Annotated in this window: 53 protein-coding genes (2 of these 53 cut by a window edge); 21 read left to right on the plus strand and 32 right to left on the minus strand. The window is 51.1% G+C overall.

What is annotated here, in order from left to right:
* The 6 genes from secF to GX659_04040 form a co-directional block, all read right to left on the minus strand.
* Window positions 1–4 carry the 5' portion of a protein translocase subunit SecF gene (secF, locus tag GX659_04015; GenBank protein ID NLD27953.1) on the minus strand. Its footprint begins 905 nt before the window's first position, so only the first 4 of its 909 coding nucleotides appear in the window; it begins with the start codon at window positions 2–4; its stop codon lies beyond the left edge, outside the window.
* A gap of 12 nt (window positions 5–16) precedes the next feature.
* The gene (gene secD, locus GX659_04020; GenBank protein NLD27954.1) at window positions 17–1,750 is read right to left on the minus strand and encodes a protein translocase subunit SecD; all 1,734 of its coding nucleotides are present in this window, start codon (window positions 1,748–1,750) and stop codon (window positions 17–19) included.
* 26 nt (window positions 1,751–1,776) lie between these two features.
* Window positions 1,777–2,127, minus strand: a complete 351-nt coding sequence (gene yajC, locus GX659_04025) for a preprotein translocase subunit YajC (protein ID NLD27955.1) — start codon at window positions 2,125–2,127, stop codon at window positions 1,777–1,779.
* The gene (gene tgt / locus GX659_04030; protein ID NLD27956.1) at window positions 2,121–3,263 is read right to left on the minus strand and encodes a tRNA guanosine(34) transglycosylase Tgt; all 1,143 of its coding nucleotides are present in this window, start codon (window positions 3,261–3,263) and stop codon (window positions 2,121–2,123) included. Before tgt ends, yajC begins: the two co-directional genes overlap by 7 nt.
* Window positions 3,264–3,395: 132 nt before the next feature.
* A complete protein-coding gene (gene queA / locus GX659_04035; protein NLD27957.1) occupies window positions 3,396–4,436 on the minus strand; it encodes a tRNA preQ1(34) S-adenosylmethionine ribosyltransferase-isomerase QueA in 1,041 nt (346 codons plus the stop codon).
* 3 nt (window positions 4,437–4,439) lie between these two features.
* The gene (locus GX659_04040; protein NLD27958.1) at window positions 4,440–5,573 is read right to left on the minus strand and encodes a SpoIID/LytB domain-containing protein; all 1,134 of its coding nucleotides are present in this window, start codon (window positions 5,571–5,573) and stop codon (window positions 4,440–4,442) included.
* Between the two features lie 78 nt (window positions 5,574–5,651).
* On the opposite strand from GX659_04040, the gene GX659_04045 reads away from it, so the two are divergent.
* Window positions 5,652–7,304, plus strand: coding sequence for a diguanylate cyclase (locus GX659_04045; GenBank protein ID NLD27959.1), 1,653 nt, complete (start codon window positions 5,652–5,654; stop codon window positions 7,302–7,304).
* A 7-nt stretch (window positions 7,305–7,311) separates the two neighbouring features.
* On the opposite strand, the gene GX659_04050 is transcribed toward GX659_04045, so the two are convergent.
* Entirely contained in the window at window positions 7,312–7,980 is a 669-nt protein-coding gene (locus GX659_04050; GenBank protein ID NLD27960.1) for a uracil-DNA glycosylase, read from the minus strand.
* A gap of 95 nt (window positions 7,981–8,075) precedes the next feature.
* On the opposite strand from GX659_04050, the gene GX659_04055 reads away from it, so the two are divergent.
* The 3 genes from GX659_04055 to GX659_04065 all read left to right on the plus strand — a co-directional run bounded on the left by GX659_04055 (window position 8,076) and on the right by GX659_04065 (window position 11,660).
* Window positions 8,076–9,017 (plus strand): zinc dependent phospholipase C family protein, encoded by a 942-nt coding sequence (locus GX659_04055; protein ID NLD27961.1) that lies wholly within the window; start codon window positions 8,076–8,078, stop codon window positions 9,015–9,017.
* An 81-nt stretch (window positions 9,018–9,098) separates the two neighbouring features.
* The gene (locus GX659_04060) at window positions 9,099–10,373 is read left to right on the plus strand and encodes a CBS domain-containing protein (protein NLD27962.1); all 1,275 of its coding nucleotides are present in this window, start codon (window positions 9,099–9,101) and stop codon (window positions 10,371–10,373) included.
* Window positions 10,374–10,427: 54 nt separating this feature from the next.
* Entirely contained in the window at window positions 10,428–11,660 is a 1,233-nt protein-coding gene (locus tag GX659_04065) for an Nramp family divalent metal transporter (GenBank protein NLD27963.1), read from the plus strand.
* Window positions 11,661–11,722: 62 nt separating this feature from the next.
* Here GX659_04065 and GX659_04070 read toward each other — a convergent pair whose 3' ends face one another.
* Window positions 11,723–13,360 (minus strand): hypothetical protein, encoded by a 1,638-nt coding sequence (locus GX659_04070; protein NLD27964.1) that lies wholly within the window; start codon window positions 13,358–13,360, stop codon window positions 11,723–11,725.
* Window positions 13,361–13,622: 262 nt separating this feature from the next.
* Between GX659_04070 and GX659_04075 the strand changes: the two genes are divergently transcribed.
* From GX659_04075 to GX659_04085, 3 genes are read left to right on the plus strand one after another with little or no spacing between them, the layout of a single operon-like run.
* Window positions 13,623–17,867 carry a hypothetical protein gene (locus tag GX659_04075; GenBank protein NLD27965.1) on the plus strand — a complete coding sequence of 1,415 codons (4,245 nt, stop codon included), beginning with the start codon at window positions 13,623–13,625 and terminating at the stop codon, window positions 17,865–17,867.
* Entirely contained in the window at window positions 17,864–18,463 is a 600-nt protein-coding gene (locus GX659_04080) for a TetR/AcrR family transcriptional regulator (GenBank protein NLD27966.1), read from the plus strand. The genes GX659_04075 and GX659_04080 overlap by 4 nt, the downstream gene beginning before the upstream one ends.
* A 58-nt stretch (window positions 18,464–18,521) precedes the next feature.
* Window positions 18,522–19,838, plus strand: coding sequence for a GTPase (locus GX659_04085; protein NLD27967.1), 1,317 nt, complete (start codon window positions 18,522–18,524; stop codon window positions 19,836–19,838).
* A gap of 94 nt (window positions 19,839–19,932) precedes the next feature.
* Here the strand turns inward: GX659_04085 and GX659_04090 are convergent, their stop codons facing one another.
* The 19 genes from GX659_04090 to GX659_04180 form a co-directional block, all read right to left on the minus strand.
* Complete coding sequence (locus GX659_04090; protein NLD27968.1) at window positions 19,933–20,775, minus strand: hypothetical protein; 843 nt, start codon at window positions 20,773–20,775, stop codon at window positions 19,933–19,935.
* Window positions 20,776–20,794: 19 nt separating this feature from the next.
* The gene (locus GX659_04095) at window positions 20,795–22,096 is read right to left on the minus strand and encodes a ribulose 1,5-bisphosphate carboxylase (protein ID NLD27969.1); all 1,302 of its coding nucleotides are present in this window, start codon (window positions 22,094–22,096) and stop codon (window positions 20,795–20,797) included.
* Entirely contained in the window at window positions 22,093–22,521 is a 429-nt protein-coding gene (locus tag GX659_04100) for a YjbQ family protein (GenBank protein ID NLD27970.1), read from the minus strand. The genes GX659_04095 and GX659_04100 overlap by 4 nt, the downstream gene beginning before the upstream one ends.
* Window positions 22,518–23,399 (minus strand): polyprenyl synthetase family protein, encoded by an 882-nt coding sequence (locus tag GX659_04105; protein NLD27971.1) that lies wholly within the window; start codon window positions 23,397–23,399, stop codon window positions 22,518–22,520. The genes GX659_04100 and GX659_04105 overlap by 4 nt, the downstream gene beginning before the upstream one ends.
* Before the next feature lie 6 nt (window positions 23,400–23,405).
* On the minus strand, window positions 23,406–23,636 hold the full coding sequence (locus GX659_04110) for an exodeoxyribonuclease VII small subunit (GenBank protein NLD27972.1): 231 nt from the start codon (window positions 23,634–23,636) through the stop codon (window positions 23,406–23,408).
* Between the two features lie 65 nt (window positions 23,637–23,701).
* On the minus strand, window positions 23,702–24,907 hold the full coding sequence (xseA, locus tag GX659_04115) for an exodeoxyribonuclease VII large subunit (GenBank protein NLD27973.1): 1,206 nt from the start codon (window positions 24,905–24,907) through the stop codon (window positions 23,702–23,704).
* Window positions 24,908–25,164: 257 nt separating this feature from the next.
* A complete protein-coding gene (locus tag GX659_04120) occupies window positions 25,165–26,562 on the minus strand; it encodes a hypothetical protein (protein ID NLD27974.1) in 1,398 nt (465 codons plus the stop codon).
* A gap of 16 nt (window positions 26,563–26,578) precedes the next feature.
* Window positions 26,579–27,079 carry a hypothetical protein gene (locus tag GX659_04125; protein NLD27975.1) on the minus strand — a complete coding sequence of 167 codons (501 nt, stop codon included), beginning with the start codon at window positions 27,077–27,079 and terminating at the stop codon, window positions 26,579–26,581.
* Window positions 27,080–27,375: 296 nt separating this feature from the next.
* The gene (locus GX659_04130) at window positions 27,376–28,350 is read right to left on the minus strand and encodes an ATP-binding cassette domain-containing protein (GenBank protein NLD27976.1); all 975 of its coding nucleotides are present in this window, start codon (window positions 28,348–28,350) and stop codon (window positions 27,376–27,378) included.
* A gap of 10 nt (window positions 28,351–28,360) precedes the next feature.
* The gene (locus tag GX659_04135; GenBank protein NLD27977.1) at window positions 28,361–29,344 is read right to left on the minus strand and encodes an ABC transporter ATP-binding protein; all 984 of its coding nucleotides are present in this window, start codon (window positions 29,342–29,344) and stop codon (window positions 28,361–28,363) included.
* A 24-nt stretch (window positions 29,345–29,368) separates the two neighbouring features.
* Window positions 29,369–30,196 (minus strand): ABC transporter permease, encoded by an 828-nt coding sequence (locus GX659_04140; protein ID NLD27978.1) that lies wholly within the window; start codon window positions 30,194–30,196, stop codon window positions 29,369–29,371.
* Between the two features lie 134 nt (window positions 30,197–30,330).
* Window positions 30,331–31,338, minus strand: coding sequence for an ABC transporter permease (locus GX659_04145; protein NLD27979.1), 1,008 nt, complete (start codon window positions 31,336–31,338; stop codon window positions 30,331–30,333).
* Window positions 31,339–31,361: 23 nt separating this feature from the next.
* Window positions 31,362–32,960: a hypothetical protein gene (locus GX659_04150; GenBank protein ID NLD27980.1), complete on the minus strand. Its 1,599-nt coding sequence runs from the start codon at window positions 32,958–32,960 to the stop codon at window positions 31,362–31,364.
* Entirely contained in the window at window positions 32,957–33,781 is an 825-nt protein-coding gene (locus tag GX659_04155; protein ID NLD27981.1) for a hypothetical protein, read from the minus strand. The genes GX659_04150 and GX659_04155 overlap by 4 nt, the downstream gene beginning before the upstream one ends.
* Complete coding sequence (locus GX659_04160) at window positions 33,778–35,337, minus strand: tetratricopeptide repeat protein (protein ID NLD27982.1); 1,560 nt, start codon at window positions 35,335–35,337, stop codon at window positions 33,778–33,780. The genes GX659_04155 and GX659_04160 overlap by 4 nt, the downstream gene beginning before the upstream one ends.
* Window positions 35,338–35,447: 110 nt before the next feature.
* A complete protein-coding gene (locus tag GX659_04165; protein NLD27983.1) occupies window positions 35,448–36,221 on the minus strand; it encodes a TlyA family RNA methyltransferase in 774 nt (257 codons plus the stop codon).
* Window positions 36,221–37,198: an SHOCT domain-containing protein gene (locus GX659_04170; GenBank protein NLD27984.1), complete on the minus strand. Its 978-nt coding sequence runs from the start codon at window positions 37,196–37,198 to the stop codon at window positions 36,221–36,223. Before GX659_04170 ends, GX659_04165 begins: the two co-directional genes overlap by 1 nt.
* 137 nt (window positions 37,199–37,335) lie before the next feature.
* Window positions 37,336–38,154 (minus strand): hypothetical protein, encoded by an 819-nt coding sequence (locus GX659_04175; protein ID NLD27985.1) that lies wholly within the window; start codon window positions 38,152–38,154, stop codon window positions 37,336–37,338.
* Between the two features lie 476 nt (window positions 38,155–38,630).
* Window positions 38,631–38,771, minus strand: coding sequence for a hypothetical protein (locus GX659_04180; protein ID NLD27986.1), 141 nt, complete (start codon window positions 38,769–38,771; stop codon window positions 38,631–38,633).
* Between the two features lie 14 nt (window positions 38,772–38,785).
* Here GX659_04180 and rsmD point away from each other — a divergent pair, with 14 nt between their 5' ends.
* The 4 genes from rsmD to GX659_04200 all read left to right on the plus strand — a co-directional run bounded on the left by rsmD (window position 38,786) and on the right by GX659_04200 (window position 41,933).
* Window positions 38,786–39,331, plus strand: a complete 546-nt coding sequence (rsmD, locus tag GX659_04185) for a 16S rRNA (guanine(966)-N(2))-methyltransferase RsmD (GenBank protein ID NLD27987.1) — start codon at window positions 38,786–38,788, stop codon at window positions 39,329–39,331.
* Between the two features lie 26 nt (window positions 39,332–39,357).
* Window positions 39,358–39,846: a pantetheine-phosphate adenylyltransferase gene (coaD, locus tag GX659_04190; GenBank protein NLD27988.1), complete on the plus strand. Its 489-nt coding sequence runs from the start codon at window positions 39,358–39,360 to the stop codon at window positions 39,844–39,846.
* 10 nt (window positions 39,847–39,856) lie between these two features.
* Complete coding sequence (locus GX659_04195) at window positions 39,857–41,038, plus strand: pyridoxal phosphate-dependent aminotransferase (GenBank protein NLD27989.1); 1,182 nt, start codon at window positions 39,857–39,859, stop codon at window positions 41,036–41,038.
* A 604-nt stretch (window positions 41,039–41,642) separates the two neighbouring features.
* Window positions 41,643–41,933, plus strand: a complete 291-nt coding sequence (locus tag GX659_04200; GenBank protein NLD27990.1) for a hypothetical protein — start codon at window positions 41,643–41,645, stop codon at window positions 41,931–41,933.
* Window positions 41,934–41,948: 15 nt separating this feature from the next.
* Here GX659_04200 and amrA read toward each other — a convergent pair whose 3' ends face one another.
* Window positions 41,949–42,542 (minus strand): AmmeMemoRadiSam system protein A, encoded by a 594-nt coding sequence (gene amrA, locus GX659_04205; GenBank protein ID NLD27991.1) that lies wholly within the window; start codon window positions 42,540–42,542, stop codon window positions 41,949–41,951.
* Between the two features lie 68 nt (window positions 42,543–42,610).
* Between amrA and GX659_04210 the strand changes: the two genes are divergently transcribed.
* The 8 genes from GX659_04210 (at window position 42,611) to GX659_04245 (ending at window position 51,460) form a co-directional block, all read left to right on the plus strand.
* Window positions 42,611–43,147 carry a hypothetical protein gene (locus GX659_04210; GenBank protein ID NLD27992.1) on the plus strand — a complete coding sequence of 179 codons (537 nt, stop codon included), beginning with the start codon at window positions 42,611–42,613 and terminating at the stop codon, window positions 43,145–43,147.
* The gene (locus GX659_04215) at window positions 43,144–43,779 is read left to right on the plus strand and encodes a hypothetical protein (protein ID NLD27993.1); all 636 of its coding nucleotides are present in this window, start codon (window positions 43,144–43,146) and stop codon (window positions 43,777–43,779) included. The genes GX659_04210 and GX659_04215 overlap by 4 nt, the downstream gene beginning before the upstream one ends.
* A 371-nt stretch (window positions 43,780–44,150) precedes the next feature.
* Complete coding sequence (ettA, locus tag GX659_04220; GenBank protein NLD27994.1) at window positions 44,151–45,848, plus strand: energy-dependent translational throttle protein EttA; 1,698 nt, start codon at window positions 44,151–44,153, stop codon at window positions 45,846–45,848.
* Window positions 45,841–47,259, plus strand: coding sequence for an MATE family efflux transporter (locus GX659_04225; GenBank protein ID NLD27995.1), 1,419 nt, complete (start codon window positions 45,841–45,843; stop codon window positions 47,257–47,259). The genes ettA and GX659_04225 overlap by 8 nt, the downstream gene beginning before the upstream one ends.
* Window positions 47,260–48,018 carry a biotin--[acetyl-CoA-carboxylase] ligase gene (locus GX659_04230; protein NLD27996.1) on the plus strand — a complete coding sequence of 253 codons (759 nt, stop codon included), beginning with the start codon at window positions 47,260–47,262 and terminating at the stop codon, window positions 48,016–48,018.
* Between the two features lie 17 nt (window positions 48,019–48,035).
* Entirely contained in the window at window positions 48,036–48,263 is a 228-nt protein-coding gene (locus GX659_04235) for a hypothetical protein (GenBank protein NLD27997.1), read from the plus strand.
* A gap of 35 nt (window positions 48,264–48,298) precedes the next feature.
* Complete coding sequence (gene oadA / locus GX659_04240) at window positions 48,299–50,074, plus strand: sodium-extruding oxaloacetate decarboxylase subunit alpha (GenBank protein ID NLD27998.1); 1,776 nt, start codon at window positions 48,299–48,301, stop codon at window positions 50,072–50,074.
* A gap of 30 nt (window positions 50,075–50,104) precedes the next feature.
* Entirely contained in the window at window positions 50,105–51,460 is a 1,356-nt protein-coding gene (locus GX659_04245) for a sodium ion-translocating decarboxylase subunit beta (protein ID NLD27999.1), read from the plus strand.
* Between the two features lie 24 nt (window positions 51,461–51,484).
* Here GX659_04245 and GX659_04250 read toward each other — a convergent pair whose 3' ends face one another.
* Both GX659_04250 and GX659_04255 read right to left on the minus strand, forming a co-directional pair.
* On the minus strand, window positions 51,485–52,042 hold the full coding sequence (locus tag GX659_04250; GenBank protein NLD28000.1) for a biotin transporter BioY: 558 nt from the start codon (window positions 52,040–52,042) through the stop codon (window positions 51,485–51,487).
* Between the two features lie 89 nt (window positions 52,043–52,131).
* Window positions 52,132–53,403, minus strand: coding sequence for a serine dehydratase subunit alpha family protein (locus tag GX659_04255; GenBank protein ID NLD28001.1), 1,272 nt, complete (start codon window positions 53,401–53,403; stop codon window positions 52,132–52,134).
* Window positions 53,404–53,733: 330 nt separating this feature from the next.
* Between GX659_04255 and GX659_04260 the strand changes: the two genes are divergently transcribed.
* Complete coding sequence (locus GX659_04260; protein NLD28002.1) at window positions 53,734–53,937, plus strand: cold-shock protein; 204 nt, start codon at window positions 53,734–53,736, stop codon at window positions 53,935–53,937.
* Between the two features lie 439 nt (window positions 53,938–54,376).
* Window positions 54,377–55,411 (plus strand): class II fructose-1,6-bisphosphate aldolase, encoded by a 1,035-nt coding sequence (locus GX659_04265; protein ID NLD28003.1) that lies wholly within the window; start codon window positions 54,377–54,379, stop codon window positions 55,409–55,411.
* A 156-nt stretch (window positions 55,412–55,567) separates the two neighbouring features.
* On the opposite strand, the gene GX659_04270 is transcribed toward GX659_04265, so the two are convergent.
* Both GX659_04270 and GX659_04275 read right to left on the minus strand, forming a co-directional pair.
* Window positions 55,568–56,704: a type III PLP-dependent enzyme gene (locus tag GX659_04270; GenBank protein ID NLD28004.1), complete on the minus strand. Its 1,137-nt coding sequence runs from the start codon at window positions 56,702–56,704 to the stop codon at window positions 55,568–55,570.
* Between the two features lie 29 nt (window positions 56,705–56,733).
* Window positions 56,734–57,671: the 3' portion of a deoxyhypusine synthase gene (locus tag GX659_04275; GenBank protein NLD28005.1), read on the minus strand. It continues 247 nt past the right edge of the window; the window shows 938 of its 1,185 coding nt (coding positions 248–1,185); its start codon lies off the right edge, out of view; its stop codon occupies window positions 56,734–56,736.

The following is a 57,671-nucleotide window of genomic DNA, read 5'->3' on the forward strand; positions in this document are numbered from 1 at the left end:
TCATCTTTAGCCTCTCTTAGATGCTGATCGAGGAGATCTTCCTCTTGGTTACAAAATAGTCATACACCATCCTGGTGCAGATGCATGCGGTATACATGCTTATCGCGAGCCCTATTATCAGCGTTATGGCAAAGCCTCTGATTGGACCGGTGCCGAACTGGTATAGGACTATGCCAGCCATAAGCGTAGTTACGTTAGAGTCGATGATGGTCCTCATCGCGTTGCTATACCCGGATTCAATCGCGCCTTTGGGCGTTTTTCCGTCTCTTATTTCTTCTCGTATTCTTTCATATATGATGATGTTGGCATCCACCGCCATCCCAAGGGTGAACGCCATTCCCGCTATACCGGGAAGGGTCAGCGTAGCTTGGAGGAGGGCCAGTGCGGATAGTATGAAGAGAAGGTTCAGCGCAAGCGCCATGTTGGCGATGAGTCCGGACCCTTTGTAGTAGATTATCATGAAGAGGGCGATTATCGTGCCGCCGATCAAAGTGGCTATCACCCCCGAACGTATGGAATCCGCCCCGAGGCTTGGGCCCACGACGGTTTTCGTAGCTTCGATCATTCGAGCGGGGAGGGCCCCTTCCTGAAGTATCAGCACGAGATCTTCCGCCTCCTTTTGCATGTCGGAGAAGTTTCCATATCCAAGAGTTATCTGGGCCTGTCCGCCCAGGATCGGCTCGCGTATCTGGGGGGCCTTCATCACGTTGCCGTCAAGCATGATTGCCATTCTCTTCCCTACGTTGTTTTTAGTAGCTTCGCCAAAAAGTTCTGCGCCGTAGCGATCGAATGTGAGGCTCACGTAAGGCTCATTGTCATGAACATTGACTTGGGCGTTTTTCAGCGATTGGCCGGTAACCTCCGCCTTTCTATTCAGAAGGTATGGTGTGGCCCCCACGACTTTTTTGGTCACCGGGTCCTGCTGCAGTTCAAAGGCGATTTCGGTGTCGGCTGGAAGCTCGGATTTAACGCTCTGATTTATCGCGGCGACAGTTTCGGCTGAATAGTTCTCCGGAAGCGTCCCTGACTTTCTTGCATCAGCAACCATCTGAACGAGTTTGGCCTCTGGAATCGATTCATTCACTATCTTGAATTCTAGCTGGCCGGCCTGTTTGATTATGCCGATCGCTCTGTCCGGATCCTTGATTCCGGGAAGTTCGACTGCGATGCGATTCGAACCGACTCTCTGGATCGAAGGTTCGGCGACGCCATAGCGATCGATCCTGTTACGTACCTTTTCGAGCGACTGCTTCGCTATCATGGAATGGAGGTTCTTTTTGAAATCATCAGTAGGTTCGAATGTCAGCTCGTATGTGTTTGACGCGTCGACGCGCTTGAGCATTCTATCCAGAGAGGTCCTGATGTGTCTTATAGTTTCGGATGCGCCGTCATTGGTAAGTCCGGTGATTATGATTCTGTGCTTGGCTGTATCCTGGCTGGCCTTTCCCCCGCTTATCTTATTCTTTTCCCAGAAACGCTCGATGTCGGAGATCATCGCGTCCAGCTGATTCACGATCGCAGCGGATGTATCTATTTCAAACTCCAGATAGGTTCCACCGCGAAGATCGAGGCCGAGGTTTATTCCCTTATCGGGGAATATGGAGAAATACCACGGCAGCGGCGTCATGTTGTTTATTGCTTCTTCCTTCTTTTCGGCAAAACCGAAGAATGTCGGAACGAGCATATAGAAAGAAAGGAGGATGAGTCCGACGAGAAGGATGAGTTTCCATTTCCAAGAATTCGGCATCATTTTCAAATCCTCATCTGGCTGTATTTTTAGCCCTGGTTATTTTCTTCAGCGTTCGCAAGCCCTGCGACTGCCTCGCGGTTGAATTTTATTCTTATTTCAGGTGCTACCTCAAGGGTGATGATGTTATTAGCTATTCCGTGAATAGTTCCGTGCATCCCGCCCCTGGTGATTATACGGTCCCCTTTTTTGAGGGCTTCGATCATTCCTCTGTGTTTTTTCTGCTGCTTTTGCTGTGGCCTTATCAGGAGGAAGTAGAATATAGCGAAGATTACGGCGAGCGGCATCAGCGATGTGATCCAGCTTCCCTGCTGTCCATCCGCTCCCGCCGGTCTTGCCGCCATGGCTGTCATTGCTGCGACTGCGATATTGCCTAACATAGTAGCTCCTTTCGGTTTGTAAGGAATTTCTTTTTGAATTCCGGATACCTGTCCTCTTTGAGCGCGAGGGAGGCCTGACCTATCAAATCGATATAGAATTGTAAATTGTGAAGTGTGGCGAGCCTCGGCCCCAGCATTTCCTTGCAGATGAAGAGGTGGCGGAGATAAGCGCGGCTGTAGTTCCTGCATGCGTAGCAGCGGCAGCCATCCTCCATAGGGGTGGGGTCGGAGGTGTAGCAGGCGTTCATTATGTTGAGGTTCCCCTTCGAGGTGAAGATGCTCCCGTTTCTAGCGTGCCTTGTTGGCATCACGCAGTCGAACATATCGATTCCGCGGTCTATCCCTTCAATGAGATCCTCTGGGGTGCCTACTCCCATCAGATATTTTGGTCTGTCGTCAGGCAAAAGAGAGGTGCAAAGTTCCGTCATTTCATACATCAGCGGAATTGGTTCTCCGACCGAGAGCCCACCGATTGAAAAACCGTCGAAGCCGCGACCCGATGATGGGGATGGGAGTATCTCTAGCAATTTTTCGATGTATTCTTTTCTCAGGTGTGGATGTGTTCCCCCCTGGACTATTCCGAAGAGGGCGTTTTCGGATTTGCGCGTGTCGAGCGACCTCTTTGCCCATCGCAGCGAAAGTTCCATCGACCTGCGCGTAGTTTTTTCATCCGCCGGATAGGGGGTACATTCATCGAGCACCATCATTATGTCGCTGCCGAGCGCCTCCTGTATTTCTATTGAAAGCTCCGGCGAGAGAAAATGCCTGGCGCCGCCGTCCAAATGGCTTTGGAAAGTAACGCCTTCCTCTGTGAACTTATGGCGCAGATCGGCCAGTGAGAATATCTGGTAGCCTCCGCTGTCAGTGAGTATCGGTTTTTCCCAACTCATGAATTTGTGGAGACCGCCCAGCGATTTTATGAGTTCGTGTCCCGGTCTGAGAAAGAGGTGATAGGTGTTGGAGAGCACTATCTGTGCCCCTGTCTCTTCGAGCTCCGCCGGGGTTATTCCCTTGACGGTTCCAAGCGTACCGACCGGCATGAAGACGGGTGTGATGACGCTGCCATGGGATGTCGTGAAAATTCCAGTGCGTCCCTTAGTTCCCGCCGATTTTTTTGTCTCGCTGAATTTGAACATCGGGTGCGGATCTCCATCCTATGCGCCGGGGCGCAAAAACTTGCGCGAAACTGCGATATTTCACCGTTCTTGTCAAATCGGCCCTGACTCATTAATCAATAAAATCAATTGGTTATGGTGCTTAAAAAGATGCTAGAGGATGAGCATGCAGTCCCCGAAGGAAAAGAGCCTGTAGCGCTCTTTTATCGCTTCTTCATAGCATGACAGTATGAACTCCCTCCCTGCGAATGCGGATATCATCACGAGCAGCGTCGACTTCGGCTGATGGAAGTTCGTGAGCATCGCATCGACCACCTTGAATTCAAAACCCGGCTTGATGAAGAGGTCGGTGGTCCACTGGTCATGTGCGATCTCGCCGGTTTCTGACCTGAGAGCCGCCGATTCAAGCGCGCGGGTTGTCGTCGTTCCAACTGCTACGATGCGTCGCCCGAGTTTTTTTGCGTCAAAAATTTTTTTGGACGTCTCCCTTTGAATGATGACCCTTTCGCCGTGCATCTTGTGGTCGTCCAGTTTTTCGGCGCGCACCGGAGCGAAGGTGTCTATTCCTACGTGAAGCACGATTTTTTCTACCGATGCTTTGCGATCTTCGATGGATCTGACTATTTGAGGGGTGAGGTGAAGCCCAGCCGTCGGTGCGGCTGCCGAACCGGTATGGCGTGCATATACGGTCTGATATCTCTCGCGGTCCTCCTGTGAATATGCTTCGAATCCCCTTCTCTCGATGTAGGGGGGGAGCGGTGGTACGCCGTGTTTTTCCATTGCCAGCTTCAGCGAGTTTCCCTTGAACTCCAGCATGAGATATATGCCGTCGCGTCCCCTGGCTGTCGCCGTAGCTTGCATTCCGAAAAAGAACTTTTCGCCGGGGCGGATTTTTTTTGCGCGTTTCAGCAGTGCCTTCCAGAGGTTTGGCGTCTTGGTTTGCTCGATGAGAAGTATTTCCGCCTCTTCGCCGTTGCCGCGTTTGCCGAATATGCGAGCTGGAGCGACCTTTGTTTCGTTTATCACGACGATATCCCCCGGCTCGATGAACGATGCTATCTCTTTGATACACGAATGCGAGAAGCTGCTGTCGCTGCGGTGTACCACCATCATTCGCGATTCGTCACGAGCCGCGAGGGGGTGCTGCGCGATGAGCTCTTTTGGATATTCGTAATCGAAATCTGATAAGTTCATGTTTCAGTAGGCCCTTTTGATAACGGCGTCCGGATAGTAGTGGAAGAGAATTTCCTTGTAGTGTTTTCCCGCCTCGGCCATCGCTTTTGCGCCCCATTGACACATTCCGACGCCATGCCCGTACCCATTTCCAGTGAAGCTGATCTTTGCTTCGGAAAGAGATGCGTTGAACCATGTGCTCTTGATATTTTGATATCCGAATATTTTTCTAAGCTCCCGTGCCTCCACCATCTGCAGACCGTTTTCATCCTCTATGACCAATAAATCGACTCTGGGAGAATCGGGAAGGGGTATCGTCTCGACTGCCGATATCTCACCTATTGTCTTGCCGCTGTTTCTCAAGGCGCTTCGAAAAGAGGAGAGCGATACCTCGTAATTCCACTTCGCCTTGGGAGATTTTTTGCAGAAGCTGTCGGCGATTGCGGGGCCGCCGCGTTCTCCGTCCCAGACGTTGTGGGCATGCTCAGTGAGTCCGCCGCAGCAGCTGTGATAATATGCCGGGAATATCGCCCCGTTTCTGTAGAGCATCTCGCCCCGCGTTTCATCCACGGCGGCGACGGCCCGCGGATCTTCGACGTGCGATCCGTGGTAAACCTGCGCAAGAACGGTTGCCACTATGTCGTAAGGTTTTTGCGAATGGGTTTTTTTCATGGCTTGTATCTTGTTCATGGCGTAGGTTCTCGCAGCTACGACCTGCGCCTTCATCGCCTCGATCGGCCATCTCGGCGAAATTTCACTTCCTACTATCCCTACCAGGTATCTTTCGATCGGCAACCGATTGATCACCTTGAGCAAACCTCCGTCGTTTCGATGAAGTTCCAGTGATCCGTGAAATGTTCGATCGCCTATCGAATAAGTGCTCCCCCTGTTTGTCAGAACGGTTCCGTCCGGATAGGGCTTATCGTCGATATAAATGCCGGAGCTGTCGGATTTCACGAGCAGGCGCTTGCCGAGGGCAGCCCCTTTTTTCGACTGGCTGAAGGCAGCCGATATTTGGGAATTCCCTCCCGATATGGTTATAGGTCCGGACCCGTCTATCACGAGCACTCTTATCTCAGGGGGAGGCGATGCAAAGGAGGACATCGGAAGCGCCATGGTGACAGCTGCGATCAACAAAATTGCCCATTCCCTGATCATAGCCGTGAATATGGTACAGAATACAAATCTGAGTCAATAAAATAAATGATTGAAATTACAGGGCTTTTCGTCTTAAAAATGAAGCAACATTTTTCTGTTTCAGACGATAACCACTATGGGTTAAGGGATTATTCCAGAATGGGTAAACTCGGAAGATCATTCATGCGTCATATCTCGGTCCCGGTGAAGGTGATATCCTTCACTGCGATCGTCTATCTCTGCGTGTGGTCTTTGGAAATCTTGCTTTTGAAGCTCGGAGTGGTCGATGCGGGCGTTTCCTTCCTTGGAATATCCATCGAGCATATTTTCTTCGCTGTAGAGATACTCTCCGTGGCCCTAGCCGCCTCAGTGGGGATGCACCTCTTTCTCGAAAGGCCGATGGAGCGGCTTACGGCTGTCATGAAAAAAGCGAAAGAGGGAGACTTTCTCGTGCGTGCCCCCGTCACTTCGGAGGACGAAATCGGCGATCTCGCTAGGGCATTCAACCAGATGCTTTCGAAGATGACCGACCTTTCAGCCAATAAGATCCAGTCCGACCAGGATGTAGCGATGATTCAGGAACAGCTCAGGCTTCAGAGCAGGCTCGAAGAGAAGAGCGCGATCATAGAGAGGACAAATAGGACGTTGGAACATCTAGTCAAAGACCTCTCGCTCATCTACGAGATAGGTCAGGAGGTTAACTCCATCGTCGACATAGACGATCTCTATGCAAATATAACCGAAACCCTGAAGAGATATCTTCGAATAAGCGAGTTTGCGATTCTAGTCTTCGATGAGAAGAGGGAAGAACTCTTGATCAAAGTTGCGCACGGCTTTGCGGATATGGAGAGCGTTTTCAAGACCTCGTTCCGCTTGGGCGAGGGGGTGACCGGGCTTGTGGCCGAGACCGGCAAGAAGATATACATCAAGGATACCACGCGCGAGACGAGATTTTTGAATTACAAGTGCGAGAAACCTTCCGAGCCTTCCTCCTTTCTTTCCATTCCGCTGATGTACAAGGAAGAGGTGATGGGGGTAATCAATTTTGCGAGGGGAGGCACCAGCAGCTTCTCATATCAGGATGTGAAGATGCTCTCCCTCGTTGCAAACCAGGTAGCGCTGGCGATAGCCAATTCGAAGCTGTATACAAAAACAAGGGAGCTGTCGGTGCGCGACGAGCTCACCGGCATCAACAACAGGCGTTACTTTCAGCAGATGCTCAACATGGAGTGGAAGAGGGCGATACGTTTCAAACGCGATCTTTCCCTGATCATGATAGATGTGGATCATTTTAAGAGTTACAACGATACCTTCGGGCATCTCGAGGGAGACCGCGCCCTCAAACAGATCGGACAGACTCTTCGCAAACACCTGCGCGAGGTCGACACGGTTGCCAGGTTTGGCGGCGAGGAATTCGTTCTCCTTCTTCCGGATACCGATAAGCGCGGTGCCATCGCCGTCGCCGAAAAGGTCAGACTACTGGTGGAGGGCCATTCGTTCCTCTCCGCTGAAAATCGCGAAACCAGGCAGATGACTATCTCGGCGGGCATCTCGACCTATCCTGACGATGTCGACGATATAGATGACCTGATAGATCACGCCGATATAGCGCTGTATCGTGCAAAGGAAAATGGCAGAAACAGGATAGAGTGTTATGAGTCCAAGAAGGAAGAGGATGCGGGAGATGTTGTTCTTGAAGCCGCAAAGAAAGATGGAATACGCGAAAAGAAATCCGCCGGTGTAGTCCACTGAAAACCCGTTACAGCTCCTCCAGCTTTTTCATCACTACCTGCATATCTTCCCACACCGGGCGTTTCATATTCGGATTTCTGAGCAGGAAAGCTGGGTGATATGTAGGCATTACGGGGATCCCCTGCCAGCTTGTGAATTTTCCGCGCATCGTTGTTATCTTTTCTTCGGTTCCGAGAAGGTTCTGCGTGGCGACGCTTCCGAGACAGACTATGACCTTCGGCTTGATTAGCTCCGCCTGACGGATCAGGAAAGGTATGCAGGAAGCGACCTCATCCGGTTCAGGGTTCCTATTTTCAGGGGGCCTGCATTTAGTTATGTTAGCTATATAGACATCCTCTCTCTTGAAATTCATGGCCTCGATGATCTTTGTGAGGAGTTGTCCCGCGCGCCCGACGAATGGCTCGCCCTTTATGTCTTCGTCGCGCCCCGGTGCCTCACCTATGAAAACGAGATCGGCATTTGGGTTGCCAACGCCGAACACTATGTTCTTGCGGCCGAAACAGAGTTTGCATCTTGTGCAGTTGCCCATCACTTTTCGTATGTCGGCCAACTCCATGGCATCTGCGAGCCCTTCGACTGGTGCCTCCAAGCTCTGTGTTTTTGCAGTTTTTGGAGCTGTATTTTTACTGGATTTTGCGGCTTTCTTTGCGTCCTTCGGGATAGAGACCTCTTTCATTCCCAGGGACTTGGCGTATTCGAGAAGGGTTTTGATATCTTTTATCGGATCGTTTGTTTCAGCCATTTTTCACCTTTAATTTGTTTGCGATGAGTATGCCGCGGACTATAATGAGCGCCATGACGCTTGTCCATTTCATATTGACCTTTGTCGCTATCTCGCTGATATCGCGCGGTGCCGAAGCCTGGGGGCCGGGGATGCACTTGGATCTGGCAATCGATCTTATAGGTAGCGTAGGAATCATATCCCCAGTTATCCGCGAGTTGGTGAAAAGGTATCCCCAGGCTTTTTTGTACGGTTCCACCAGTCCTGACATAATAGTGGGGAAGAAATATGCCGGCTATCTGCACCATTGCCATAACTGGCGAATCGGCTGGCTGATACTTCATGAAGCCGAGAGTGATATTCAGCGTTCGGCCGCCTACGGCTACCTGATGCACCTTGCCGCCGATGTAGTGGCGCACAACTATTATATCCCAGCCAAGATCATTCGAAGTTACAACACCAAGCTTCTTACTCACACGTATTGGGAAATGCGCTTTGATTTGGGAGTGCCTGAAAAGGTGTGGGATGAACTCACCAAAATCACCGAGATGGAGATAAAGGAGTTCGATGACCTGCTCGAGAGGGTTATAAGAAAGACGCTCTTTTCTTTTTCGACCAACAAAAAAATTTTTAGCACTATCCTGATGCTTCAGAAGATGCACGGTCTTCGCGCGAGTCTAGCTGCCTATGCAAAGAGATCCAGGTTTGATCTGGTGGAAGAAAACAGGAATCACTATAGGGATCTGGCTGTAGAGTCTGCGCATGATTTTTTCGCTAGGCCCGAGAGTGCGGCCTGTCTTGAGGTCGATCCGGCGGGGATCGCCAAGCTCACATACGCAAAAAATCTTCGTCGTCGCATAGCCGAGATGACTGCGAAGGGGATAATGTCCCGCGAACAGGCCGATAGGCTGGTGGACCTGGCCAAGGAGGCCCTCGCGGTGGGGATATACAGGCCGGATATGGCGCTGCCGGATGTTATGGACGTTTTGTAGCGAAAAAGTCCTTTTAGTATTGCATTTACGCCGACTTGGAGTAAATAGCCGAGCGATCATGGGAACATCCGAAGGTAATTTATGTTCATATTCTTCACCGAGATCCTCAAGAAGGACGTCGTCGATCGTCGAGGGCGCTATGTCGGCCACCCGTACGATTTTATAGCCAACCTCGAGGAGTCGTATCCCCGTGTGCTTTCCATGGTGATATCCCGCGGCAGGTTCAGAAAAAAATATTATGTGATTCCCTGGAAGGATGTCCATCAGGTGGGCGAAAATTTCCAGCTCAAGACTGCATCAGACACGCTCGTCGCTGTTGGTGACTATGCCTCGGGGGAGGCCATGAGTTTTCGCAACAGCGTCCTCGATCAGCAGATAGTTGATACCTACAACAGAAAGGTTGTCCGCGTGAATGACCTGCATTTTCTTCGCGTGGACGATGATCTGAGGCTTGCACACGTCGATATCGGTATTAGGGGTTTGGTGAGAAGGCTCGGTTGGGAGGGCTTGGTCGATTCCGTAGTCCGTTTTTTCAACAAGCATGCCGACTACCTTTCCGACGAACGGTTGATCTCATGGAAGTATGCGCAGCCCGTCACGGTCCAAAGGGCGACGGGCAAAATACAGCTGAGTGTCGATATCGAACAGCTGAAAAAGATTCCTCCTTCGGATATCTCCAGCATGATGATGGACCTGGATCCGTATCAGCGCGCTGCGCTTCTCAAATCGATGGATGTGCAGAGCCAGGTCGATATTATAACCGAGCTGGAGCTAAAGTGGCAGAAAGATCTCGTCGAAGAGCTCGACGGCCCTACGCTTCTTAAGCTGTTTGAAAAGATGCCGGCCGATGAAGCCACAGACCTCCTTGCTGAACTTTCCCAGAAGGATTCGGACAGGATTCTCGGGATGCTCAGTGCGAAAAAAGCCAGGGAACTCGTAGGGCTTATGGAGCACGAGTCGGACTCCGCCGGCGGAGTTATGACCACGGAGTATATAGCGCTTCGCGAGGGGATGACTGTCGGTGAGGCGATAGACCATATAAGGACTATAGAGATCCAAAAGGCCGAGACGATCTATACAGCTTACGTCGTCGATGACGACAGGAAGCTTATAGGCTCGGTCTCTTTTAAGACGCTCTTGCTTCAGCCGATGGAGGCCAGAATAGGGGATGTCATGCTGACCAATCCTCCGGCGATAAACGTCGAGGAATCGGTCGAAGATGTTGCAAGGGAGATGGATAAATATAATCTTCTCGCTCTTCCCACCGTCGATGACAACGGGCTCCTCGAAGGGATAATCACGATCGACGACGTTTTGCATGTGGCGGTCGATAAGGCATGGGGCAGGCGGGGTTAGAAATAAAAGGTTTTTGTCATGTTCAAACTCAAGTCCAGCGATTCGGTGGAAAGCATGGGCAGGTTCCGCAGGCTCATAAAGGGGCTCGTGCTCTTTTTTGCTGTGCTCGGTCCGGGAATTATAACGGCCAATGTCGATAATGACGCAGGCGGGATAGCAACCTATTCGATAGCCGGTGCCGATTTCGGATACACCTTCCTGTGGGTCGTGGGGCCCGTGATATTCGTGCTCATGATCATACAGGAGATGAGTGCGCGCATGGGAGCGGTGACGGGGAAGGGGCTTGCTGACCTGATCCGCGAGAACTTCGGCGCGAAGGTTACCTTCTACGTCATGTTGGCGCTCCTCATCTCGAACCTCGGCAATACGATGACCGAGTTTTCAGGCGTGGCGGCAAGCCTCGAGGTATTTGGCATATCTAAATACGTCAGTGTTCCGATATCGGCAATTTTGGTTTGGCTGCTCATCGTCAAAGGAAACTACAAGGTGGTAGAGAAGGTATTTCTCGCCGCCTGCCTCTTCTACGTTTCATATATCGTATCCGGCTTCATGGCTGGGCCAAAGTGGGATGAAATCGGTAAAAATCTCATCAGCCCAAAGATAGGTTTCGATACCTCATATCTCTATATGTTGATAGGTGTGATCGGAACCACCATAGCGCCGTGGCAGCTCTTCTTCATGCAGAGTTTGATCGTGGAAAAGGGTGTGGGAATAGATGAACTCGGCCACTCCAGATGGGATTCTGCGCTCGGCTGCATGATGGCCGGGCTCGTGGTCTTCTTCATTATAATAGCCTGTGCGAGTACCATACATCCGGCGGGAATAAAGATAACGACCGCCAAGGATGCGGCGCTCGCGCTCGAGCCATTGGCGGGAAGATACTGCACGATACTTTTTTCCTTCGGCTTGCTCAACGCCTCACTTTTTGCGGCCTCAGTGTTACCGCTTTCGGTGGCATATTATGTTTGCGAAGGACTGGGCTTCGAGGCGGGGGTGGATAAGAGTTTTTCCGAGGCTCCGCATTTTTATTGGCTTTTCACGTTGACTATAGCTTTCGGGATGGCTGTGGTGTTGATTCCGGGTTTTCCTCTATTCAAGATGATGTTGCTATCGCAGGTTGTAAATGGAGTTCTGCTGCCGTTCATACTCGTTTTCATGATCCTCATAATAAACAAGAAGGGGATCATGGGCGAGTTCGTAAACGGCAGAGTGTGGAACTTGGTGCTCTGGATTTCAATTGCAGGTCTGATAGCCCTGAGTCTTTCGATGTTCCTGACCTATATATAGACAGGCTGTGCAAACTGTAAAGGCCGGCCAAACCCTCGGGGTCCAACTATCGATGTTCGCTGCTACTGCGGCATCTGCGCAGGATCTATCGCGACTACGGAAAATTCCGGGGTCTCGCCGGAGGTGTCGGATATCGAGGCATAGAGGATCCCGTCGTCATCGACGCATATCGACCCGACCCTTCCTTCGATTTCGATAACCTTCCCGATAATTGGGTTTTTGGGATCGACGAGATCGTAGGTGCGAATCGAATCCCCCGTGGATAGGTAGAGCATCCTTCCCTTGATACGGGCGTCGGCTATATCGGCGAGCTTGACCGCAGGATCCTGAAGAACGGATGCCACGCTGGCATTTTCGATACTCGCTATGATGATCTGGCCATCCGCAACAAATGCTGCCGTTTTACCATCGGAAGTGATCGGCATTTTCTTAAGCGGAGCCACTTTAGAGAGGCCGAGATCTATCGTTCGAAAGGGCGAATAGTTATCGAGAAGTGGCTTGCCTATTCTCACAATGTCGACGCTTGCATTTGCGAGGCCATGGGGCTGCTCTCCTGCGGCGAAGCCGCGGCTATTCAAAACCGCTGCAAAGCGGTCATCCACCCTTATCGAATCGAAGAAGTTGGGAATTTCCGCTATCGCAGAGCTTCTCTTGCCCTTCAGAAGTACCGGGAGCTCACTCTGGTAGAACGGGAAAATTGTCGGGTCGAGGTCGAACTCGTAAGGCATGGACTGATCCAACATATACGACTTCAGGATCCCGATTTCCCCTTTGCTCGTATTTAGCGAACTCGGGAATGAGATCGAATACATTCCCCCGTGAAGTGATATGAGCGCCGAGCTGACCCCTGAAGCCCTCAGCATCTTTTCATCTTCGGAAAGACCCGAAAAATCGAAGGGACGAAGGAGATTCATGGCAAATCCTTCGCCGAAGAAGATGGAGGCTCCGGAAAGACTGGAATTTCCGTCTCTGCATGTGAACGGGATCAGGTAGTCGCCGTTGTAAATGCCGACGCTTGCCTGCGTAATTGCGGCCGGGACGACTTCGCATTCGGATTTCTTGCCGGTCAACGTGTGAATCATCCTTCCGCTGGCGACGCGCGTGGTCTTGAAGCTCTGAGGTTTCAGCGGATCATCCACCTTTACCTCGAAGCGTTCGATGTAATCGCGTCCCGCAAGCGGAGCGCCGAAAAGGCCGTACAGATATCCGGCGTTGCATTCGAGGTCTACCGCCTGGGCGGGGATGGAAAGAAAATCCGAATTTTGCCAAATCGTTTCCTGAAATGTGTCCGCAATCTCTGCCTCTGCGATATCCAGGTCCATTCCGTTGTCGCCGTCAGAGGGATCGTCGGCTGGGACATCCATCTCTACGTAGTCTTTGTATGTATCCTGATCCAGAGCGATATATGGACCATCAGAATCGCCGCCGCAGCCTATCAGCAAGCCGTCCCCCACGAACAACGGCTTGCGCTTAACCCTGAAATCGCACGCATATTTTCCGGCGTCCATTTTGCAGTCGAGAAAAAAGCTGCGGCCATCGCGATCTTTGAAGGCTATGATATTTTCCTCCGGCGCGCCGCCAAGCGAGGGCCATAAGCTGACATCGGTGACCATCCTGCACTCGTCTGTGGAACTTTTGCCCTGACAATATCTCTCGATAGCCATGCTTATTAGCTGAAATTTGTTCGCCTCGATTCCCATACACCCTCCATCCTGTTATTGATACATGAGCCCCCAGCTTATCGAACATTTTATTATTCGACGCAAGCTATTTATATGGGATGCGAGTGGTGACTCTCTCCCATTTGCCCCACTTATAGAGGACCTTCTAGTATAACAATATGATAATAAAGGTCTTTTTCTGGAGAGACAAACGGTTTGCTTCCTCAGAAGAGCGGGGCTTGACAAGATTTACAGGTGGGTATAGGCGCGACTGACATGTCAGTCTAGCTTTGGAGAAAAAATGATGAGGGCAGAACAAAAATGCAAAGGTCTGGGAATTGATATCGGCGCGCTCGCGGTGAAGATCGTCTGGGTGGATGAGAGCAGCAACTTCCGAGCCCGATACAGGTTTCATAAGGGGCATCCCGAAAAAGTGTTGTCGGAGATGATATCCGAGTTCGGGATAGAATCCGAAAGCACCGCCATCACCGGCAGCGGCGGAAGAAAGACCGCCGAAAAAATAGGCGCTCTCTATGTAGATCCCGCCGTCTGCCTTATAGCGGCGACGCAAGGTACGGAAGGGATCCGCCACATCATGGATATCGGCGGCGGCAGCCTCTCGATCGTCGATCTCGATTCCGAGGGAAGATTTTCGGGATTTCGAAGCAATTCGCTGTGTGCGGCCGGAACGGGATCCTTCCTCGACGAACAGGCGGTCAGGATGAAGCTCTCTCTCGAAGAGATGGCCAAAGAGCGCGATATCGTAGAACCTCCGAGGATCGCCGCCCGCTGCGCAGTTTTTGCAAAGTCAGACCTGATACACCGCCAGCAGGAGGGATTCACCATCCCCGAGATGTGGTCCGGCCTCTGCCGCGGCATGGTATCGACCGCGCTCTCTACCCTGTTTCGCGGACGCAAGCCGGTCGGAAAAATTCTTCTGGCAGGCGGAGTTGCAAAAAATCACGAAGTGGTGAGATGGCTTAGGTCCGAACTTTCCGCTGAACTGATCCTTCCAGAAAATCCTGAAACATTTTCCGCGCTCGGCGCTAGCGAGATGGCGAAAAAATCTTCGCACAAAGCCGATTTCTGCAAGCTCGGCGAGGAAGTTTTGGATTCCTGCGAACCTCGCAGAGAGGAACTTCGCCTCGACCTTTCAAAATATCCGAATTTTGAATGCAGGGATAGCTACATCGATGATGAAACGGAGGTAAGAATTCACGCGCCGCTGCAAGGTAAAGTAGCGGTCGGGCTGGATATCGGCTCTACCAGCACGAAGGCCGCGATTCTGGATGAAAATGGCTTCGTCCTCGCCGATCTCTACAGGAGGACAGCGGGCGATCCGATATCCGCGACGAAAAAGATCTTCGCATCGATCGAGCGCGCCTCTAAAGGTGCACCGTTTGAGATAGCCGGAGTCGCTACCACGGGTTCGGGGAGAAAGATGATCGGATCGATCATCGGCGCGGACAGAATAATAAATGAAATTACGGCACACGTGAGCGGTGCGGTGGCTGACGATCCCGATGTGGAAACCATATTCGAAATCGGCGGACAGGATGCAAAGTTCATCTCGCTAAAAGAAGGTGTGCCGCATGATTCCAACATGAACTACGTCTGCGCCGCCGGAACGGGATCTTTCGTTGAGGAACAGGCCGGAAAGCTCGGATTCAAGCTCACCGAGATAGGCGATTCCGTGATGGGCACCAAGCCGCCATTTTCCACCGACCGCTGCACCGTATTCATGGAGCAGGATGTTCACGCGCTGATCAGGCAGGGATACGAAAGGCGCGAGGTGATGGGGAGCGTGCTCTACTCCGTCGTTCAGAATTACCTGAACCGCGTCGTTGGCCGCCATGCATTTTCAAAAAAGAAAATCTGTTTCATGGGAGCAACGGCCCGCAACAAGGGGCTCGTAGCCGCATTCGAAAAGCTGGTTGGCGCACCGATCTCCGTTTCGCCGTATTGCCACGTAATGGGGGCCTATGGCGTGGCGAGAATAGCGCTTAATGAGGTTATTCTGAAAAATGAAAAAACAGATTTCGTCGGACTCAAAATAGTTCAGGGTCCGGTAGAGCTGAGGCGCGATGTGTGTGAGCTGTGCGCCAACAAGTGTTCGATCACCTTCGCGCTCGTGGGAGAAAATGCCACGGCCGAGAATGCGCCAAGTTGGGGATATCTGTGCGGCCGCGAGCCTGATGAAAAAGGCGTAAGGGTGAATCACAATTTTGACTTATTCAGGCAGCGAGACCGCATCTGGAGAAAGGCCGGAGAAGTTTCCTCTCTTCCAAAAAATGCCCCTGTCGTGGGAATTCCGCGTGCGCTCCTCATGTACAGCTATCTTCCGATGTGGCGCAGATTTTTCGGCGAACTCGGAATCAGAGTTGTCCTGTCCAGACCGTCGAGTGACGAAACTCTCGCAATAGCCGAGGAGTTCATAAGCAGTGACTACTGCTACCCGGTGAAGCTGGCCCACGGACATGTGAGGGACCTCGCTGCCAACGGTGAGGTGCAGAAGATATTTTTCCCGTACATGGTGCAGGGCGAGCCGCATGACGACAAATTCGCAAGAAGCGTATTTTGTCCATACAACATATCCTTTCCATCTATAGCGAAGACAGCAGGGCTGGAAAATCCCGAGGGCAAAGAGATAATCTCCGCGGTCGTGAACCTGCAATACAAGACCGAAACGATAGTTCGCGACCTGATGGATGGAGTAGGGAAGGGCTTCGGCCTCAAAAAAGATGACGTAAAGCGCGCGTGGCTCCTCGCAGTTGAGGAACAATCAAAATTTGTTGCCGACGTTGAAAAGATAGGCGCGACAGCTCTTGCCAAACTCGAAAAGGATGGCAGTCGGGGAGTGGTGCTTCTGGGTAGGTCCTACAACGTATGCGATCTCGGCGTTAATTTGAACCTTCCGCAGAAGATAGCGGACCTAGGCCTTCTCGCTTTCACGGTTGACATGCTTCCCCTGTCGCACATACGGATAGATCCCCTCTTCAAAAATATGTATTGGAAATACGGGAGGAAGATGCTGCAGGCGGCCACTCTGGTGGCAAAGCACGAGGGTCTTCACGCCGTCTTTATGACAAACTTCAGCTGTGGTCCGGACTCATTCTTGCAATCGTATGTGGAAAAGATCATGCGCGGAAAGCCGATGCTGATGCTGGAGATGGACGAACACAGCGCGGACGCCGGATATATTACGAGGCTCGAGGCCTTCAGGGATGTCATCTGCCGGGGAGAGAGCAGCGCGGCAACTCATCATTCCGGCGAATGCGGCAATCCAGAAAAATCATTGGATCCCCGCTTGCAACACGCAGGGACGACAACTGTTTCGGAAAACAACGGCGCATCCCCCGCAGGAAAGGATGTGAGAACCATCTGGCTTCCGCCGATGCACCCGTATGGAGCACCACTTTTGGCAGCGGCGATGCGCAGCAAGGGAATGCCGGCCAGGGAGCTTCCTTCGGAAACGCTCGAAACGTTTGAGATGGCGAAGCGCTACTGCCGCGGAACGGAATGCGTCCCGGCACCCTCCACGATAGGCGCATTTCTGGCGATGCTGAAAAAATCCGACGCGCCGGAGCGCGAATGTTTCTTCATGCCAACGGCCAAAGGGCCGTGCAGGTTCGGACAGTATCACGCCCTTCATAGAATGATACTCGACGAGGCTGGCTACAAAAATACCCCGATCGAATCGTGGGACGATGGGACCGGCGATTTCGGCCTTGACCTGGATACCAGCAAGAGAATCTACAGCACGATACTGTCGTCCGATCTTCTTTACAAAGCGCGCTGCAGGCTGCGTCCGTACGCGTATGACCGAATCGCATTCGATTCGCTCATGGAGAAACAGGTCGAGTTTATGTCCGAAAAAATAGAACGAGGCGAAAACATAGATGATGCCTTGGGACGGGTTGCCTCCGTTCTTTCAAAAGTTGATATCTCACGCGAGAGAAAGCCTCTGGTGGGAATAGTGGGCGAAATCTACGTCAGGGTAAATCCGTTCACCAATGGAAGGCTGGTCGAAACGGTTGAGGCGGCCGGTGGTGAGGCATGGCTTTCCCCTCTCACGGAATGGTTTCAGTACCTAGCCTACATGGATAACCGAATGGCCAAGGATCGCGGGCGCACTTTTGGGGATAGAATAAAAAAATCGCTAAAAAATTCCTACATGATGATGAAGGAACGAAAGCTCACTAAGATAATGGATCCCATAATCGGAGATAGAAGGGAGCCTTCGATAAAAAGCACCGTCTCGGCGGGAGCGCAGGTCTTTCCAGTTCAATTTGACGGTGAATCGATTCTCACTGTGGGTCGCGCAATAGAATTCGCACATCAGGGAGTGGATCTTATAATCAACTGTGCCCCCTTCGGATGCATGCCTGGAACGCTTACGTCCGGAATATTCCAGGGGCTGGAGCAACGGATGGGGGTTCCCATAGTGAGTATGTTCTTCGACGGCGAAACCGATCTAAGCCACCTAGTGAGGACGTATCTGGAAAATATCAAGCAGAGAAAGTCGACGTTGGAGAACAGGTCATGAAGCCGGAGGAAAGAAAACGGGCTATCGTCGAGGCTGCGGTGGAATGCTTTTCAAAAAAGGGATACCATGCCACCTCGATAAGCCACATAATAGACGCAGCGGGGATAGCGCGGGGCACATTCTATCTCTACTTCAAAAGTAAGCACGAGATATTCCAGTTTGTCCTCGATGATCTCATTTCGAAAATACGATCGCAGATACGCACTATAGACCTAAACATCGACGAGAGTCCGGCGGCGCAGATGCGCGGAAACGTGGAACGTGTTGTTCTGGCAATAACATCGAGTCCAGAAGTGGCTCAAATACTTTTCAACGAAGCCGTCGGCCTCGACAAGGAGACGCAGGAACGCCTCAAAAATTTCTACGCTGAGTTTATAGAAATAATACAATCGGCTATAGAGAGAGGAGCATCCTTCGGTCTTATACGAAATGTGGATCCATCTGTTGCGTCCTGCATAGCACTCGGCGGGGTCCGCGAGATTGTGATTCAAACGAAAATTTTCCAAAATACGAATATCGACAGCAAATCCATGATAGACGGGCTCATAGACGTTTTATTCGGAGGCATCGGCCCCAAACTTTCCGAAGGATATTGACCTCTTGTCTTTTAAACTATCCCCTGTTAGTCATTTCGCCTCAAACATGGGAGGAAATATGACGGCAAAGCGGGTTCTAATAATGGGCGCAGCTGGCAGGGATTTCCATAACTTCAACACCTTTTTCAAGGACAATCCGGAATACGAGGTGGTCGCTTTCACCGCCACGCAGATACCCAACATCCACGGAAGGATCTATCCTTCGGTGCTCGCGGGAAAGATGTATCCGGATGGAATTGAAATACTCCCTGAGGAAGATCTCTCCAAGATCATAAAAGAAAAAGATGTCGATCTGGTCGTGTTCTCCTACAGCGATGTCGAGCACAAGTACGTCATGGAAAAAGGTTCACAGGTCTTGGCCGCCGGAGCCAACTACATGCTTCTCTCACCGACCAAGACGCAGATCAAGGCGAAAGTTCCGGTCATATCTGTTTGTGCGGTAAGAACCGGCTGCGGAAAGAGCCAGACGTCCAGAAAAATTGTTTCACTACTCATAGAATCGGGCAAAAAGGTGGTCGCCATCCGCCATCCGATGCCTTATGGCGATCTCGCAAAACAGGCGGTCCAGCGCTTTGCATCGTACCAGGACCTTGATGATCACAACTGCACGATCGAAGAACGCGAGGAGTATGAACCATATATCGACAAAGGCCTCGTCGTGTACGCTGGCGTAGACTATGAAGCGATAACGCGCCAGGCGGAAAAAGAGGCCGACATTATAATATGGGACGGCGGCAGCAACGACATGCCTTTCCTCAAATCGGATCTGGAGATAACGGTTCTCGATCCGCTTCGCGCAGGGCATGAGCGTAGCTATTTTCCTGGGGAGACGAATTTTCTTACCGCCGACGTTCTGGTCATCAACAAATATCAGCAGGCGAGCGCCGAACAGCTGAATACGCTGCTCGACAATATTAAAAAGTTCAACCCCGATGCAAAAGTAATCAAGGGCGATTCCAAGATACTTGTGGATGATCCTAAAAAGGTGAAGGGCAAAAAGGTTCTCGTGGTGGAAGACGGTCCGACCCTGACGCACGGCGGAATGAGCTTCGGTGCCGGCATGGTAGCTGCCGACGAATTCGACGCACAGGAAATCGTTGATCCGAGACCATACGCAGTCGGTTCCATAAAGGACGCCTATACGAAATACCCCAATCTCGGCAAATTGATTCCTGCTCTTGGTTACTACGACGACCAGCTCGTCGATCTTGAAAAATCCATAGCCGCGACTCCGTGCGATCTGGTCCTGATCGGCAGCCCGATCGACATCCGCCGTGTTATCAATCTCGATAAGCCGGCGATGCGCGTTTACTACGAACTTGAAGAGATGGGCGAGCCAACGCTCAAGAGCGTGCTCAAAGATTTTGTAAAGTAAAAGCTTAGCTTCCGATGAATTGCAAAAGGCCTCCGACGAGGAGGCCTTGTGTTTTTTCCAAAAACCAGGACATCTGAAGTCCGCCGCTTTGGCGCTACTTCTTCTTTTCCGATTCAATTTTGAGCCTTCGCATCTCGCTTTCAGCCTCTTCCATCTGCCTTTTGGCCGCCTCTATTTTTTCCTCAAGGGCTTCGAGTTTATCCTGTTCGGTTGCCGGAGGACGTTCAGGATCTATGATGCTGGCCTTTTTAAGTTTTATTGTGTCGTCTGAAAAAGACTCTTTTGAAGCATCAGCTTTCTCTTTTTCTTCTGTGGTGGCCATATCCTCATCCAGCGCAAGTTCTGTAGCCATCTCTGCCTTGACCTTGGCACCATACTCCTTCGCACTGTTTTCATTATCGAATGGTTCTAACCACTCCTTTATTCCATCTATAACGGCTTTGGCATCATCGGATTTAAAAACAGCAGAATCGAACTTAAAACCTGGCATGCATGTAACACGCGAATGGCGTTTTTCGTTATCTACAAGAAGAGGAAAATAGACATCGACCGATATCAGTCTAAGATAAACGGCGTTGTTGAAATATTTTATCCCGGCAACAGCCATGACATCTCCGGGCTGAAGATATGTGTAGGGCTTTCCTCTTCTGCCAACAATCCTGCCGTCTTTCATGTGTATCACCGAACCTCGATAGTCATATTCCTGCCACTCGATAAAAAACCTCGCCCTGTCTGCCGGAATTCCGCCGCGCTTTACGACCACAAATCCTCGCAGCGCACCTTTATTGAGCTCATAGTGAGCGGTGTCCAGAGATTTATTATGAACGGCAGGGGGAAAGTTGCTGGCGACCGCAGCCTCTATATTTTGTCTCAATTTAGCTTCGGCAACGAAGGGAATTGCGAACAACACCGCCACGAATAAAAAAGTTTTTCTCATAATATACACCTCTCAAGATTCAATCTGATTTACCGAAAGCTTCTATCGCCCTTTGTAGCTCCCTATGGGTCCTCGAATATTCCTCGATGCTGACTCCGGATGATATCGCATTCCACGCCTGTCTAAGGCTCATGGCGCCCGCCGCGGCCCCATCGGGATGACCGAAGACGCCGCGTCCTGGAACCATTGCGAAATCAATGCTACCCACCTTCTCGTATATCGAAGGGAGAGTGCCCGCCCAGTCGCTTCCTCCTGGGACCGGAAGTGACCTCTTTATATCGCAGAGATCGATGCTGCATTCGCGCACGTTTTCCAAAACCTCCGAGGAGGAGGTCTTCATGCGCTCTCCGAAACCGGGCATTATTATCGCGTCGCAGCCGCATATCCTCTGAAGCTTCGTCATGACTCTGCTGGAAACTCCGAACCAAGGGTGCATCGACATCGGCGCGATGCAGTCGAAGTGCGCTACGATGGGAAGGTCCGTGTTCTTCCTGAGAACCCTTACGGGTGAAAGCCCGAGCGCCATGACATTGACCATCACAGCGTTGATTCCGTTTTCCCGTGCGATATCGCACAGCTTCAAAATTCTATCCGATTCGTCGGTGACGTTGGCGACAAAACACTTTTTCTCACCCGTCAGGTCCTGCGCGTGGCGGAGGGCATCGCCAACCATCCGCATGCGTTTTTCGAACGGTGAATAGTCAGGATCGGCGAGCATCTCGTCATCCTTGGCGACATCTAGCCCCCCGCGCCATCCTTCGAAGGCGAGTTCTGCAAAGCTCTTCGGGTCGAGACCGACGTTGGGCTTTACCACCCCGAAAAATATCGGGCGATCGTGGATCTGGATCATGGTTCGAAAACCTTCAGTCCCGTGCAAGGGCCCCTGAAAATCGGCCAGAAATTCCGGAGGGAAGCGGATGTCTTTCAACTTTATTGCAGTTATTCCATGGCTGAAAAAAGCTCCCTCACCCATTGCGACGGTTAGAAGGTTGGGAATTCTCGTTCCAAAATTTCTATATGGATGTGCTATTTTCGCGCGGACCTTCAGATATGAAGAAACCCCTTCTTGGTCGCTGTAGAAGGCAGAAAAACCGGACTCGTCGAGAACATCGAGCGCAATCACCTTGGCCGCATGTCTGATGCGAAAATCCTCATCGACTCCGGGGCGTTTCCACTGTGCGGTGGAGGTTTCCTGACAAAGCCTGGCTGCTGCTTCAAGAGGATCAAGGGAGGTTTCGAATACGTAGTCGAAGATGACACACGAGGCCATATCTATCTCAGATTCCTTCGCGAGAAACCCCTGTATCGCTTCTCTTTTCATCTTGATTCGCCCAGGATTTTTACGATTACCTTGCGGCTATCGCGCGGACCGTCGAGCTCCACGAAAAATATTGACTGCCAGCTGCCGAGAATCATCTCGCCGTCTTTAACGGGAATCGTTTCAGAGGCGTTCATGAAAAGCGACATGATATGCATCCTGGCATTTTGTCTGTTATCGACGGTATGCTCATCGTGGCGGTATGCTGCCTTAGGGACTGCATCCTTGAGATAGTTGATCATATCCATCTGCAGTCGCTTGCAGTTCTCGGTGATTCTGACCGACGCTGTTGTGTGGTTGCTGAAAATTACGACGAGCCCATCTTTCACCCCAGACCTTCGGAGAGCATCATTCACTCGATCGGTGATATCGATAAATTGGATATCGCTGGAGCTGTCTATTAAAATTTCCGACTGAAAACCTGTCATTTATTCCTCTCGATGATATATCTCGCTATCAGCGCAAGAGGTTCTGCGCCGTTTCCAAACGGCGCCAGAAGTGAAACAGCCTCGTCGATGAGAGAGGCCGCTCGCCGCTTCGATTTTTCCATTCCGAGGACCAAAGGGTATGTAGATTTCTGATTGTCCTCGTCGCTGCCGATGTTCTTGCCCAGAAGAGCTTGGTCCCCTTCGATATCCAGGATGTCATCAGCGATTTGAAAAGCCAGCCCGATGTTCATTCCATATCTGTCGAAAAGGGCGACGTGTTCATTCGACGCGCCTGAAAGCTTTGCTCCAGAGGTGACAGAAGCCCTCAGCAGCGCTCCGGTCTTCATCATGTGAAGCTCGTCGAGCTTGTTCTCCGAAACGTTTCTGCCTGTGGATTCTATATCGATGACCTGTCCGCCGGTCATGCCGCGCGCTCCTGTGGCTGACGCGATATCGCCAATAACCTCGACTACCAGCTCCGGAGCGAAACGTTTAAGCCCTCTGGCCATGACATAAAAAGCCTCTGCGAGTAGTCCATCTCCAGCAAGGATAGCATTGGCTTCGCCGAAAATCTTGTGATTGGTCGGCTGTCCACGCCTTAACGAATCATCATCCATGGCTGGCAGGTCGTCATGGATGAGCGAGAAGGTATGTATCATTTCCATCGCGACGGCCACCGGAAGAACGCTCTGCGCATCTCCGCCAACCGCTTCGGCCCCCGCCATGACAAGCACCGGCCTGATGCGTTTGCCACCGGCATCGAGGCTGTACTGCATCGCTCTCCTGAGGGTTTCCGGGATATCCTTATCGCCGATCGATTTACACATGTGCGCTTCGACCAATGATTTCTTTTCGCTTAGGTATGACTTGATATCCATTTTGAATTACTCCTTGATCTCGAAGGAGACGGATCTTATTCCTCCCGATGCGTCATTTATGAGCTGTTCTACCTTGCCCTTCGCTTCATCGAGTTTTTTTTCGCAATCCCTAAGAAGGGAGACGCCCTTTTCAAACTCAGAAAGTGAATCGTCCAGCGATATATCCCCAGCCTCCAGCTTTCGCACTATCTTTTCGAGATCCGCCATCGATTCTTCAAAACTTTTCTTGGCACTCATTTCATTCCTCCGTTATAAAGCTTGCCCGCATATGCGGCAAAACTAGAACAAGCAATAAGATGGCGTCAACGTCCAACTTTTTCGACGCGCGTATTGGCAAAACCATCTACAAAGCGGATTTTTAAGGAATCTCCGCATTTGAGAGATCCGGCGCTTCGCACTATCCTGCCATCGGAACTCTCAACTACGGAATACCCCTTTCCAAGCACAGCAAGCGGCGAGAGGTGGTCGAGATTGCTGGCGAGCTTGGCGACGGATTGCAAACGCCTTTCCATAAGCCTTTCCACGGCTATCAACATTGAACGACGAAGTGAGTCTGTGGCTCGAAGCATATCAGGGAATCTTCTGCGAAGATCGGGAATTCTTTGCGCGAGTTTCGCCAGCTCCTGTGTTCTGCGTTCGAGAGACTGCCTGAGGGCAAATGAGAGCTGCCTCTTTTTTTCCTCGAGCATCGCTATGAGCTCGGCTTTGACCGGGATGGCGATCTCGGCCGCAGCGGAAGGCGTTGCAGCTCTGACATCGGCTACCATATCAGATATCGTCGTGTCTATCTCGTGTCCCACAGCGGAAATAACAGGTATTCTGGAAGCGGCAATCGCCCTGGCTACGACTTCTTCATTGAAGGCCCAGAGGTCCTCTATGGACCCTCCGCCGCGCCCCACTATCATGACATCTATGTCGTCGCGTTCGTTTAGCGTCGATATTCCTTCGGCTATCTCCGCAGCAGAGCCTTCGCCCTGAACCTTTACCGGCTTGAGCAATATTTCTACGTTAGGGAAGCGCCTCGTCAGTACGTTGATGATATCCCTTACCGCTGCTCCGGTTGACGAAGTAACCACCCCGATTTTTTTGGGCAGAAACGGTATGCGCTTTTTTCTCTCGGAGCTGAAAAGCCCTTCGGCGAGGAGTTTTTTCTTCAACTGTTCGAAGGCGAGCTGTAGAGCGCCTATCCCCTTTGGTTCGCAGAAATCTATCAATATAGAATAATACCCGCCTGGACCGTAGACGTCTATGTCGCCGCGGCATACGAGTTCCAGACCGTCCTTGAGTTCAAATGGAATCTTTCTCGAGGCGGCGTTGAAAATTATCGCCCGTATTTTGTTTTTTTGTTCGTCCTTGAGCGAAAAATAAAAATGTTTTCCGCTTTGATTCTTGAAGTCGGTAACTTCGCCAGAGATCCATATCTCGCGGCACGGCTCCTCTACCAGCGACTTTATTTTTCTCGTGATCTCGCTAACAGTGTAAATTTTTTTGGGAGGAGTTTTCTCCAGCTGGGGGGCGGATGATACCGTAAGACCTCTTGAAGATTCCACCGCAACGGCCGAATAGCGAGCTGTGACCTCGAAAAGGGTTTTAGCTGGGGGCTTTGCGGTCCCGCCTGCGGAGGCGTCGTAGGAATCGATGAGCATCGGAGCTTTTTTTGCCCCGCGTCTCTTTTTCGCCCCTCCCTTTTTGTTCTTCGCTTTCTTTTTCTCCTTTTTCGTCGGAGAAAAATCGCCGGCGCCGAATATGTCAATTTGCTTGGGTGTCACGATCGTTTCGCTTTCCTAGAGGAACTTTTCATCCTGGAGATAGCCCTTTTGACGCGCATCTTCCCTGGGCTTCTAACCTTTTTTCTGTTTCCTTCGAGAAGAAGTTGAATCGCTTTGGGGCTCGAAGAACCGCCCGAGAGTATCTTCAGCTTATTTTCGACGCCGTCGCGGGAAATCTCTATGCCGTATTTTTGCAGTATTGCTTTGACTTCGTCGAACTTCTCTTCAACCGAATTTCTAACGGACAAGAAACCTAGCTTAGCAGCTTCTATCCTGTTTTTGAATGAAAGCGGGTTTAGGGCAAAAAAGGCCTCATCATCCGCTTGCGGCTCGATGAGTATGATGTCCCCATTGAAGTCCGGACTTCGTCGGTAGTAGTCTATGGCGGCCTTCAGGCGTGAATGAAAGAAGGCTCTCATGATCTGATTGAGCACCGTCATGATTCCGCTGGAAGAAAGATATCTGCCTTCCTTGCGCCTTTTGTTGAAATCATCCACGAAACCCTTGGGCTCGAACGGCCTGAAAGGGTTATAACAGATTATCAGCTTCGCCCCCTTGTCGATGGCTATGTCGATATTGGCAGTGCGCTGAACTCCGCCGTCCACGTAATCGACGCCGCCTATCCGTGCGGGCTTATAAAAGCCGGGAACCGCGGTGGAGGCCTGGATAGCCTCGGAGAGAGTTATGGAGTTGTTCTCGTCGGGACCGAAGATCACCCTTTTACCATCGTCGAGACGCATCGCCGAGATATAAATCAACTTCCCGGATATTTTCTGGATTTCCCTGAAGTCGTTGGTCAGCCCGTTGCGCTCTATATTTTTTCTGACGTAGAGTTCTATTGCGCTGTTGTCAAAAACGCCCGACGGCAAAATTTCCAAAAAGGAGGGAAAATCTTCCATGCTTCCAAGGATGGGTTTGACCATCGAGTCATAATTCGCCGCGGTCGGATTTTCGAGAAATGAGATCACATTCTTGAAGAGGCCCTTCGACCAGTCGGGATACCTGCTGACTATTCCCAGGAGCTTGCCTGGAAGCATAGCTGCGAGCTTCGCCGCAAAATGCAGCGGTTTAATTAGCATCTCGGCAAAATTAGGCTTGTAATAATGCCAGGCGCTGAGTGGGGAAAAATGCCCGGAGGTTCCATCGAGGCTTTTAAGAATCGACTCGGGAGAAATTCCTCCGACAAGCGGTGCAGCTATAAGGCTTCCAGAACTTATTCCCACATAGAGATCGAAATTGTTTACACTGAAATTTCCAAAATAATCATTCAGGGCCTTGAGCCCGCCGGCCTTGAACGAGGCGCCTGTTACAGCCCCTCCGGCCATGATAAGCGCCTTTTTGCCGGCGATGACCTTGTGCGACGGCGCGCTCCTTTGTACGATAGTTATGCCCATCTGCGGATGCGGAAAATCATCTTCCCGCCATTACCTCAAATTTTGTGTTCATCGATTTTAAAAAAATCTCGACAGTGGTGAACTTTTCGAGGTCCAAAGTTTCGGGGACAAAGAGATCTATGACATCGCGCGCGCCTATCGGAAGTAGCAGCGGATAACCGATTACATCCTTTACGCGCGGCGGAAGCGCAGACCATGCTTTGGGATCCTGCCCCCTCAGGTTGTGCAGCGCCTTGATCGGAGAGCTCTTGCCATCGACTTTTATGGACCATTTATCCCTCTGCGGATCGAGACCTATTATATTGAAGGATGAATTAGCGATGACGACGTTGATCAGCTTATAGCCGGGAACCAGGTTATCCAAGCGCGGATCGTAGCTAGCGTCTATCACCAGACCATAGCCCTGAATGGGGACGCCTCCGTTAACCTGGACCTTATTTATCTTTGCGCAAAAGGCATGCGAATAGAAAGTCACCGATAAAATAAAAACGGCGACCATCATGAGTATGCGCTTCATAAATCCTCCCTCGATCAAGATTTGAATGCGGATCGTAGCCTCACCAAATGGCGTTGTAAAGCATGGAATGGCGGGGACATGGTGAATTTTCGAAGTGTTTCAAGTAGTTACAAAGAAAATGAATTCCGATCTGTTTAAGGAACCTCTGAAAAGCTAGCTGTAAGCGCCTCTAAAAGCTATCTTATGAAAGCCGTCTGCCATCAGTCACGGTTGTTGCTGGATCCCCGATAGAACCATTCGGGGATGACAAGCGCATAGTTCTTAGAGGTGCCCTGAATTTGCTGATTTTTCGGAGGTTACTTAAATTCATCTATAAAATGACATGCGCCTGTGCGGCCTGGGAGGTACTCGCGGAGAGCGGGTTCCTCGGTTTTGCAGATATCCCTGCTGTGCGGGCATCTCGGATGAAAGGGGCAGCCCGTCGGAGGGTTGATTGGTGAAGGGACATCCCCTTCAAGAAGTATCCTCTCCCGCTTGATCGCGGGATCCGGCACCGGTACTGCCGAGATGAGAGCGCGGGTGTAGGGGTGGGAGGCCTGTGATATCGACTCAGCGGGAAACAATTCCATGATCCTGCCGAGATACATAACTGCTACGCGGTCGCTGACGTGCTCCACGACCTTGAGATCGTGAGAGATGAAGAGGTAGGTCAGCGAAAGCGAGCTGCGAAGATCGGAGAGAAGATTAAGTATTTCTCCCCTTATCGAAACATCCAGCGCCGAAACCGGTTCGTCGGCGATAACGAAATCGGGATTCATCGCTATCGCTCTGGCTATCCCTATCCTCTGGCGCTGGCCGCCGGAAAACTCGTGCGGATATTTTGAATATGCTGACTCAGGGAGCCCGACCTTGGAAATCAGATCTAGCACTCGCTTACGCCTCTCAGCCCTATCGCCCATTTTGTGAATGACCAGAGGCTCGGCGATTATTTCGCCCGCTTTCATCCTCGGGTTTAGTGATGCGTAGGGATCCTGGAAGACTATCTGCATACGTTGCCTGAGCCGACGTAGCTTGGGCTGGGAAACTGCGGTAATATCGGTTCCATCGAATATTATTTTTCCCGAATCGGAATCTATCAACCTCAACATCAGCATTCCGAGAGTGGATTTTCCGCATCCGCTTTCTCCGACAAGGCCCAAGACCTCGCCTCTTTTTATGCAAAGGGATATGCCACGCACCGCATGGACCCTGCCAATTTCACGGCCGAAAAAGCCTCCGCGTATCGGGAAGCTTTTTTTTAAATTCTTTATCTCAACGAGAGTTCTTTCCATCCAAAACACCTCATTTTTGTGAAGCGTAAAAACATCTGACAAGCCTTCCGACCCCGCAGGGATCATCTGGAACGTCGCGGCCGCGGCAATCGTTGTGAACCTTTTCGCATCTGTCGGCAAAAGCGCACCCGGCAGGCATATCTATCAGGCTTGGGATCATTCCCGGAATCGTCGGGAGCCTGGAGTCGGGCGGGGCCTTCTTGAGCGGCGGAATGGACCTAAGAAGGCCCTGGGTATATGGATGCATCGCCGATCCGAAGATCTCTTCCGTGTTCCCCTTCTCGACAAACCGGCCCGCATACATGACATGAACCCTGTCTGCCATCTCTGCCACAATGCCGAGGTCGTGCGTGACGAGGATCATCGACATGCCGAGCTCGGATTGAAGTTTTCTCATGAGATCGAGTATCTGAGCCTGAATCGTCACATCGAGTGCAGTGGTTGGCTCATCGGCTATGAGAATGTCTGGAGTGCACGAAAGAGCCATCGCTATCATGGCGCGTTGCCTCATGCCTCCGGAAAGCTGGTGGGGATATTCATCCGCACGTCGCTCCGGAGCGGGCATGCCAACCATATCGAGCATCTGGATTACGCGTCTTCGAAGAGTTGCCCCTCTTATATTTTCATGAAGCGAAAGAGCCTCGCCTATCTGGTTGCCTATCGTATAGACGGGATTTAGCGATGTCATTGGCTCTTGGAATATCATGGCTATCTTTTTACCGCGGATCTTTCTCATATCGGATTCATCGAGCTTGAGAAGATCGACCGAGCTGCCTCCCGATCCAAAAAGAACCTCGCCGGAAACTATCCGACCGGGGCGTCCTATTAGCCGCATGATCGACATCGCCATAACGCTCTTGCCGCATCCGCTTTCGCCGACTATGCAGAGCGTTTCCCCTCTGGAGAGATCGAAGGAGAGGTCGTTCACCGCGCGGACTTCGCCCTCGTCGGTGGAAAACTGCGTCGTGAGATTTCTGACTGAAATAATAGTCATCGTAAGACCGTCCCGATTTTTTGCTCAGGCATCCCTACCGCCAGATTCGGAGATTCTCTCTCCGATAGAATGATATGCCATGACCGCGATGAAAATCGCAGAGCCCGGCGCCAAAGTCAACCACCACCCAAAACCGGAATAGCGCTGGGCATCCGAGAGCATGCTACCCCAGCTTGCAACCGATGGAGGAACTCCAAATCCCAGAAATGAAAGCGCTGCCTCGGCGAGTATTGCGCCTCCCATCGCAAAGGAGGCCGAGACTATTACCGGCCTCAGCGTGTGAGGAAGCAGGTGCCGTAGCATTATCCTCAAATCGCTGGCGCCGGAGGCTCGCGCGGCATCGATGAATGGAAGCTCCCTTATCCTCATGCCTTCCGCGCGAACTAGCCTTGCAACCTGGGTCCACCCCGTCAGTCCCACCGCTATCATGATGTTGTAGATCGACGGACCGACGAAAGCCAGTATGGTTAGTATCAGGAAGAATGCCGGAAAGCACATCACCGCTTCTATGAGGCGTGATACGGCCCAGTCGACTATGCCTCCGAAATATCCGGCTATCGCTCCGAAGATGCATCCGAGCGCTATCGCTATTCCAACCGCCACTATACCAACGCTCATGGAAACCCTGGCTCCCCAGACCAGCTTCGACGCGACATCGACCCCATCCCCATCGGTGCCCAGGATATGCCTTTTGCTGGGCGGTGAAAGCACAGCCTCAAAATCGAAGGATGAGGGGGAATATGGAATCGGCGGCATCACGAGCCAAGCTCTCTTGGATTTGAGCTCATCTATCTTTTCATCCGAGATCGAATCGGAGAATGCAGGAAAAAAAACTTCACCATCGCAGTACATCGCTATCGGTCTGTCCCCTGCTATAATGGGGGCGAACATGGCAAGTGCCGCCAGAAATGCTATGGCAAAAATGGCGGCTCTGGGGGAAAATCCTTGAAATATCACAGCCGATTTTTTCTTCAGTGAGGAATGTCTCATCGATTCCTCCCCTCTATGGAAATTCTGGGATCCACCGCAGCGCAGAGAATATCGGAGAGAAGCGTTCCAAGAAGCGTAAGCAGTGCCGAGATGAATGCTATGGCCATGATCACCGGATAATCCCTCGAAAGAACGGATTCAAAACCGAGCCTCCCCATTCCGGGGATGGAAAATATCTCTTCGATGATAACGCTGCCGCCTATGAGCGCGGGCAGAAGCGTGCCGATCAAAGTCACAAAAGGAATCAGCGCGTTGCGCATAGCGTGTTTCACTAGAACTTTCCATTCAGAAAGCCCCTTGGCACGAGCTGTCACGATGTAATTTTGATCGATCGTGCGAAGCATGGAGCTCCTTGCGAACCTGGACAGAAAAGCGAAGCCGCCGTAGGTGAGGCACACCACCGGCAAGACCATGTGCCACAATACGTTAAAGATCTTGCCATGCCACGGAAGAGAGCCGATGCCATCGGATGCTATACCGGCAATGGGAAACCAGTTGAGGTATTCTCCTCCCCCAAAGAAAGATATGAGAACTATAGCCGCCCAAAAACTGGGAATCGAATAAAGAACCAGTGTCGAGGCGAGTGAAAACCTGTCGAAAAGCCCTCCTTTTTTGGATGCGGAAATCACCCCGACCGGTATCGATATGATATAGACCACCATTATGGCGGTGATGTTCAGAAGCAGCGTAACAGGAATCGCCTCCATGATCTTATCCATCACTGGGCGCTTGTCTTTGAACGACACGCCGAAATCGAGGCGTGCAGCTCTGGATATCCACATTAAAAACTGTCGATGCGCAGGTTTGTCGAGGCCGTAGAAGGCGCGCGTTTCCTCAACTATCGCCTTGGCCTGCTGAGCTGAAACCGATGATGCGGCTGCAGACTGAAGCTGGAGCTGAGCAGGGTCTCCCGGTGCCAGATGCACAACCGCGAATGTTATGATCATGATAGCGACGAGAGTCGGTATCATGAATAAAATTCTTTTGATCACATAAGCGAACATCTCAAACGCCTTTCAAATATAACTCACCACTCATAAAGCGGCTTCCAGGTATTAACAGTCCACTGGTTGACATCTACGCCGACTTTGTAATTTTCCACATTTCCGAAGCGATTTGATACCGAGAGAAGGGTCGGAAAGGTGAAAAGAAACGTCGAAGGCTGCTGCAAAGCTATGCGACGATGGATTTCCTTCATTACCCTGGACCTATTGTTCTCGTCGAACTCGTCCATCGCCCTCTCTATCAGGCTGTCCACCTCGGGATCGGAAAGCCCCATGAAATTGGAGCCGGAGTCGGATTGTGAGGAATGCCACACCGAATACGGGTCTTCCAAAAGAGGAAGGGCGAATGCGAAATGAGCTGCGTCGAAATCTCTCTGGATTATGCGGCCGACGAGGCTCCCCCATTCAAGCGCTGAAATATTCATCTCGATTCCGATGCGCGCAAGCTCCTTTTTGAGAAATACGGCTATGCTCCTGCCGGTGCGATCTCCGGAGGCCATAAGGATCTCGAAACGAAATGGAACGCCATCTCTTTCCCTGATTCCGTCCCCATCCTTATCGACCCATCCGGCCTTCTCGATGAGTCGAAGCGCCTCGCTAGGGTCGAAGGGGAGGGGGTTCACTGATGAGTCATAGTTTTTACCGAAGCGGTAGAACGGTCCGGTGACGGCTTCACCATTTCCGAAAAAAATCTTGGCGAGAATTTCGTTTCGGTTAACCAGCATCCCCATTGCCCTTCTCACATTCGCGTCGTCGAAAAAAGCGCGGCGCATATTCCAAGCTATCATGGAATAATTTGGGGGATAGTATTTTGTCTTCATGAAATTTTGGGCAAAATTTTCAGAGGTACTCTGAAAGTGCCACTGGAAATTGGATAGATTCAACTTGTCCAGGGCGCCCTTTTTAAGAAGAGCAAATGCGGTCACATCGCTTGGAACTATGTTGTATTTTATCCCTGAAATTTTCGGAAGAGTTCCAAAATAACGGTCGAATCTGCGGAGTTTTACATAGCTTCCCCGTTTCCAGTTTTCAAAATAGAAAGGTCCCGATCCTACGGGGGCATCGTTGGCCGGGCTGGAGTTGAAGGAATCGATATCGCCATACACGTGCCTTGGGAGTATTTTCACGAGCCCCAAAATAGCCATCATCTTGAAGTTCGGCTTTGAAAACCTGAAAATCACATCTCGCTCTCCAATTTTATCAACGGAAACCAAAGAGTCGAAATATGATCGGGTCACCGCGGCATCGACGCGCTTATCCCTGATGGCAGAAAAAGTGAACACAACATCATCAGCAGTCAAAGGGACTCCATCGTGCCACAGGACGTTTTCCCTTATCGTAAATTCATACGACAGACGGTCGTCCGAAATTTTCCAAGAACTCGCAAGCAGCCCTTTGAGTTCCAGCGACTCGTTGTCATATTCAAGGAGAGAGCTGAAGATGGCGCTGGTAACCGTATGGGCGCTCATCTCTGCGGCTAGGATCGGATTCAGGGTAGTCGGATCGCTAACCAGCCTGTCGGAAAGAAAGCCCGGGTCCCGTTCCACCATGAAGTTGCAGGCTGGGAAAAGAAAGGCCGCGAGAAGAATCGCAAAAAGCCTTTTGCACCCCACTTTGCTCATAGTCCCCCGGAAGAGGCGTCCAGATCGGTGATTTTTTTGAAACCGTGTTCGTTTGGACTGAAGATATAATCATCGATAGGCCCGCCGAATGAAACGTCCTTGTAGGAAATCACTATCTGTATCCCCCTCGAAGGGAAATGGAGGGTTATGTGGAATGGAAACTTAACCTTCCCAACCCATCTGTGATCATCAAACTCGGCAATAAAATCTATCCTTCGTCCTCCGTCGCCGTATCGCACGAGTTTTCTGACGAACCCCCCTTTTTCGGTGGTCCAAAGGTGGAGTTCCCCGCCGTAGGCCACGAAATGATAGGCGTTTCTGCCTTCCAGTTGGGTAAAACCGGAATGTTTGCCCGTGGTGGGAAATCCGCTGATAATAGCTATCAGGTCGGTTACATCGAGCTGGAAATCTATAAGGCGCTGCAAATTTTTTCTAACGGAACGACCTTTGTAAAGCCTTCCCTTTGCGGGAAGGTCGAGCCAAACCTGATCGCCGCTCGAACCGGTCCGGGCCCAAACATCTGCCAGAGAGTCGATAGCGTCTATCCTGATTTTATCAGGACGATGGATGAGCAAAACCGCATCCGTCTTTCGCTCATTATCTCCGTCGGAGATGTCGAATTTGACCAGCGCTTTGAGAGAAGCAGTTTCGGACTCAAACTCCTTCAGGTGCGTCTCAAGCTTTTGTGAAGCTTCGCTGTTCCTTCCTATTTCTCCACGGATCACGTGCGGCGGGCGCTTGGCGCATCCTGTAAGGTACAGAAGGGGAGCGACCATGAGAAGGAGTGCAGCGCATTTTTTAAAATCAGGAATACTCTTCATTTTTCCAACTCCTCCAACTTCTTGCCGAGCCTTTCGACAGTCTCATCGTCATGATTTTCCTTTGAACTTTCAAGATCCAAAGCCTTTTGAAAATATTTCTTTGCTTCCTTTCGGTCGCCGGTTGCCAGATATGTATCTGCTATGTGTTCCAGTATGGCAGGTTCTCCGGGGGCCATGGAATTCGCCTTGAGAAGAATTTTCAAGGCCTTCTCGTATTCGCCCTTCTTGAAAAACAACCATCCGAGGCTGTCGGTTACAAAGCCGTCATCAGGCTTCAGATGCAAGGCTCGTTCTATCATCTCCTGTGCTTTGTCGAGCTTTTCGCCTCTATCGGCATATGTGTAACCGATGTAGTTTAGAGCGCTGGCGCTGTTCGGGTTAAGGCGCAAAAGGCTCTTCATGGATTCAAGGGCCTTCTCCTTCATCTTTGCGCGCTCATAGAGGAGGGCGAGGAGAAAGAACATCCTTTCATCATTGGGAAGCTCGGATGTCCCTTTCTTGAGAGTGCCAATCGCATCCTGGAGTTTGCCCTGCTCTTCGTATATCGCCGCCAGATACTCGTACATCTCGGCTATGTCACCGCGTTTAGCGATTCCATTCGACAGAGACCTCTCCGCCTCTTCGTAATTACCGGAGGAGCGATGTATCGTAGCAATCATCAGGCGTGATTCCTTGTAAAAGCCGGAGCTGGGGGGAACTCTCTCAAAAGACTTCAGAGAGCCTTCAATATCTCCAACGCTCTCGTAGAGAATTCCTAGATAGTAGGTGATCTTGTCCGCATCGGGATTGAGGGTAAGTATCCGTTCAAAGGTATCGATCGAATTTTCGTATTCCTTCAGCTCGTAGTAGATGAGAGCAAGGCGAAGCATCGCCGACAGATCGTCCGGGTCGACATTTGTTATCTCCTGATACAGCTCGAGCGCTTTGCGCAAATCCTTTTTGTCTATGTAGATCTGCGCAAGTTCGGTCATGGCTCCTACGCTGGAGGGCTCTATAGCGAACGCCTCGCTGTAGGATTTTATGGCGGAATCTTTATCTTTGAGATAGTTAGAGTAGATCGAGCCCATCATGAAATGCGCTATGAAGGAATCAGGGTTGATCTTTAAAAGTTCCCTGAGAGGTTGAAGGCCTGCACGATAGTCGTTGCTGGCCAAATACTGCCTTGAGAGCATCGTGTACGCATTCTCTTTTTTAGGGTCCTTCCTGATCACGCTTTGCAGCACCTTGATCGACGCTTCGTAATTCTGCATTGAGGAATAAAGATCGGCGAGAAGAAGTTCTGCGTCCAAAAGACCGGGATCGAGCTGAACCGCTCTTCTGGCTTCATCTATCGCTTCTTCTATTTTTCTGTCCTGAGAAAGATTGTAGGCAAGAAGGTAGTGGAAGAAGGCAACGTCGGGCTCTTTGGCTATAAGTTTCCTCAGAGTCGCTGTGGACTTTCTTAGATCCCCCTCCAACATCAGGATATCTGATTTGAGAAATTCGAAATACGGATCGTACCCATCATCGATCTTTGCAATGCGGGGCTCCTTCTTGGCCGCACAGCCAAAAAGCATGAGCGAAACTAGAGCGATTGATAAAATCCTGAAATGCAAATCCCCCCCTGTTTCCAAAAACGCCGGAAATATATGCGCACCCCCCTTTAAATGCAAGGATATCAGGAGGTTCAGGGTTCGGATCCCACCTGAAAAAAAACCAAAAATTCGATATTTCCTTTGGCCCCTTTGATGGGGGATTCCATCAGACCGGCTACCCTCCAGCCTAATTCCTCCCCGGCATTTAAGACCTTTCGTGCTGCATCTCTCCTTGCAGTGGGGTCCCTGACTATTCCCCCATCACCAACCATAGAGGGAACGACTTCGAATTGTGGCTTGATTAGTGCGACTACGTCGGAATGCCGCGCCATAAACCTGTTCACTTCCGGGAGAACCACCTCGAGGGATATGAAAGAAACATCCACGACTGCGAGATCGATATCCTCTTGAATTTCGCTTTTTTCCAGTCGCCTTATATTCATCCTGTCGATGACCACGACCCTTGGATCGCGCGAAATTCTGTGATCCATCTGGCCGCGCCCTACGTCGACCGCATAAATTTTTGATGCCCCGGACTGCAAAAGGCAGTCTGAAAATCCGCCGGTAGAAGCCCCGATGTCCATGCATATTTTCCCGGATGGATCGATGCCAAAATTCTTCAGTGCGCTTGCGAGCTTAAGCCCGCCGCGGCTGACGTAAGGGCACTTATCGCCGCGCAGTCGAATATTTGCATCTGCATCGACGCGGGCGCCGGCCTTATCCACCGGGACGTCATCCACCAAAACGTCGCCGGCCATGACTGTAGCCCTGGCGTGATTGATATCGGGGACGAATCCGAGTTCGACGAGAAGATCGTCGATTCTCTTTTTGGATTTTTTGGACACGAGGAGTGCTCCCTGATGGATCAAAGGTCCTTTAGGATCTCCTTCTTCTTCTGGGAATATTCCTTCTCGGTGATGAGTCCTTCTTTCTTCAGATCGTCGAGCTCCTGGAGGCGTCCTTTCACACCGCCAGCGGGGGCCGTCTGAACCGTAGCCGGGGCAGGGGCGGAAAGCGAATCTGAGGACTCAATAGCTGGGCCCTTCTTACGAGAGTTCTCGTAGCCTACTTCGTCCTTTTGGCTTTTCCGGCTTTTCGAGATGCCCTTTGTTTCCTGTTTATCGGTCGCTGGGTCGTTGATCTCAGATGTTTCTTCGAGCGGGGTTGGGGAGATGAGCGGTTTTTTCTCGCCCTTCATTGTTACGCCCTGAGTCGGCTTCGCATCGGGCTTTGGCGCTTCGACGTAATTATAGTCCAGATCCAGGATGATCTCGCTCGTGTCGTCTATTCCAAATTTCTGTCCTGGCTGCAGCTCAAGATCGACCCTGAGGCCGCGAGCCTTGCTGGCAGCCTTAGCCTCATTGCCACGCTTATCGACATCCCCGCTTATCTTGGCAAAGAGCTTGTTGAACTTAACGTGCAACTCGTTTCCGGAAATCCAACAGGTGGCTATATTCAGGGTGTCATTTCTGAGGATGAAGAAGGGATTTTTAGAGAGATATGACACCACGATTTCTTCAATCGGCGTTGCCCTGCTAAAAGCCGTCGTCATATTCGGTGCCAGGAAGTTGATGGCGGATTCGTCGAATACCTGCTGGTTCTCCGCTTCTTTCTTTATTATGTAGCGCTTCGAAAGTTTTATCGATGCAAGCGCGGCTTTCAATCCATCGACGTCGATGTTCACAGGATGTGTCATATTTCGCCCTTCGGCAACGCCGCCCTTAACCTCCTTTAGTTTGACGTAGTTGAAACGTTTGTTCGTTATTATGTAGGTGGTCTTGGCGGCAGTTGCCTCCGCAGATACAAAAACAAAAAGAACCACCAGTAGAAATATCCGCTTCATTCATCCCTCCCTTTTTGTGGGTCGCAATCTATAACATACTCAAATGCATATCAAAGCAAAAAAGCCGTTCGAGGGTCGGCCTCGAACGGCGATTTTTAGCGGCATCAGTAAAAGTCGATATTTAAGCGATGAACCCGTCAGCCATGGGACTTCATTTTCTCCTGCAAAAGCTCATTGAGCTCGTGAAGTTTCTCATTTGATACGGAGGAGCGCATTAACAAGTTACTTTGGAAAATGCTCGTGGCGGCCTTAAATGCGAGCGATGCACTGTTATAATCCGGCGTCTTGAGATACGCCCAAGTGGACCTCAGCTGGTATCTGACCGCCTCATCCACTTCCGCGATAGAAGCCATGTCTCCGTAGTTGCGTGCCAGAAGGGCAAAATCTTTTCCAACGCAAGCCCCTCTGCAGGATCTGTGGAATGCGTTACTCTTGTCGGCATTTCCCGATAATTCCTTGAGGGCGGCCAACCTCCAAGAGTTTGCAGCTCTCAACTGAAACTGATTGGCATCCGCTATAAGTAAGTCTCTCCCCTCTTTAAATTTTCGGTGAATTCTTTCACGGGTCTCGGTTATATCTCGTTCGCTTTCGCCCTCCGCCAGAAGACAACAGGCATGACCCGCTGCATCGAGAGAGTTCATGTCCATATCCAGGGCACTTGCCTCCTCAAAAAATGCCTTTGCTTGGACTTCCTGAAACAGAGCGGCGGACAGATTCGCGTAAGGATATTCCAGTTTCTCCAGAGACTCAACAAACGAATCGATCGCCCTGCTCATCGGAACGATTTTGTTCGACTGATATAAGAAAGTGACCTCCCTCAAGGCCCGCAGCGATGACTTCCACGAATGATCCTCTTTGAAGGCAGCTTTTTTGGTTCTGGCGCCAGACAACCACCTTGCGATAGCGATTTTTTCAGATCTCTCGAGCGAAGCGACAAAGATAAGTCCCTGGAACATATTGGCCACAGTCTCTGTCAAGTTAGGGGAAATATCTGTCGATCTCATAGATGGCACAGGGGGATGAAAAGTCGAATGTCTCAGAGCATGGGATGACATATTCAGCACAGGAGATGGAGGGAAGATCGGCTGGGACCTGCTCTGAAAAGTTCCCACTGAAGCAGCTGGAACCACCATCGTGGCTGTACTAGCAAGTATCGAATCAAACAGCTGGGGAATTCTAGGGCCTATGGAACTGGGATAAAGCATTACGATCTCCTTGGTATGGGTTATTACACTGCTCGTACTTATCGCATTTCGCGGAAAAGTGTTGCTAATTTTTTACATATTTTTCCCCTCGAACGATGCGTATCCTAAATTTCGGAATAGGGGAAGGGTTTCAGTTTAAGTATATGATTTTAAATGATTTTATCTATCGCACGAATTTCATCTGACCCCGGAGATCCTATTCCACCCGCTTTTATCCCCCGGATGAATCAGAAATAGATGGGCGGCACGGCGGCAGGTGTCAGAGGAAATCTCACCACGCTCGCACCGATGACCATGTCTTTGACACTTCTCCTCTCCCTGATTCGCACCCCTATAAAATCGAAATTGCCAAGGAGTTCTTTTTCCACTAACTGCCCTGTGCATGAGAGTCATCTCTGGAAAAGTCAAGGGACGCAGGCTAAAGGCGCCGAACTCCGATAAGGTGCGGCCAGCGCTCGATCAGGTCAAGGAGGCGATCTTCAATATCCTGTTCGATGTCGAAGATCTCTCCGTCCTCGATCTCTTCGCCGGCTGCGGCTCGGTTGGAATAGAGGCGCTATCACGCGGCGCAAAGTCCGTCGTTTTCGTCGAAATATGGGACAAGGCGGTCGAGTCGATCCGCGAAAACCTTGAGCACTGCAAACTCTCGGAATCAGCCACCGTAATGAAGATGCCGGTCAGCAGGGCCATAGATGTCCTTTCGCGGCGCGAAGCCTCGTTCGAACTGATCTTCGTTGATCCTCCGTATCTTCAGGATCTCGTCAATCCGACGCTGGAACAACTGTCACATTCCGGAATAGCGCATAAAAATTCGATCATCGTCGTGGAACACCATCCGAAGGAGCCCGTATCTGTGCCGGCAAGCCTTATCTTGACCGACAGCCGCAAATATGGTCAAACGCGCGTCTCGTTTCTAAAGCCTGCTTAGAAATTACGAATGCGAGGTACGCCATGCTGCACCAGGCGATATGCGCCGGAAGTTTTGATCCGCCTACCGACGGACACATCAATATAGTATCCAGAGGGCTAAAGATGTTTGACAAGGTGATAGTCGCGGTTGCGATGAACACTTCGAAGGACACGCTATTTACCGTGCATGAACGCGTTGAGATGCTGCGCGAAATTTTTGCCGATTATCAAAACGTAGAGATAGACGCCTTCGAAGGTCTTCTCGTCGAATATGCAAAAAAACGCGGCGTCCACACCATCCTTAGGGGACTGCGAACCATAGGTGATTATGATTACGAATCCCAAATGGCGCTCGCCAATAAGACTCTCGATCCGGATATAGAGTTTCTCTATATGATGACAGAAGGAAAATATGCGCACATAAGTTCGTCGGTGATAAAAGAGGTTATCAGATTCGGCGGAAGCGGCTGCGGAATGATTCATCCACTGGTTGCAAGGCGGTTGAAGGAGAAACTCCTTCGGAAAGGAAGTTGATGCCATGGCTATCAAAATATCCAAACGCGCACAGCATATGGGGCAGTCGGCGACGCTGGCGATGTCCAGCGAGGCCAAGAAGATGCGCGACGAAGGAATAGACGTGATAAGCTTCGCCACCGGCGAACCCGACTTCGCGACTCCCCAAAACATATCGAACTCTTCCATCATCGCCATAGAAAAAGGGCTTACAAAATATCCGCCAAGCGCCGGCCTTCCCGAACTCAGGAATGCGATCGCTGTCAAGCTCAAGAGGGAAAATTCCCTTTTCTACGACCCCTCGCAGATAGCGGTCACGTGCGGCGGTAAACACGCCATCTACAACGCGCTTCAGGTGATACTCGATCCAGGAGATGAGGTCGTGATACCTGCGCCGTTTTGGGTCTCCTACCCGGATCAGGTAAAGCTTGCCGATGGCAAGCCCGTCATAGTCGAGACCGGACCTGAGACCTCGTACAAGATAACCTTGCCGATGCTCAAACAGGCGATCACCGACAAGACCCGCGCTTTCATACTGAACTCCCCTTCCAATCCCACCGGCAACGCCTACGCGGAATCCGAGCTGCGGGAGATCGGGAATTTTCTGGCCGATCGCGGCATCGTAATAATTTCTGACGAGATTTACGAAAAGCTGGTCTACGACAACTTCACACATACATCGATCGCAGCCGCCGCGCCGGCATGCAAGGATCTGACAATTCTCGTAAACGGCGTCGCGAAGGCCTATGCCATGACGGGGTGGAGGATGGGATATGCCGCGGGCCCAAAGGAGATCATAGCAAAGATGATTACCATGACCGGCCAGCAGATCACCGGCATTCCTCCGTTCGTTCAGATGGCCTGCGTCGAGGCACTCGAAGGGCCGCAGGATGAAATCGGACGGATGAAGGAGGAGTTTAAAAAGAGGCGCGACTACATGCTCTCCCGCATGATCGAGATTCCTCGCCTCCATTGCGAAAAACCGCAGGGCGCATTCTATCTTTTTCCGGATATAAGCGCTTATCTTGGGAAATCGAACGGGATAAAAACATCGGATGATCTCGCAATGCACCTTCTGAAAAATGCTCATATCGCCACCGTCAGCGGTGCATCATTCGGGGCTCCAATGAACATAAGATTTTCATATGCTACCTCGATGAAAAATATCGAAGAGGGGATGAACAGATTTTCCAAGGCGCTGGCTGGGTTGTGAAATTCCGGAAGAATCCCTAGTCGACGAGTCTCAAACTAATTAAGTGACCTCTGAAAAGCTAGCTGCAACAATAACTTCGACCATGGACGATTGACCATCGACCAAAACATCAAGAACTAGAATCTAGAAGTGAGAAGTGGGATTTCTAATTTCCCGCTTTTTCTAGCTTCTAGCCTCTCGCTTCTAGTTCTGTTTTTCCCAGTCACGGTTGTTACGGGATCCCCGATTACACCACTCGGGGATGACGAACACACTGTCATTCCCGTATGCTGTAAGCGGGAATCTCGTTCCGACCGCTCACTACTCACCAGTCACGGTCGTTACGGGATCCCCGATAAAAGCACTCGGGGATGACGACCTTCTCGTCATTCGGGGATGACAAGCGCATAGCTTTTAGAGACCCCCTGAATTTGCTGATTTTTCAGAGGTTACTTGTGAGGTTATTCAGGCAGTTACGAATCACCCTTAAAGCAAAGGCTTTCATCTTGACGCATCCGGCCTTTGCTTTTTTGCATCAGGAAGGGGAAAATACACCTCAATTCGCAACTCAAGCTGCCATTGCAACCGACAATGCCCGGTCAAAAGAAGGGATAACGGAGGGAAGATGGAGGCTTTCAGGATCGAACCAAAGGGTGGAAAGACCGACAAGGTTATTTTGGAATTGGTTTTGATATCGGCCAAACTCGGTTTAAGCGAAGCGGAACTCTTCGAACTGATCGACTCAGCTGTCATATTGGGTGGAAGCGGAAAAAGGTGTGACGGATGGAGCTCCGTGTTCAACATCGCACAGCCGGCTGGAGAACTTCTGCTTTACTGTGATGAAGACGAGGATATCGTTCCTAATGAGTACATCTGTATCACGAAGGGGATGAACCTCTTTTTCTCTATCGATTAAAAGGGAACGAGAATCTCACGCGCCGTCATTCTCACGCGTTTCAGGCCACAGCCCCTGTTCCTTTTCACCGAAGACATCGGCGGAAAATATCTCTATATCGGTCTCAGGATCGCGCCAGGCGTCGCCGGGCAACCCCGCCTTATAGCAAGTATTCTCGAGAAATTCCTCGCGATTCCAGCCAAACTCCGTGGCCACCTGCGGCAGGAGTACTCCCTGTGAATATCCTCGCTTCATGAGTATGCCATGCTCACCTACAACTATTTCGGAAAGATCCGATATCCTTTTAAGCGTGCTGAGAACGGATATCTCGATGTCTATATCGGGAATCTCCCTTTCCGAGAGGCGATTGAATCTAGGATCGCCGGTGGCGGCGGCTATGGCCATTTCTCGGATTGTCTCAGCAAGAGGGCGGATTCCGACCATGTTGCCTATGCAGCCGCGAAGCATCCCTCTCTTGTGAATAGTAACGAAGGCGCCGCGCATCTCCCCGAAAATCCCCTCTGCAGGGGGGAGTCCGATTCTCTTCCCTTCGGTGACAAACTTGACGATGGCATCACGTGCAAGCTTAAGAAGTACGGATTTGTCCTCGGCAGTGAGATTTTTTTCCATAAACCCTCCGCTTGACTTTTTATCACCCATCTAACATAGCGGTCGCAAAGGTAAAGCGGAGTCTTCATATGAGCGGAAGGATTCTTTTTGGCATCTGCGGCGGAATAGCCGCTTATAAGTGCTGCGAACTTGTGCGCATGATGGTGAAAGACGGGTTCGACGTTCACTGCGTTCTAACGTCGGCGGGCGCGAAATTCGTCACCCCGCTGACGCTTCAGACTCTATCCGGAAACGTCGTGCATACCGATATGTTCGATCTGATGCGGGGAAAAAAGGTGAATCATATATCTCTCGCCAGGGACTCGGATATCATCCTGATAGCACCGGCAACCGCCGACATAATCGCCAGGACGGCCTGCGGCATATGCGACGATCTGCTATCTACGGTGATATGCGCTACGAAATCACCTGTACTTTTCGCCCCATCGATGAACAACAACATGTGGGAAAACAGGATAACCCAGTCAAACGTGACAAGACTTCGCGAGTTCGGATACAACTTTATCGAACCGGAGAGCGGTGAGCTCGCCTGCGGCGATTCCGGATCGGGAAGGCTCCCCGATCTCGAAAAAATACTCCACGCAGTAAAAGAAATTCTCAGATGAAAAAAAGAATAAAAATGCTCGTCACCGCAGGGCCGACGCGGGAATACATAGACCCCGTTCGTTACATCTCCAACGATTCCAGCGGAAGGATGGGCTTTGCGATCGCAGCTGCAGCTGCAAGGCTTGGGATGGATGCGATGCTCATCGCGGGGCCAGTATCGATTGAAACTCCAAAATCCGTCAGGAGGATAGACGTAATCTCGGCCAAAGAGATGCTGGCGGCAGTCACCAAACACGCTGCAAAATCCGATCTGATAATCATGTGCGCGGCGGTAGCCGATTTTTCGCCGGAGAAAATTTCGAAGAAAAAAATAAAAAAGAAAGACGGAGGCTCTTCAAGAGTCACTCTGAAGTTGAAGAAAACCCCCGACATTCTCGCTGAGGTCTGTAAAAATAAAAAATCCGGCCAGGTGGTGGTCGGCTTTGCGCTGGAAACTGAAAATATGGAAAAAAATGCAATTTCGAAACTTTGCGGGAAGGGGTGTGACTGGATAGTTGCCAACATGGTATCTGCAATAGGGGGCAGAAAGAGTTCTGCCGTGATGATCAGCCGTGATGGGAAAAAGATACGCCTGCCGAAGATGGACAAAAATGATTTGGCCGTACTGCTGCTATCACATCTGATGTGCTGATTTTGTGCCAGCCACAATCCGGGCTGACAATCCGTAACATAATCCGGACGAAAGGGATAGATCGTTAAATAATGGTTCTGAGCTCTTTAGATGTACAGATCAATGCACAGTCGTATGGGAATTCCGATAAACCAAGAAGCTAGAATTTAGAAGTGAGAAGTGGGATTTCTAATCTCCCGCTTTTTCTAGCTTCTAGCCTCTCGCTTCTAACTTCTGTTTTTTCGGTCAATGGTCCATTGTCGCTGATCTTTGATCAGCCGTTCACCAGTCACGAGTCGCCAGTCACGGTTGTTGCGGGGGTCCATTTCAGATTGGAAAGAATCGAGAAGGGAGTTGCTTTTATCGCCTGACTTAACTAATGGTGCCGCCCTATGGCAAACCAGGAAAACGAACAGCATAAGATAATTTTTTCCATGCACAAGGTGAGCAGGGTGCATCCACCGAAAAAACAGGTTTTGAGGGATATCTCGCTTGGTTTTTATTATGGCGCCAAGATAGGGGTCCTCGGATTGAACGGGTCTGGGAAGAGCTCGCTACTCAGGATCATCGCCGGTCTGGACAGCGATTACAGCGGCGACATCTATTTCGCCAGCGACTACAGCGTGGGCTTCCTCGAGCAGGAACCCAATCTCGATCCGAAAAAGACCGTAAAGGAGATCGTTTCGGAGGGGGTTCAGGATATCGTCGATGCGCTCAAGGAGTTCGAAGAGATAAATAATTCCTTCGCCAATCCGATGTCGGATGAGGAGATGGAAAAGCTTCTCGCCAGGCAGGCCCGTGTTCAGGAAAAGCTGGATAACTCCGGTGCGTGGGAGCTTGACAGCAGGCTCGCCCTGGCGATGGATTCACTGCGCTGTCCGCCGGACGATGCGCTCATCGAGACTCTATCGGGAGGTGAAAAGCGACGTGTAGCGCTTTGCCGCCTTCTTTTGCAGGAACCTGATATCTTGCTCCTCGACGAACCGACAAACCACCTCGATGCCGAATCGGTCTGGTGGCTCGAGCGCCATCTACAGCAGTACAAGGGGACCGTGATCGCGGTGACGCATGACAGATATTTTCTGGATAATGTCGCGGGGTGGATTCTGGAGCTCGACCGCGGATACGGAATACCTTGGAAGGGGAATTATTCCTCATGGTTGGAGCAGAAGGAAAATCGCCTGGCGAACGAGGAGAAGGCGGACAGGAAGCGCATTAAAACGCTGGAGCGCGAGCTGGAATGGATACGCCAGTCTCCGTCGGCGCGCCGCGCGAAATCAAAGGCCCGCATTACAAATTACGAAAATCTCCTCCAGCAGGATCGAAACAGGCTTGACGATGAAATCGAGATCTACATTCCTCCCGGGCCTCGCCTTGGCGAAGTGGTGATAGAAGCGCGAGGAGTGTCGAAGTCATACGGCGACCGCCTTCTTTTTGAGAATATGAACTTCTTACTTCCACAGGGCGGAATCGTAGGTGTCATCGGCCCGAACGGGGCTGGAAAGACAACGCTGTTCAGGATGATAATGGGTTTGGAAAAACCGGACTCCGGGACATTCAAGATCGGTGATACGGTAAAGCTCGGGTACGTGAATCAGGACCGTTTTTCACCGGACGACAGCAGAAGCGTGTGGGAATGCATCTCCGGAGGTTCGGAGGTCATCACGCTGGGCCAGAGGGAGGTTCCGTCGCGCGCCTACGTGGCGAGATTCAACTTTTCCGGATCCGATCAACAGAAACAGATATCGCTCCTCTCCGGCGGCGAGAGAAACCGCGTGCATCTGGCGATGACGCTCAAGGATGCAGGCAACGTTCTACTTCTTGATGAGCCCACAAACGACCTCGATGTGCACACTCTGCGCGCATTGGAAGTAGCTCTCGAGAATTACGCCGGTTGCGCAGTCGTGATAAGCCACGACCGCTGGTTTTTGGATCGTATCGCTACCCATATACTGGCTTTCGAAGGGGATTCCAAAGTTACATGGTTCGAGGGAAATTTTGCAGAATACGAGGCCGACCGGCTTAGTCGCCTCGGTGATGCCGCCAAGAGCGTCCATCGAATCAAATACAAGAAGATGACTCGTGATTAGAACAATACACAAACCGGGCGGAATGAGAGAGATGATAGCCATCGCAATTCCGATGGTCGTCGCCATGGCCTGCGATACAGTCATGACATTCACCGACAGGGTTTTTCTGTCGCGCCTTGGCCCCGAGATTATGAACGCAGCGCTTGGAGGAGGTATTGCCTCCTTCATGATATCCACCTTCTTTACAGGGCTCGTAGGGTACTCCACAGCTCTGGTGGCGCAGTACCTGGGCGCCGGACGAAAGAATTTTTGTGCCAGAGTTGTCGCCCAAGCGCTTTTTATCATTGCAGTTGGATATCCTCTGATAATTCTCTGCAGACCATTTGCGCATTTTCTTTTCGAACGATCCGGAATATCGTTTGAGCAGCTCATTCCTCAGAAACTCTACTTCAATATACTAATCTTTGGATCTGTCATCGGGCTTTTGCGCATGAGCCTCTCCTCATTTTTTTCCGGAATAGGTCGTACGCGCGTGGTCATGATAGCTGCATTTGCTTCGATGGTAGCCAACATATTTTTTAACTACGTTCTGATCTATGGGAAGCTGGGTCTGCCTGCGATGGGGATCGCAGGGGCCGCATACGGAACAATTCTGGGCGGCTGCCTAGGTTTGATCGTTCTGGCAGCTGCGTATTTCAGAAAAAATAATAGAGAGGAATTTTCGGTAGCAGGATCGGCGAGGTTCGATCGGGAGGTCATGTATAAACTTTTGCGCTACGGATACCCCGCGGGACTTGAGATGTTTCTCAAGATTTTTGCCTTCAATGCCATCGTGATGTTGTTTCAGTCGCATAGCGCCATGACAGCAACGGCAGTGAGTATAATGTTCAACTGGGACATGGTTTCATTTATTCCGCTGATCGGAATAGGTATTGGGGTTACGAGTCTGGTGGGCAGGGCGATGGGATCCGGCAGGCCTGAGCTTGCCGCCGCCTCGGTTATTTCTGGGCTCAAGCTCGGATCGATCTATTCGGCTATAATACTGCTTCTGTTCGTAGGGCTGCCTGATATCTTGGTTGGTGTCTTCAGGCCCTCCGCTGGTGATATCGGAACATTTGTCGAAGCTGCGCCGCTCGCCATCTTCATGATAAGGGTCGCTTCGCTTTATGTCATGGTAAATGCAGTCATAATAGTTTTTATAAGTGCGCTCAGAGGCGCGGGAGACACATTCTGGGCGATGTGCCTTACGGTCGGTGTTCACTGGGTGATAGTTGCATCGTTGTTCCTGATGCTCAATCTCTCCGGGGCCTCTCCCAAGTCAGCATGGGTAGTTTTTACGTGCGTATTCATAGTATTTTCGTTCGTAGTTTACGCTCGATATAGAGGTGGCAAGTGGAGGGATATCAAGCTTGTCGCTCAGAAGGCCGTGCTTCAGCCGTCGGATTATTTCCACGAGCAGATGGAGATTTGAATGGGTTTGTGTACGAGGCCAGTTAAATATATCCATTTCGAAGAAATTTCATCCACCCACATCTACGCGATGGCAAATGGCGCTTTCCTGTCGGATTTTACAGTTATAACGGCAGACCACCAAAGCGATGGACGCGGGCGCTTGGGGAGAAAGTGGATATCTTCCGCTGGCGACTCACTTCTCGCATCTGTTCTGCTCAAGCCGTCTATAACGTTGCAAGAGGCCTCGCTTCTCACTCCTGTTTTATCGGTTGCGATTTGCGAGTATCTGGATGAATTTGATTTGGCCTGTTCGATACGCTGGCCCAACGATGTCATGGTCGGTGAGCGAAAGATCGCGGGCATTTTATCCGAGGCCTCTTACAGCGACAAACTGGAATTCGTAGTCGCCAGCTTTGGGTTGAACGTCAGGCAGAAAGAGGGGGCTCTTGCTTTGATAGACCGCCCTGCGACATCGATATATTCGGAGAAAGGAAGGCTGCTCGATCCTAAATCCCTATGTAGTCCGATGATATCGCATTTTGCATCGCTGTACTTCGACTTTTTAAAATCCGGCGCAGACTCATTTTTCAACCGATGGGAGAAGAGGATGTCTATGATCGGGCGGGAAGTGTCGATTGATACGGGCAAGGAGAGGATAGATGGAAAGGTGTTGAAATTTTATAAAAATGGTTCTATCGAGGTTCGCGACTTGGGAGGGGTTTCTCATCGTTTTCATGCTGGCGAGATTTTAAGGGTAGGCCCGCGCGGCCGAGTTTAATTGGGTCGGAGGATTATATGATCATGGATGGCGTTACGATCACGTTAATCGGGATGCTTATAGTTTTCGTAATTTTGATATTTATAATTGGCGCGGTCAACCTATCCTCCTGGATCATCAGGCGGATCGAGGGACCGGCTCCTGCAGCATCTCTCCCGCCCTCTGGCGTTGGCGGGGCTAGAAACAACTCAGGCGTTGTTGCTGCGATATCCGCGGCGGTTGCGAGATTTCGAAAAGGGAAATAGCTCATGACAGTCATGCTTCACTAGAGAGGTGGCAGATGGAGTCTTCGAAAAAGAAAATTGGGATAACGGAAGTGGCGCTCAGGGATGCGCACCAGTCGCTTCTGGCCACGCGAATGCGCACAGACGACATGATTTCAATCGCGTCGATGATGGATCGCGTCGGATATTGGTCGGTCGAATGCTGGGGTGGCGCGACCTTCGATTCATGCGTGAGATTTTTGTGTGAGGACCCGTGGGAGAGAATCAGAAAGCTCAAGGATGCGATGCCCAATACGCGCTTGCAGATGCTGTTGCGAGGACAGAATCTGCTTGGCTACCGCCACTACGCCGATGATGTTGTCGATAAATTTGTCGAGCGGGCCGCAGCCAACGGGGTCGATGTTTTCCGTGTCTTTGACGCCCTAAACGATACCAGGAACCTTTCCAGATCGATAACCGCAGTGAAAGCCGCAGGGAAGCACGCGCAGGGGGCGATTTCCTACACCACCAGCCCTGTTCATACTAACGAGATCTTTGTTGAGCTCGGCGTCGAGCTGGAGTCGATGGGATGTGATTCGATTTGCATCAAGGATATGGCTGGGCTGATCACCCCTGCTGCAGCGCGCGATCTGATTACCGCTCTCAAGAAGAGAGTGAGAATTCCAGTGTCGCTTCACAGCCACGCCACGACGGGAATGGCTACAACAGCGCTTTACGAGGCAATACTTGCTGGGTGCGACATGATAGATACGGCGATATCTTCGCTGAGCCTCGGCACATCACATCCTCCGACTGAAACGCTCGTCGCGATGCTTTCAGGCAGCCGATACGACGTCGGGCTTGGCCTTGATTTGCTCAATGAAATTGCCGACCATTTTCGAAAGACGCGCAAGAGCTATTCCGCGTTCGAAAGTTCTTTTTCAGGGGCCGATACGCGCATACTGATCAGTCAGATACCTGGGGGCATGCTTTCCAACCTCGAGAACCAGCTCAAACAGCAAAACGCCATAGACAGGATGAACGACGTGATGAATGAAATCCCGCGCGTCAGGAAGGAGCTCGGTTATCCGCCTCTGGTTACGCCGACTTCCCAGATAGTCGGCACGCAGGCCGTGCTAAACGTGCTTCAGGGGGAGCGCTATAAGACGATAACGGCCGAGACGAAAGCCATACTCGGCGGTTATTATGGAAGGACGCCGGCTCCGGTGGATCCTGAAATTCAAAAAAAGGCGATAGGGGATGAAGAGCCGATCGTGTGCCGACCCGCCGACTTGATTCCTCCCGAGATGGAAAAACTTTCAAAGGAGACAGAGGGAAAGGCGCAGAACATAGAGGATGTGCTTACGTACGCGCTTTTTCCCAAGGTAGCGCTCGATTTTTTTGACGCTCGTAAAAATGGACCTGCCAAGCCTGCTTCAAGTGAAGCGCCTTCAGGACCCTCGACCGAGAAGGCGGCTCTATCTCAAGAGCCGAAGGGGAGATCCGGTATCTACAAGGTCAAGGTGGATGGTGTTGCGTATCGCGTCGTCGTAGAGGAGGGGGAGGGGAGCGTGATTGAAATTGCCCCTACCACCCATACTCATGCCGTCACGGAAGGGGTGGTTGAACAGGACAGCGTCACGGTTGTCGATGCTCCGCTGGCCGGGCGAGTCCTTCGTTTTCTGAAGGGGGCGGGGGATAAAGTCGCCGTAGCGGAAACCGTGCTGGTGATCGAGGCGATGAAGATGGAGACTGAAATAAAGGCTGCTGAGGCCGGTGTTTTCGAAAGATATTTTGTTTCCGAAGGGGCGGACTTTGCTCAAGGTCAGCCGCTTTATTCGATCAGGAAATAAATTGCGCGTAGTCGATACGGAGATAAAAATATGAATACCAGGATAACCGTCGTTTTCTTTCTGTTTCTCTCCATTCTTTTGGCTGTTCCGAGTTTTTCGTGGGCCGAGGATTTCGGAAATTCCGAAACCGTTGCATCTACGGCGCAAGAGGCGTCATCGAAAAGCTCATTCGACACATGGACGGTGATCGAGAGGCTCTACAAGAGCACCGGAATATATCAGTTCATATACAGAAAGGTCGGCGATCCGGAGCCGGCGAGCATGCTCATCCCACAGGTCGTAGAAGATTATCCAACTGCATCCGGCTGGATGAAGCTCGTAATGATAGCGGTGGGATGCCTCCTCCTGTATCTTGCGATAGTAAAAAAATTCGAGCCCCTGCTTCTTTTGCCGATAGGGTTTGGGACGATACTTACCAACATACCCATGGGGGGAATCGCACAGGAAGGCGGGTTGCTCAAATATTTCTTCGATATCGGTATTGCCACCGAGGTCTGTCCTTTGCTGATTTTTCTTGGTATCGGCGCGCTGACGGATTTCGGCCCCCTTATCGCGAATCCCAAGACCGCTCTTTTGGGGGCAGCCGCCCAGATAGGAGTCTTCGGGGCGCTTATCGGGGCGCTTCTTCTGACCAAATACGCAGGATTTAATTTTTCATTACAGGATGCGTGTTCCATAGGTATTATCGGCGGGGCGGACGGGCCGACCTCGATATTTCTATCCAGCCAACTTTCGCCGAATTTGATGGGAGCGATAGCGGTGGCGGCGTATTCATATATGGCGCTCGTTCCGCTGATTCAGCCGCCGATAATGCGACTGCTGACGAACGAGAAGGAGCGCATGGTCGTGATGGAGCAGCTTCGCCCGGTTTCGCGTGCCGAAAAGATAATTTTCCCTCTCATCATATTGTTCTCATGTATACTCCTGCTTCCTACGGCGGCTCCCCTTATGGGGTTGCTCGCGTTTGGAAATCTGCTGCGCGAGTCGGGCGTCGTGGAGAGGCTCTCCAAGACGGCTCAGAATGAGATGATAAACCTGGTAACCATCGTACTGGGGCTCGGCGTCTCCACCAAGCTTTCTGCAGAGAGATTTCTAAGAGTTGAGACCCTCGGCATTATAGTGCTTGGGCTTGTTGCTTTCGCACTTTCAACGGCCGGAGGAGTTATATTCGGGAAAATAATGTGCAAGTTCACAGGGGGGAAAGTCAATCCGTTGATAGGCGCTGCGGGAGTCTCCGCTGTTCCCATGGCCGCGCGTGTCGCGGCTGTCGAGGGACAGCGCGCCAACCCGACCAATTATCTCCTCATGCACGCGATGGGGCCCAACGTCGCCGGAGTTATAGGCACGGCGATCGCCGCAGGCGTTCTCTTGGCTGTTTTTAAATAAAATCTGAAATTTAGGGCGATGCTTCTACTGCAATAACCTGCTGACCTTGGAAGCCCCGATCGAAGCTGCGATAGCCTTGATTATGTCCCCGGCCATGAATGGATATGCGCCCATTGCGATCGCCATCTGCCAGCCGGATCCTGATGCGAGTTTTAGATGGGTCACTCCTGCTATGTATATGGACAGAGTCGCTGCGATATAGATGGCGGCCCTGACGACCGGAGTAGCCTTTTTTGCCGGAGCGAAACCGACTATTCCAGCGGCGATGGCAAACCCCAGAAGATATCCTCCAGAGGGCCCCATGAGATGGGCCAGGCCGCTTTCTCCGGCAAAGAACGGTGCGCCAGCGATTCCCAGGACCAGATACCACCCCACCATCTCGAGCGCGTAGAAACGTCCGAGGATTCCAGCCCCTGCGAGCAGAACGAATGTCTGAAGCGTGAATGGAACAGGGGTCCCCGGGAGCGGGATTCTGACTAGGGCGGAAAAACCCAGCAGCACGGCAAATGCGAGGCTTGCTGCCGACATGACGAGCGTCCTGCGAATGCTTGTTGAACCGAGAAGTGCGTTTTGGATGTTCATTTTTAGGCTCCGTTGTTTAGAGCAGGTATCTATACGTCTCTGGCTGATATTGTCAAATCTTCCGGTGCTGTTGATGCTCTATGCCGTTTTTATTTTTTCTTTCTTCTTTCTCTTTTCGACTCCATGATTTTCAGGATCTCTTTGTCGGCGCTGATCATCCCATTGATAGCGATGCGCCCCATGTTGACCAGAGATGCAGTTCCATCACCTCCGACTATTCCGTCCTCTTCAGGAATTCCTATTCCGCTCAAGGCGAGGGTTGCCGCTCTGAATGCAGCGTCGACGCTGGTCATGGTTTTTAGCGCGCAACCTATCTTTGCGCCGTCGCAGATCATTCCGGTTATGTTGCCGACCATGTTGTTGATGGCGAATGAGATCTCCTTTTCAGAGCCGCCTTTTATATAGACCATGGCGCATGCCAGCCCTATTCCGGCTGCGTTTGAACAGCCGCAGACGGCCGACAGGGTTCCCAGGCTAGAGGTGGTTTTGGATGTGAACAGAAGCGATATGGCCAGCCCCTCTTCTATCACGCGCGGGGGGACCTTCCATTTCTCTTCCAGAAGCAGGATCGGTACCGTGGATACGATCCCTTTGTTGCCTGATCCCGATATCGACATGACGGGATAATCCTCACCCCACATCCTCGCATAGACTCCTGCGCAGACGATGCTCGATATTCCAGTTAGGGCCTCTCCTCTGAATAGTTCAAAAAAAGATTTTGGAAATAGAGAGAGGCCGTGTTTTGCGATCCTGAGATTCATCTCCGCGCCATTGCGAAGGATGGCTCGGTCGCTTTGAGAGATCCCCTTTGCCAGCCGGATTATCTTTTTAGGCGAAAGCGTTTCAGCCCACTTTCTGGCGCCAGCATTGGAAGTTTTGCATTTGACGGGTTTTCCGGAAAATACCTTTTTGCCGGACGAGTGGATCGATCTCAGATTTGTGTGTGTTTTTTCTATAACGGCCCGCGCGTTTTTTCCATTTTCAGAAAATACTGTGAAGTCGATATGAAGGTCTTTTTTCTTCCGGTCTATTTGTATTTTTACGGAGTTCGATTTTACAAGCGATGCCGCCTTCTTCAGAACTTTGTCGTCGATTCCCCTGAAGCAGATGAGGCCGTCTTCGTAATTCTTTAGAAAAGCACCTATGGCGGCCGCCCATGTGATGCCGGTTTTATGGCCGCTGTGAGGTATTCCTGCGGCATAGCAGTTTTTGTACATCTTCGGATCGACGATGAGTTTGATGGATGATGGCTCGCCCTGCAGGTGTTTTGCCGCGGTCATCCCCGCGAAGGCGATCGATGCCGGTTCGGTGCAGCCTAGCGCCTGCACCCATTCTTCCCTCAGGAATTTTGTGAAGTTCATGCGTCACTAATTACATCCAGAAGGGAAATGAGACAAGGGGAAAGGTGTGAGGTGTAAGTTTCGGCGCAGGATTGTAAGTAGTTGTTATATAAATATTTTATATGAAGATCCCCAGTCCGTCCTTGGCTCGGGATGTGGACTCCATGCTCCTGACGGAAAATTTTGCTTCCATCCTTCTCTCAATTCATATACAAGCTCGCGCTACAATGATCGATCGTTTGAAGCGCAGGGAACACCGTAATATTACGGTTTGCCGCATACCGTGAGAGATCGATATTCGGTTTTGCGCTTCCGGCTTCCGGCGACGGCAACAGAAAGGAATGGTATTGTATGGCAAGAGGAACAGTGAAGTGGTTCAGGGACGAGAAGGGTTTCGGTTTTATCACTCCCGAGGATGGTGGCGAAGATCTCTTCGTGCACTTCTCCGCTATTCAGGGCGAAGGCTTCAAATCCCTGAAAGAGGGGCAGGCAGTCGAGTTTGAAGTTACAAAAGGTCCGAAGGGGTTGCAGGCTTCAAACGTCCGTACCGCTTAACGCTGGCTGATATCTCAAAATCTGAAATCCCCGGTTCGAAAGAATCGGGGGTTTTCTTTTTGCGCGAAACTAAACGTTGATGATTCGAAGTGAAAATTTAGAATGCAAACTGGAGCTCGTTCATGAATCCTTGCGTTTTGAATGAATTCGGACATTTTTGCTCTCCTTTTCCGATTGTAATTATATCGAATTTTAAATTTCAACCCGACGCGGGCATGAGAAACATAGGCCAGATCAGAATACAAATCTAATGACGAGGTTCTGGAAGAGCCTCTGTCGTCACTTTGAATAATTCAAGCGGTCAATAATACCAATAATTTTAATATTTTGAGCCGAGGAATATTTTTGGCTTGTTAAAACGATCTCTTCCTAATATCGAGACGGCTCATTATTCGGGCGTTATCGGCCCTGACAACTTTTGCGAAAGGGAGGATCGTTTATGGTTTCTTACAAGGAGCTCGGCCTGGTGAATTCTCGCGAAATCTTTGAAAGGGCGCTCAAAGAGGGCTTCGCGGTCCCTGCCTACAATTTCAACAATATGGAACAGCTGCAGGCTATAATCACCGCCTGCGTAGAGACGCGTTCGCCGGTGATCCTTCAGGTCTCCAGCGGTGCCCGTAAATACGCCAATCAGACGCTGCTTCGCTATATGGCGCAGGGTGCGGTTCAGATGGCGCGCGAGATGGAAAAGTCTTTCGGCTGCGACAAACAGATTCCGATCGTGCTCCACCTCGACCATGGCGATACCTTCGAACTTTGCAAATCCTGCATCGATACCGGTTTCTCATCCGTTATGATAGACGGATCGCATCATCCCTACGACAAGAATGTGGAGCTGACCAGGCAGGTTGTCGAGTATGCTCATAAGCACGATGTGACGGTCGAAGGTGAGCTTGGCGTGCTTGCCGGCATCGAGGATGATGTCGTTGCAGAGCATTCTACCTATACGCAGCCGGAAGAGGTCGTCGATTTTGTCAGCAAGACCGGCGTCGATTCGCTCGCTATTTCCATCGGTACTTCTCATGGCGCGAACAAATTCAAGCCGGCTCAGTGTACTCGAGCTGCCGATGGCACCTTGATTCCGCCGCCCCTTCGCTTCGATATACTGTCTGCGATAGAAAAACAGATTCCCGGTTTTTCCATCGTGCTTCACGGCTCTTCCAGCGTTCCGAAGGAAGCCGTGGAAACTATCAACAAGTTTGGTGGAGCTCTCAAGGATTCTATTGGAATTCCGGAGGAACAGCTTCGACAGGCGGCGAAATCTGCAGTTTGCAAGATCAACATCGATTCCGACGGCAGGCTCGTGATGACCGCTGCTATCCGCAAATGTTTTGTTGAAAACCCTGCGGAATTCGATCCGCGCAAGTATTTGGGCCCCGCCCGCGCAGCGCTGATCGAGATGTATAAGGAGAAAAACCGCAACGTGCTGGGATCAGCCGGGCGCTATGGCGCGGAAGTAGCCTCGAAGAAATGATTTCATTTGAACTATGACTCAATGAAAAGTCCCCCTTGCGAAGAGGGGGACTTTTGTTTTTTCCCAGTCACGGTTGTTGCGGGATCACGCGGTGTTGGTAAGGATAAAACCTAATCCAATATTTTAGGATGTTTTTTCATGGTCTTTCACAAAGTGTTAGAGTCTGTTTATGTGCACTATCTTCGCTCCGTCCATGCCGTTGAAACGGGTTGAAGAGGCGATGCTGTAGGCACCGATGTTCTCGGTATAGAGGCGTTCTCCGATCTTCAGATCGGATGGAAGCTGCTCTGCCAGCGAGACCTTGTCGAAGCTGTCGCAGGTGGGTCCTACCACCGCGCAGAGTTCTTCCGGTCCTTCGCGGAAGGCTTTGAAATTCGGAACCCAGTGGTCGAACACCACTCCGGAAAAGGTATGATAGACGCCATCGTTTATATGGTAGAAGACCTTGCCGTCGCGCCTGGCCTTGCCGATGATTTCCGAAACGAGAGTCGCAGCGGTGCCGACCATGAATCGCCCCGGTTCTGCTATGATTTCGACATCCTTTGGAAAGAGCCTGTCGCACTCCGAGTTGATTATCTCGGCTAGTTTTTCGAAGTGCGGGACCTGTGCGTCGTATGCCGCAGGAAAACCGCCGCCGAGATCCAGGATTTTCAAATGGTAGCCCTTGTTTCTGGAATCGTTCATCAGCTTAGCGGAAATCTCAAGTGCGGCGATGTAGTTGTCGAAGTTCAGACACTGGCTGCCCACGTGAAAACTAAGCCCCTCTACAACGAGCCCCAGATCGAATGCCTCTTTGATGAGCGATGCCGACTCCGATGGATCGGCGCCGAACTTGGAGCCCATCTCGACCTGAGAACCGATATCCGGAACTCTTAACCTCAGCACTACGCCGGCTGTGTTGCAGTATTCGCGGATCTTCATAAGCTCGTCGCGATTGTCGTAGGTCATCAGCGGCTTGTAGTGTTTGATCTTCTTCAGCGTCGGGATGTCCTTTATAGTGTTCGAGAAGATGATCTTGTCCCAGACATAGAAATCTTTATCCTTTTCATCTAAAGAATTGATGTACTCGTAAACCTGCATGAACTCGTTGTACGATGCCACGTCAAAGCTGGCTCCTTCATGAAAGAGCGTCTTGATTATCTCCTGATTGGAATTTGCCTTTACCGCGTAGTAGGCCTGCACCCTGGGGAGGTGCTTCTTGAAGTTCCTGTAGCTCTGGCGGATCTTTTCGTGATCGATGATGAAGAGCGGCGTTCCGTGTTCGTCCGCGAGCTTTTGCAGATTTTCTTTCATCTTTTTATTCCTCCGTGTGAGGCAAAGATCTATTCGCCGAGTTTTTTAATGAGGCCTCTCAAATGTTCGACCTCTTTGTTGTTCTCAAGATATGACTTGATGAGCTTTTGCCTTAACTCGTCGCCGCGGTCGTAGAGCCGCTTCAACTTCTTGGGCGAGGTGGTTTGAATCGTGTAGGCCACGAGAAGAGGGAAGGCGAGGGTCACATCCAAATACGCCGTGACGGTTTCATCGAGCTGAGTTGGATCGATCTTTCCCCAACTCGCCGCTTCCGATGGCGGAGCGCCAGAAAGACCGCCGGTATCGGGGCGCGCGTCGGTTATGTTGATGTCGTAGTCCTGCCCGGCCTCAGGTATCATGAGAACTTCCTGGATCTGCGGTTCTGTCTGCAGCATGAAATTCTTCGGGCTTCCTCCGCCGACAAGGATTACGCCGGTCTTTCCCTTTTCATACTGTTTCGCATTGAGGATGATGGCGGTGGAGTCGTTGACGTCGATGCTGGGGTTGATCTTCAATTTAAAGTGATCAGTGAGACCGGATGCCTCGGCGAGCAGCTCGACGCCGGCGACGTTCATGCCGATTGTGGAGTCGCCGGGCGATGACGTGAATACCGGTATGCCGTTTCTGTAGGCCGCCGCAACTATGCTGACCTGACCGGTATTATTTTTGCGTTCGCACTCGTCCAACACCTTTCCGAGGTGGTGGTAGAATTCACGCGTCCCCATCTCTTTTTGAAATTCAGGGCGGACGAGTATTTCGCGGAGTTTGCGATCGGTCTCCATCAGGATGTCTTCGTAATCGAAAAGGATGTCATAGATTCTAGTCACCCCCTTGTCCCTCAGGTCGGCATCGTTAACGTTATGGCTGCCGCGGAAGAGGGGGAGGTTGAAGGCGTAGTGTATGTCGTGGTACATGTTAGCGCCGGTTGCGGATATCCAGTCAACGAAGCCGTGGTTCATGAGCGGAA

The sequence above is a fragment of the Myxococcales bacterium genome (assembly GCA_012513515.1).
Lineage (GTDB): Bacteria > UBA10199 > UBA10199 > 2-02-FULL-44-16 > JAAZCA01 > JAAZCA01.

What these genes read in the sequence shown, in the direction of transcription:
- secD (NLD27954.1), bottom strand. Translation starts at nt 1,750, where the DNA reads ATGATGCCGAATTCTTGGAAATGGAAACTCATCCTTCTCGTCGGACTC.
- yajC (NLD27955.1), bottom strand. Translation starts at nt 2,127, where the DNA reads ATGTTAGGCAATATCGCAGTCGCAGCAATGACAGCCATGGCGGCAAGA.
- tgt (NLD27956.1), bottom strand. Translation starts at nt 3,263, where the DNA reads ATGTTCAAATTCAGCGAGACAAAAAAATCGGCGGGAACTAAGGGACGC.
- queA (NLD27957.1), bottom strand. Translation starts at nt 4,436, where the DNA reads ATGAACTTATCAGATTTCGATTACGAATATCCAAAAGAGCTCATCGCG.
- GX659_04040 (NLD27958.1), bottom strand. Translation starts at nt 5,573, where the DNA reads ATGATCAGGGAATGGGCAATTTTGTTGATCGCAGCTGTCACCATGGCG.
- GX659_04045 (NLD27959.1), top strand. Translation starts at nt 5,652, where the DNA reads ATGAAGCAACATTTTTCTGTTTCAGACGATAACCACTATGGGTTAAGG.
- GX659_04050 (NLD27960.1), bottom strand. Translation starts at nt 7,980, where the DNA reads ATGAAAGAGGTCTCTATCCCGAAGGACGCAAAGAAAGCCGCAAAATCC.
- GX659_04055 (NLD27961.1), top strand. Translation starts at nt 8,076, where the DNA reads ATGCCGCGGACTATAATGAGCGCCATGACGCTTGTCCATTTCATATTG.
- GX659_04060 (NLD27962.1), top strand. Translation starts at nt 9,099, where the DNA reads ATGTTCATATTCTTCACCGAGATCCTCAAGAAGGACGTCGTCGATCGT.
- GX659_04065 (NLD27963.1), top strand. Translation starts at nt 10,428, where the DNA reads ATGGGCAGGTTCCGCAGGCTCATAAAGGGGCTCGTGCTCTTTTTTGCT.
- GX659_04070 (NLD27964.1), bottom strand. Translation starts at nt 13,360, where the DNA reads ATGGGAATCGAGGCGAACAAATTTCAGCTAATAAGCATGGCTATCGAG.
- GX659_04075 (NLD27965.1), top strand. Translation starts at nt 13,623, where the DNA reads ATGATGAGGGCAGAACAAAAATGCAAAGGTCTGGGAATTGATATCGGC.
- GX659_04080 (NLD27966.1), top strand. Translation starts at nt 17,864, where the DNA reads ATGAAGCCGGAGGAAAGAAAACGGGCTATCGTCGAGGCTGCGGTGGAA.
- GX659_04085 (NLD27967.1), top strand. Translation starts at nt 18,522, where the DNA reads ATGACGGCAAAGCGGGTTCTAATAATGGGCGCAGCTGGCAGGGATTTC.
- GX659_04090 (NLD27968.1), bottom strand. Translation starts at nt 20,775, where the DNA reads ATGAGAAAAACTTTTTTATTCGTGGCGGTGTTGTTCGCAATTCCCTTC.
- GX659_04095 (NLD27969.1), bottom strand. Translation starts at nt 22,096, where the DNA reads ATGAAAAGAGAAGCGATACAGGGGTTTCTCGCGAAGGAATCTGAGATA.
- GX659_04100 (NLD27970.1), bottom strand. Translation starts at nt 22,521, where the DNA reads ATGACAGGTTTTCAGTCGGAAATTTTAATAGACAGCTCCAGCGATATC.
- GX659_04105 (NLD27971.1), bottom strand. Translation starts at nt 23,399, where the DNA reads ATGGATATCAAGTCATACCTAAGCGAAAAGAAATCATTGGTCGAAGCG.
- GX659_04110 (NLD27972.1), bottom strand. Translation starts at nt 23,636, where the DNA reads ATGAGTGCCAAGAAAAGTTTTGAAGAATCGATGGCGGATCTCGAAAAG.
- GX659_04120 (NLD27974.1), bottom strand. Translation starts at nt 26,562, where the DNA reads ATGGGCATAACTATCGTACAAAGGAGCGCGCCGTCGCACAAGGTCATC.
- GX659_04125 (NLD27975.1), bottom strand. Translation starts at nt 27,079, where the DNA reads ATGAAGCGCATACTCATGATGGTCGCCGTTTTTATTTTATCGGTGACT.
- GX659_04130 (NLD27976.1), bottom strand. Translation starts at nt 28,350, where the DNA reads ATGGAAAGAACTCTCGTTGAGATAAAGAATTTAAAAAAAAGCTTCCCG.
- GX659_04135 (NLD27977.1), bottom strand. Translation starts at nt 29,344, where the DNA reads ATGACTATTATTTCAGTCAGAAATCTCACGACGCAGTTTTCCACCGAC.
- GX659_04140 (NLD27978.1), bottom strand. Translation starts at nt 30,196, where the DNA reads ATGTACTGCGATGGTGAAGTTTTTTTTCCTGCATTCTCCGATTCGATC.
- GX659_04145 (NLD27979.1), bottom strand. Translation starts at nt 31,338, where the DNA reads ATGTTCGCTTATGTGATCAAAAGAATTTTATTCATGATACCGACTCTC.
- GX659_04150 (NLD27980.1), bottom strand. Translation starts at nt 32,960, where the DNA reads ATGAGCAAAGTGGGGTGCAAAAGGCTTTTTGCGATTCTTCTCGCGGCC.
- GX659_04155 (NLD27981.1), bottom strand. Translation starts at nt 33,781, where the DNA reads ATGAAGAGTATTCCTGATTTTAAAAAATGCGCTGCACTCCTTCTCATG.
- GX659_04160 (NLD27982.1), bottom strand. Translation starts at nt 35,337, where the DNA reads ATGCTTTTTGGCTGTGCGGCCAAGAAGGAGCCCCGCATTGCAAAGATC.
- GX659_04170 (NLD27984.1), bottom strand. Translation starts at nt 37,198, where the DNA reads ATGAAGCGGATATTTCTACTGGTGGTTCTTTTTGTTTTTGTATCTGCG.
- GX659_04175 (NLD27985.1), bottom strand. Translation starts at nt 38,154, where the DNA reads ATGTTCCAGGGACTTATCTTTGTCGCTTCGCTCGAGAGATCTGAAAAA.
- rsmD (NLD27987.1), top strand. Translation starts at nt 38,786, where the DNA reads ATGAGAGTCATCTCTGGAAAAGTCAAGGGACGCAGGCTAAAGGCGCCG.
- GX659_04200 (NLD27990.1), top strand. Translation starts at nt 41,643, where the DNA reads ATGGAGGCTTTCAGGATCGAACCAAAGGGTGGAAAGACCGACAAGGTT.
- amrA (NLD27991.1), bottom strand. Translation starts at nt 42,542, where the DNA reads ATGGAAAAAAATCTCACTGCCGAGGACAAATCCGTACTTCTTAAGCTT.
- GX659_04210 (NLD27992.1), top strand. Translation starts at nt 42,611, where the DNA reads ATGAGCGGAAGGATTCTTTTTGGCATCTGCGGCGGAATAGCCGCTTAT.
- GX659_04215 (NLD27993.1), top strand. Translation starts at nt 43,144, where the DNA reads ATGAAAAAAAGAATAAAAATGCTCGTCACCGCAGGGCCGACGCGGGAA.
- ettA (NLD27994.1), top strand. Translation starts at nt 44,151, where the DNA reads ATGGCAAACCAGGAAAACGAACAGCATAAGATAATTTTTTCCATGCAC.
- GX659_04230 (NLD27996.1), top strand. Translation starts at nt 47,260, where the DNA reads ATGGGTTTGTGTACGAGGCCAGTTAAATATATCCATTTCGAAGAAATT.
- GX659_04235 (NLD27997.1), top strand. Translation starts at nt 48,036, where the DNA reads ATGATCATGGATGGCGTTACGATCACGTTAATCGGGATGCTTATAGTT.
- oadA (NLD27998.1), top strand. Translation starts at nt 48,299, where the DNA reads ATGGAGTCTTCGAAAAAGAAAATTGGGATAACGGAAGTGGCGCTCAGG.
- GX659_04245 (NLD27999.1), top strand. Translation starts at nt 50,105, where the DNA reads ATGAATACCAGGATAACCGTCGTTTTCTTTCTGTTTCTCTCCATTCTT.
- GX659_04250 (NLD28000.1), bottom strand. Translation starts at nt 52,042, where the DNA reads ATGAACATCCAAAACGCACTTCTCGGTTCAACAAGCATTCGCAGGACG.
- GX659_04255 (NLD28001.1), bottom strand. Translation starts at nt 53,403, where the DNA reads ATGAACTTCACAAAATTCCTGAGGGAAGAATGGGTGCAGGCGCTAGGC.
- GX659_04260 (NLD28002.1), top strand. Translation starts at nt 53,734, where the DNA reads ATGGCAAGAGGAACAGTGAAGTGGTTCAGGGACGAGAAGGGTTTCGGT.
- GX659_04265 (NLD28003.1), top strand. Translation starts at nt 54,377, where the DNA reads ATGGTTTCTTACAAGGAGCTCGGCCTGGTGAATTCTCGCGAAATCTTT.
- GX659_04270 (NLD28004.1), bottom strand. Translation starts at nt 56,704, where the DNA reads ATGAAAGAAAATCTGCAAAAGCTCGCGGACGAACACGGAACGCCGCTC.